Origin of the sequence: Caulobacter sp. Root655, from assembly GCF_001427665.1 — a bacterium.
GTDB lineage: Bacteria > Pseudomonadota > Alphaproteobacteria > Caulobacterales > Caulobacteraceae > Caulobacter.
Genome location: NZ_LMHC01000023.1, coordinates 506546 through 562692 on the forward strand (window position 1 = coordinate 506546; position 56147 = coordinate 562692).

A 56147-nucleotide genomic window follows, 5' to 3' on the forward strand; every position below is an offset into this window, starting at 1 on the left:
CGAGACCGGCTACACCCGGGCCGGCAACTTCTCGACCAACGACCAGGGCCAGATCGTCACCGAAGACGGCTACACCGTCCTGCCAGGGGTCACCGTCCCGCAGAACATCACCGGCCTGACGATCGGCAAGACCGGCCTGGTGCAGGTCAATGTCGAGGGCGACCCGCAACCCCAGACCATCGGTCAGATCGAACTGGCCAACTTCATGAACGAAGGCGGGCTGGAATCAGTGGGCGACAACCTGCTGATGGAGACCGCGGCCTCGGGCCCGGCCAACATCGCCGCCCCCGGCCAGCCCGGCTTCGGCACCCTGCTGCAGAACTACACCGAGGCCAGCAACGTCGACTCGGTCAGCGAGATCACCGCCCTGATCGTCGCCCAACGCGCCTACGAGATGAACTCCAAGGTCATCACCACCGCCGACCAGATGCTCCAGACCACCTCGAACCTGAGGTCCTAGGCTGATGAAAACGCTCGTCCTCTCCCTCGCCGCCCTGCTGATCGCCTCGCCGGCCCTGGCCGGCCAGGCCGTCTCGCTGCGGTCCGACACCACCGACGCCGACGGCCGGGTCACCCTGGGCGAGCTGTTCGACGGCGCGGGCGCGGCCTCCGACATGGTCATCGCCACCCGCGCGGGGCCCACCGTGGTGCTCGACGCCGCCCAGGTGCAGATCACCGCCCGCCGGGCCGGCCTGGACTGGTCCAACCCCAACGGCGTGCGCCGGATCATCGTCCGCGCCGGCTCGGGTTCGGGCGGCGACGGCGCCCTGGCCGGCGCCTCGCGCGGCAATGTGGAAGTTCTTGCCTATGCCCGCAGCATGGCGACCGGCGACATCGTCCAACCGGAAGACCTGATCTGGGTCAAGGCCGCCGCCAGCCCCTCGGACGCGCCGCGCGACGCCGACGCCCTGATCGGCATGACCGCCAAGCGCGCGCTGCGCCAGGGCTCGGCCGCCAGCCTGCGCGACGTCTCCACCCCACTGGTGATCAAGGCGGGTGATATTGTCGCGGTCACCTACGAGGACGCCGGCGTGGCGCTGACCTTGCAGGGCAAGGCCATGGCGGCCGGCGCCGTGGGCGACAGCCTGATGGTCCAGAACACCGCCAGCAAGAAGATCATCGAGACCGTGGTCACCGGCCCGGGCTCGACCGCCGTCGGTCCGCAGGCGATGCGCCTGAAGGCCTCCCGCAATTCGCTGCGCTACGCCGCTCGCTAAGAAGGTCACGTTCCATGCGCCCCGCTTTCGTCGCCCTCGCCGCCCTGACCCTGCTCCCGCTCGCCGCCTGCTCCACCGTCACCGAGGCGGTGAAGGGCCCCGAACTGGCCCCCGTCGGCTATCCCGCCCAGTTGGCGCCGATGACCCAGCAATATGTCCAGCCCCCGGTCCAGGCCGCCTCCTCCAACTCGCTGTGGCGGGTCGGGGCGCGCGCCTTCTTCAACGACCAGCGCGCCAGCAAGGTCGGCGACATCCTGACCGTCAACATCGACATCGACGATAGCGCCACGACCAAGAACCAGACCTCGTCGTCGCGCGCCTCGAACGGTTCGCTCGGCGTGCCCAACTTCCTGGGCTTGGAATCCAGCCTCGGGAAGGTCCTGCCGGGCGGCTTCGATCCGGCCAACATGGTCAGCACCAAGTCGGGCTTCTCCAACGCCGGGGCCGGCGCGATCACCCGCTCGGAAAAGATCAGCCTGACCATCGCCGCGGTGGTGTCCGGCGTGCTGCCCAACGGTAACCTGGTGATCCAGGGCACCCAGGAGGTGCGCACCAACGCCGAGCTGCGCCAGCTGACCGTGGCCGGCATCGTGCGGCCGGAAGACATCTCCTCGGCCAACACCATCAAGCACACCCAGATCGCCGAGGCCCGCATCAACTACGGCGGCCGCGGCGACCTCAGCCGCGTGCAGAAGACCCCGGCCGGCCAGTCGCTGGTCGAGAAGTTCTCGCCGTTCTGACCGCTGGCCGCCTAACGGCTTGAACGGGCGAACGCGCGGGACCAAGTTACCCGCGTCACAGCGTTCGCCCGGACTCGCCGGGCTCTGGCATTGGGAGCCCGACCTCATGAGCACCACCGCTCGCGCCCTTTCCGCCGTGGTCGGCGTCGCCCTGCTGGCCGCCCTGCCCGTCGCCGCCCAGGCCCAGGCGTTCAGCGGCTCGATGGGCGTGGCCGGACGCTGGGCGATCGACCTGCCGCGCTCGAAGTTCAACACCGCCCTGACCGGCCCCCCGCCGCTGAGCGGCGAGCTCGACATCACCGTCGACGACGGGAAAAACCTGGCCTGGACCCTGGTCGAGGAGGACGAGGCCGGCGTCGCCGCCCTGCAGTTCGCCCACGCCGTCCTCGACGGCGCGCCGACCAAGGCCGTGGTCAACCTCAACCTCGTGATGATCAGCGTCCAGCGCGTCGGCCAGAGCGCCGTGACCGTGACGACGCACGGCGACGCCGGCGTGCGCCACCAGTCGATGAAGGTGACCCGCACCGATCCTAACACCATCCTGGTCGAACAGGACATCGACGGCCAGCCAGGCCCGCCGGACCAGACTCTGATCTTGACGCGGGTGAAGTAGGCGCCGTGCGTCCTTCGAGGCTCGGCTGCGCCTCGCACCTCAGGATGAGGAAAGCAGCAAAACGCTCCTCATCCTGAGGCGCCCACGCAGTGGGCCTCGAAGGACGCACGGCTTCACCGGTAGCTCAGCGTCCAGCTCACCGTCATCGGACCCGACAATGCCCGCGCCCCGCTCGCGCATTCCGTCAGGCTGCTGAACGGCCCGGTCGGCGTCTGGTAGGCCTTCTCGTCCTTCAGCGGCCGCGACGTGCAGGTCAGCCCCGTCACCTTGAACGACCGGACATCCCCGGCCCCGAACGCCGTCGCCCCGCCCTTCGTGGCCGGCGCGCCCGAGAACGAGGCGAACGCCAGGTCCACGGCCTTGATCGCCTGCTGGCCCTTGGGCGTGAAGACGTCGGTGCGGCTGATCCTGCCGGACTCCAGGACGTAGGTGGTCTTGACGCTCAGGCGATCGTCGGCGATCGGCGCATCGGCGCCCAGGCGGTCCAGCCGCGACTGCTCGAACGTGACGATCGTGCGCGCGCCCTGCTCAGTGATCTTGACGTCGCTGGCATAGGCCAGCGGCGTCAGCTGGCCGCCGTCGGCCAGGGTGACGCGCGGCAGGAGCTGCGGGAACTCGCCGTCGGCGACGCCCGACAGCATGCCGGGCGAAAACGGGATCGGGTAATAGGGGCTGTTCTCGTGCTGGCTCTTGCCGCCGTTGATGATCGGCAGGGTCACCACGCGAGTCTCGCCCCCTTTGGCCTTGTCGCGAAGGGTGACGACCAGGCGGTCGTGCTGGCCCTTGGCGAACCAGGTCACCGAGCGCTTGGGCAGGGTGTCGAGCCAGGCCACATAGCCGGGGTCGGGCGCCTTGTCCTTGAAGCCCAGCTCGTTCCAGATGGCGCTGGTATAGATGTGTTGGCGGGCCAGGCTGAGGTTCTCGCCCAGGATCCGATGCTTGTCGCGATAGCCGTCGGTGCGCCGGCCGTGCTCCCACAGGTCCACCGAACCCATCTTGGGATCGAACCAGAAATCCATGTAGCGGGCGGTGACGCGCGAGGAGAAGGCATAGGCCATCGTCTTCTCCCGCGGGGTCAGCACGTCCAGCTTGGCCGCCGCGGTCAGCACCTCGAGGAAGGCGGTCTCGCCGTAGGTTCCGATGCTGCGGCCGTATTCGAAACCCTCACCGCGCGGGTTCAAGCGCGGCAGCATCAGGTCGACCGACTTGCGCAGCCAGCCCTTGACCTCGGGCGTCGCCGGCATGCCGGCCTCGATCAGCCGGTGGGCGATCTCGCCGATCAGCAGCACGCTGTAGCGGTCGAAGCGCCCTTCCCCGTCGGTCTCGTCGGCGAAGCCGTATTCGCCGGAATACTTGCGGTAGTGGTCGAGCACGCGCTCCAGCAGCTGTTCGCTGGCCGAGGCGTCCTCCCAGCCCAGTTGGTAGCGCAGCCGCGCCACGCTGAAGGCCACGCCGTAATAGTTGTTGGGCAGGTTGATCAGGGTCAGGTCGTCGGTGCGGACGAACCGCCGCCAGTCCAGCTTGGCCTTCAGCTTGGCCAGGGTCTCGGGCGACACGGCCTGCTCCAGCAGGCCGGCCTCCTTCAGCATGTGCAGGGCCTGGCAGTAGTAATAGATGCCCCAGGTGTTGTTGGTGTCGTCGACGGTCATGTCGGCGATCTGGCGGTAGGCGGCCAGGTAGATCTTGAACTTGGGGTCGTCGCGCGGCGTATCGACCAGCAGGTAGGCCAGGCCGATCGCCACCTTGCCGGGCAGGAACTTGTCGTCTGCGTCGAACACCCGCACGCCGTCCAGCGTCATATCCCGCTTCTCGACCATCAGCTTGTCGAGCAGCACGGCCATCTGCGGCAGTAGCCGCGTCTCGACCGTGCGGTTCATCGGCGCCACCGACGAGAGGTAGGCCTGGCCGCGCACGTCCGGTTGGGCCAGGGCCGGAGACGCGACGGCGGCCAGGATGGCCGCCGTCAGAAGGGGATTCAGAAGGGGATACAGACGCTGGGCTTTGGGCATGAGGATACTCAGTAGGAGATGGAGAACCGCGCGCCGACATAGCGCTCGCTGTCACGGGCCGGCTTCCAGTTGACCGCGTTGGTCGTCGGGTTGGTCGTCTGACTGACGTTCCACTGGGCCGAGCGTCCCTTGGTCAGGGCGTAGCTCTTGTCGAACAGGTTGTTGACGAAGGCGGTCAGCTTCCAGCGGTCGGTCTGCACGCCGCCCGACAGGTTGAAGATGCCGTAGTCATTCTGCACCGAGTCCGGATCCTGCAGCAGGTTGAAGATCACCGCCGACTGCCAGCGGAAGCCCGCATTGACGAAGCCGGTGTAGCCTTCGGCCATCTGACGCTCGTAGAGCGCGTTGATGTTGGCGTTCCATTCCGGCGCGTTGAACAGCGGCTTGCCCGACAGATCCTGCAGACCGCCGACGCAGCCTTGGGCCACCGTCTGCTGCGCGAAGCAGCTGGCGTTGGGGAAGTCGTTCATCACCGCCTTGTTGTACGACCCGCCCCCATTCACCGACAGGCCGTGGCCCAGCTTGGCCGAGAACTCGGTCTCGACGCCCTTGGACGTCACCTTGCCGATGCTGTTGAGCACGTTCTGGTTGGTGATCAGGTCGCGGCTCTGGGCCTGGAAGCCTTGGAAATTCATGTAGAACGCCGTGACGTTCCAGGTCAGGCGGCGGTCCAGCAGCGTGCTCTTGAAACCGATCTCGTAGCTGTCGACGGTCTCCGGGTCGATCGGCTGCTGCGAGGCGATGGCGTCGGCGATCGGATAGCCCTTCAGCGGCCCGGTGGTCAGCAGGGTGCGGGTGGTCAGACTGCTGGTCAGGTCGTAGGCCATGCCCTTGTAGCCACGCGAATAGGTGGCGAAGGTCATGAAGTCGGGCGAGGCCTGGAAGCGCAGGCCGACCTTGCCGGTGACGGCGGTGTCGTCGTTGCAGGTCTGGATGTTCAGGGTTGGGCTCTTGGTCGAGCAGCCCGGGTCGCCGTAGCTGATCTTGTTGCCCAGATCGAAGAACTTGTAGCTGATCTTCTCCTTGTTGACCCGCAGGCCGGCGATCAGGTCCAGCGTCTCGGTCAGGCCCAGCGTGCCCTGGCCGAACAGCGCGAAGTTCTCGGACTTGGCGTTGGCGATATAGGCCGAATAGGCCGTGCCGTTGGTGGTCGGCAGCGAGGCCAGGCCGTTATAGGTCCCCAGCTCGTTGGAGCCGCGCACGAAGTAGCGCTTGGAGCTGGTGCGGCTGTAATAGGCGCCGGCCACGTACTTCAGGCGGCCCTCGTCCGGCGAGGTCAGGCGGAATTCCTGGGTCACCGAATTGATCTTGAAATAGCCGCCGTTGCCCGAGCCGCCCTTTGGCGCGGTGGGCGCATAGACGCTGAAGTCGAAGGCCGTCCCGTCTGTGTCCTGGCGGTCGTACAGATAGTAGCGGTCGTAGGACGAGATCGAGGCCAGGGTGAAGCCGTTGAGGTTCCGCGTGACCTTCAGGCCCGAACCGTAGTCGAGCGCGTTGCCGCGAGCGTTGACGTCCTGGGCGGTCTTGCGGTTGTTCTCGCCGGGCACGATGCCCTGCAGGATCGTGGCTTGCGGGATGTTGTTCTTGCCGGCCGTGACGCCGGGGCTGAGGAAGAACTCGGCGCCCGCGCAGCACGAGGCCAGGGTGCGGGTGATGTAGGGCGACAGGGTCACCGACCAGTCGTCGGTCGGGGTCCAGACCAGCTTGGCGCGCAGGGTGGTGTCGGACTGGCCGTTCAGCCAGTCGCCGGTCGCCACGTTATGGATGTTGCCGCGATACTTGCTGTAGTTGGCCGCCACGCGGAAGGCCAGGGTGTCGCTGATCGGGCCCGAGACCGTGGCCTGGACGCGGGCCTCGTGGTCGTTGGTGGCCATGACCTCGGCCCGACCGGTGAAGGTCTTGGTCGGGGCCTGAGTGGTGATGCTGATTACACCGGCCGAGGCGGCCTTGCCGAACAGGGTGTTCTGCGGGCCGCGCAGCACTTCCACCTGGGCCACGTCGACCAGGGCCGAGAAGGCCGCGGCCTGGAAGGCCTGCGGGATGTCGTCGATCACCACCGCGACGCTCGCCTCGGTGGCGATGCTGTAGGCGTAGGTGCCGATGCCGCGGATGTTGATGCTGTTGTTGGCCGGCTGGCTGGTCTTGGTGATGGTCACCGAGGGAGCGACCTTGACGATGTCGTCGAAGTCGCGGACCCCGGCCCGTTCCAGACCGGCGGCGGTGACCACCAGGACCGACGACGGCACGTCCTGGACATTCTCGGCGCGTTTGCCCGAGGTGACGACGATCTCCTCGATCGTGTCGCCGCCCGATGCGGGCGCGGTCTGAGCGTGAGCGATTCCCGAGACGCCGCCGAGCGCGCAGACGGCGGTCGAAAGGCGCAAGAGTGACTTGAACGACATGGCATCCTCCCCTTCGCCGCCTTGTTCGGCGACGATCATTGTTATGTGGTGTGACCATTTGCTACCGGTGTCATAGAAATTGTCAAGCCAATTGTCGGCCAAGGCTGGCTCCGGTCAGACCAATTACCGGTACCATTGGCCCCCTGATGAGGATTCACAAACCACCTGGTTACCAATTGAACCTGAGGTCGATTCCGAGACGAGCCAACGGCCGGTCGAGGGCGCTTGTGGCGGCGTCTTGAGCCACGGCGGCGCGACGGATCATCCCCGAGGCGATGGGCGGGCGGTCCAGCCCGGTATTTGGTCTGACCAGGCCCCTGTCGCGACGTAACAACGCATCCGGACGAAGCCGACGACGTTTGACGTGCGAGCGGCGTGGCGTCTTCGCCGAGCTTGCTCTAACTTGGCGTTGGCCCGGCGATGCACGCTGGGCGGGAAAGTCGCATGACCACCTCGACCGCCGAAACTCGTAAGCTCTACCAGCAAGTCGCCAACGCGATCGCCGAATCGATCCGGGAAGGCGCCTTCCAGCCCGGCCACCGCCTGCCCTCCGAGCGCGACCTGGCCGAGGACTACAAGGTCAGCCGCCCCACGGTGCGTGAGGCGATGATCGCCCTGGAAATCCGCGGCCTGGTCGAGGCCCGCCACGGCTCGGGTGTCTATGTCACCGAGGCGCCCGCCCCCGAGGTCCTGGCCCCCGAGCTCGACATCGGGGCCTTCGAACTGACCGAGGCCCGCCGCCTGATCGAGGGCGAGTCCTGCGCCCTGGCCGCCACCACCATCACCGACGAGGAACTGGTCGAATTGGCCAAGATCCTCGACGACATGGTCGAGGAGAACGAACACGACGTGCGCGGCGACCTGGCCGACCGCCGGTTCCACGTCACGATCGCCCGCGCCACCCGCAACAGCGCCCTGGTCACGGTGATCGAGAACCTCTGGGACCTGCGCTACAAGTCGCCGCTGTGCCGGGCCATGCTGGAGCGAGCCCGCCAGGTCGGCGTGCGACCGCTGATCGACGACCACCAGGAAATCCTCAGCGCCCTGCAGCTCCGCGACCCCAAGGCGGCCCGCAACGCCATGCGCGAACACTTGGGCCGGGTGATCGACAACCTGCTGACCGCCACCGAGATCGACGCCTTGCAGCAGGCCCGCAGCGAGGTCGCCGCGCGTCGCAACGAGCTGGCGCGCCGCTCTCTGATCTAGCTTCATATCCGGAATGAGGGATGGGCGACTGAGGGGAAGGCCCCAGCCGCCCGTCGCCGGCCGGCCCCGGGAGGAGGTGCGATGAAGGACAAGTTCATCGCGTTGGCCGACGAGGTTCGTCGAGCGCACCATAGCTAAGTCGAAAGCCGACGCAAGATAATTGGCCTGACCATAAATCCTACAATTTCGCCATGTGGCCAGGCCGGTCCACTTTGGCGTGACGCCGCCTCTCGACTTGACCGGCGGCCAAACGTCCCTAGCACTGGCGCCCGACGCGGCCGGACAAGGTCGCGCACGAAGTTCACGCATCCTTGGGGGAAACCGACGCCATGCGCGCCAGCCTGATCATCGCCCTTTCCGCCCTGATGCTGACCCCTGCCGTGGTCCAGGCGAGGCCGGTCGCGTCGCCGGCGGCGGTCGACCAGACGACGGCGACCCAGGCCCTGACGCTGGGCCGCGAGGTCGCCGACTGGCAACTGGCCCACATGGACGGCTTCGACTACACGCATTTCCACCGCTACACCGCCGACCCGCGTGGCTGGATCCAGGGGGCGCTGTTCGTCGGGCTGGCGGCCTTCGCCCAGCGCACCGGCGATCCCCGCTACGCCCAGGCGGTGCGCGCCCATGGCCTGGCGCAGGGCTGGGGCCTGGGCCACCGCCCGCTGCACGCCGACGACCAGGTGATCGGCCAGGCCTGGCTGTGGGTCTATTCCAAGGACCGCGACCCGGCCCAGATCGCCGCCCTGCGCGCCCGCTTCGACGCGATCCTGGCCAACCCGCCGATCGCCGACCTGGCGTTTGTCGACGGGACCGAGGCGCAGCCGTGCCAGGCCCGCTGGTGCTGGAGCGACGCCCTGTTCATGGCCCCGGCCGCCTGGACGGGCCTGAGCCAGGCCACCGGCGACCCGCGCTACGCGGCCTATGCCGACAAGGAGTTCTGGGCGACCACCGACTACCTGCTCGACAAGCAGGAGCACCTCTATGTCCGCGACAGCCGCTATCTCGACCGCCGCGACGACCAGGGCCGCAAGATCTTCTGGAGCCGGGGCAACGGCTGGGCCTATGCGGGGATCGTCGACGTGCTGAAGACCCTGCCGGCCGACCACCCGTCGCGGCCGCGCTACGAGGCGCTGTTTCGCCAGATGTCGGACCGGCTGCTGACGCTGCAGAAGCCCGACGGCTGCTGGGCCCCATCCCTGCTGGCGCCGGAGCACGCCCCGCCCGAGACCAGCGGCACGGCGTTCTTCGTCTACGGCCTGGCCTATGGCGTGAACCACGGCCTGCTGAAGGGCGCGAAGTACGACGCCGCCGTCGCCAGGGGCTGGTCCGCCCTGGCCGCCGCCGTCCAGCCGGACGGCAAGCTGGGGTGGGTGCAGCAGGTCGGCTACGCGCCCGACCACGTGTCGGCCGACGACACCCAGCTCTACGGCGTGGGCGCCTTTCTTTTGGCTGCCTCGGAAGTCGGCGCGCGCTAAGGTCGAGTCGCAACCTTTGGTTTTTCGGGGGAACACCATGGCCGCGATCTTCAGCGCCGCCTGTCCGCATTGCGGCAACGCCAACAACATCTGGAACAACGCCGAGGCCCTCAAGGCCCAATGCGGACTGTGCGACAAGGACATGTTCCTGGGGCGACCGGCCGACACCGACGCCGCGCGCTTCGCCAAGCATGTCGCCGCCAACCAGATTCCGGTGCTGGCGATGTTCTGGCTGCGCGCCGCCGGGGTCGTGGGCAGCGGCCGGGACATCAACCTGCCCCTTTACGCCGCGCGCTTCGAACCTCGCGTCCGGTTCATCAACGTCAATATCGACGACAATCTGGACCTTGCCCAGGCTCACAAGGTGACCGCCGCGCCGACCCTGCTCTTCTTCAAGGGCGGGCAGGTCGTCCGGAAAGAGATCGGCAAACCTTACCGCGAGCCGCCGAAATCCGGCGCCCCGCCCCGCCCCGACCCGCTCGTCGAGTGGCTGCAGGAACTCACGGACGCCGCTTGAAGCCCGGCCCAGGCGCCCTCGAGCATTTTCGAGCGAAGTGGACACCGGTTCGCGTGAAGGAAATGCGCAAAAACAAGGAGACCTAGAGCGCCCGGCCTGATGCAATCAGGTCGGGAAACGCTCTGGGTGCATCCCAAGCCCTCCCCCGTCCGTTGTGAGGCGCGAAGGAACGTCATGGCCGAGACCGTCAACATCGTCTGCCCGCATTGCGACGCCACCAACCGCCTGCCGGCCGCGCGCGACGCCAAGGCGGCCAAGTGCGGTCGCTGCGCCAAGTCGTTGTTCGAGGGCCAGCCGGTCAGCCTGAGCTCCGCCCGCTTCCGCAAGCACCTGGCCAACAGCCAGATCCCGCTGGTCGCCGACTTCTGGGCCGCCTGGTGCGGTCCGTGCCGGGCGGTCGCCCCGGTGTTCGCCAAGGCCGCCGCCGAGCTGGAGCCTCGCGCCCGGTTCGTGAAGATCGACGTCGACGCCGAGCCGGCCCTGGCGCAAGCCTATGGCGTGCGCGGCATCCCCGCCCTGTTCCTGTTCAAGGACGGCAAGGTCGCCGCGAACCAGGCCGGCCTGCCCGACCCCGGCTTCTTCCGGCGCTGGCTGGACGAGCACGCCGACACGTCCGACTAGGGCCGCGGGACCCTGGCGCAAGCTCCCGCGTTTAGCTTGGACGTAGTTGCGTGAACGGTAGCTCCATATCGGAAGACCGCCATGCCCAAGGTCACCTGCCTCATCGTCGGATCCGCCCTGCTGCTGTCGGCCTGCGGTTCCGGCCCGGCCCTGCCCCCCGAACTGGGCTATGGCCCCACCCCCACCCTGCCCTTGCCCCAAAAGCAGTTCCTGCCGGTGATGAAGATTGCCCCGGCGGTCGGCTGGGCCGACGGCCAGACGCCCGAGGCCGCCCCCGGCTTCGTGGCCACCGCCCTGGTCCGCGACCTGGAGCATCCGCGCTGGCTCTATGTGCTGCCCAACGGCGACGTGCTGATCGCCGAGACCAACGCCCCGCCCAAGCCGGAGGACGGCAAGGGCTTCAAGGGCTGGATCAAGAAGATCGTCATGAAACGGGCCGGCGCCGCCGTGCCCTCGGCCAACCGCATCACCCTGGTGCGCGACGCCGACAACGACGGCACGCCCGAAGCGCGCACCATCTTCCTGTCGGGCCTGAACTCGCCGTTCGGCATGGCCCTGGTCGGAAACACCTTCTACGTCGCCGACAGCGACGCCCTGGTCGCCTTCCCCTACCAGCCTGGCCAGACCCGGATCACCGCCGCCCCGCGCAAGGTCGCCGACCTGCCGGCCGGGCTGATCAACCACCACTGGACCAAGAACGTCATCGCCAGCCCGGACGGGTCGAAGCTCTATGTGACCGTCGGCTCCAACAGCAATGTCGGTGAGAACGGCATGGCGGCCGAGGAGCGGCGGGCCGCGATCCTGGAGATCGACCCGGCCACCGGCGCCAGCCGTGTCTTCGCCTCGGGCCTGCGCAACCCCAACGGCATGGACTGGCAGCCGCGGAGTGGGGCGCTATGGACCAGTGTCAACGAACGCGACGAGATCGGCAACGACCTGGTCCCCGACTACATGACCTCGGTCAAGGACGGCGGCTTCTACGGCTGGCCCTACAGCTATTACGGCCAGACGGTCGACACGCGGGTCAAGCCGCAGCGGCCCGACCTGGTGGCCCGGGCGATCAAGCCCGACTACGCCCTGGGAGCCCACACCGCCTCGCTGGGACTGACCTTCTACAAGGCCGACGCCTTCCCGGCCCGCTACAGGGGCGGGGCCTTCATCGGCCAGCACGGCTCGTGGAACCGCAAGCCGGTCAACGGCTACAAGGTGGCCTTCGTGCCCTTCGCGAACGGCATGCCGTCGGGCCCGGCGGAGACCTTCCTGACCGGCTTCCTCAACGCCAAGGGCGAGGCCCTGGGCCGGCCGGTGGGCGTGGCGGTCGACAAGTCCGGCGCCCTGCTGGTCGCCGATGACGTAGGCAACGTGGTCTGGCGCGTGGTCTCGACCGCATCGCCCGCGACAAGCAGCGCCAAATAATTTTCGACTTGCCGCTGTGGGTCGGGCGATGATGCGCGTCATGCACCCTGAGAACGTCGAGAGTCTTGGCGTCGAAAACCTTTGGGCGGGATCGTGCGGCCAGCCATCGAGCCAGATCTGAACGGACTGAATCGGCGCTATCGGCCGGCGCTGATGGCGTTCTTCATGCGTCGGGCCGCCAACCACAGCGACGCCGAGGACATGACCCAGGAGCTGTTCGCCAAGCTGGCCACGGCCCAGGCCAGCGTGATGGACAACGCCGACGCCTATATCTTCCAGATGGCCGCCAACCTGCTGCGCGACCGGGGCCGGCGCGAGAAGGTGCGGGCCAACTACCGGGCCAGCGTCGACACCGGTCTGGCCGACCTGGAGCCGCTCGACCCGGCCCGGGTGCTGCTGGGCCGCGAAAGCCTGGGCGAGGTGTCCGACGCCTTGCGCGAACTGCCTGAACGCACGCGCGCCATCTTCCTTCTGTTTCGCCTGGAAGGCATGAAGCAGGCTGAGTTGGCGACCCTCTATGGCGTCTCCATCAGCGCGGTGCAGAAACACATCTTCAAGGCCATGACCCATCTGACCAAGCGCGTGAGGGCCAGCCAATGAGCGTGGTTTCGCCCGAGGACCGGCTGGACGCCGCCCGCGAGCAGGCCGCGCTGTGGTGCGTGCGCCTGGCCGACGACGATCTGTCGCGCGCCGAGCACGAAGAGCTGCAGGCCTGGTTCGACGCCGACGAGACCCATCGTGGCCTGCTGGACGACGCCGTGACGGCCTGGCGGGCGATCGAGGAACAGGCCGCCAGCCCCGGCATGATCGCCTTGCGCGGCGAGGCCCTGGAAGACCTGCGCCGGGCCCAGCGCGAACGTTGGGCCCGGCCGGCCCAGCGACCGGCCCTGTGGACCGCCCTGGCGGCCAGCCTGGTGGTGGCCGTGGCCGCCGGCGTCGCCTGGCGCGCCAGCCTGCCCGACGTCTACCGCACCACCGAGGGCGAGCGGCGGATCGTCGAGTTGGCCGACGGCTCACGCGCCTCGCTCGACAGCGCCACCGTGCTGAAGGTCAAGTACGAGAGCGGTCGCCGACGCCTGTGGCTGGACAGCGGCCGCGCCAAGTTCTCGGTGGCCAAGGATCCGCTGCGGCCGTTCTCGGTCGCGGCCGGCGACAAGCTGGTGGTCGCCACCGGCACGGTGTTCAGCGTCGAGCGCCTGACCGGCCAGATGCGCGTGGTGCTCTACGAGGGCCATGTGGCGGTGCTGGACGACAGGACCGGCCGCAGCGAAACGCCTGTCCCGATCAGGATCGGCGCCGTGCCGGCCGAGAAGCTGCTGACCCCCGACCACGAACTGGTGACCTCGACCTCGTCCGACGCCACGGTGGTCAGCCCCACCGATCCGGCGCGGGCCCGGTCGTGGGAGAATGGCCAGCTGGTGTTCCAGGACGAACCGATGGACCTGGCCGTCGAGCGGGTGAACCGATACGCCCGCGACAAGCTGAGGATCGGCGACCCCGGCGTCGGCCGGTTGCGCATCAGCGGGGTGTTCACCTCGGGCGACACCGGCGCCTTCGTCGACGGCGTCACCGCCGTCCTGCCTGTCCACGCGGTTGCGGCCAATGGCGTTACCGTGCTGAAAATCGATCGCGGACAAAAAAATTCGGCGCCGGCCGGTGTGTCTTCGACGAGTTGAGGCGTCTCACCTCCAAAGCGCCGCAATGCACGTCGGCGCGTAGGGAGGGATGACAATGCGCAGACCGTTCGACCGCCGCCTCGCCTGGGGCTCCACCACCGCCATGGCCCTGATGATGCTGGCCGCCCCCGCGGCCGTCCATGCCCAGCAGCCCCCTCAACAGACAAGGGGGGCCACCTACAGTTTCGACATTCCCGCCCAGGACCTGAGCGGCGCCTTGCGCGCCTTCGGTCAGGCCTCGGGCCAGCAGGTGGCCTTCGACGAGGCGACCGTGCGCGGCAAGCGCGCCCCCGCCTTGAGCGGCGCCTACACCGCCGACGCCGCGCTCAAGCGCCTGCTGAGCGGCGCCGGCCTGAGCGCCCAGCCCACCGCCAGCGGCGTCTACGCCATCCGCGCCAAGACCCTGCTGGTCGCCACCAGCGCCCAGAGCCAGGCCGAGCCCGCCACCGCGGTCGAGCCCGAGCCCGACACCCCCTCGCAGGTCGAGGAAGTCATCGTCGTCGGCACTCCGGGCGGCAAGGGCATCGACAAGCTGTCGGCCAGCTTCGCCGTCACCACCGTCAACGCCGACGACATCGCCAAGGCCTCGCCCAAGAGCACGGCCGAACTGCTGACCCTGGTGCCTGGCGTCTGGGTGGAAACCTCGGGCGGCGTGGCCGGCGCCAACGTCTTCGTGCGCGGTTTCCCCGCCACCGGCGACGCCGAGTTCCTGACCATCCAGCTGCAGGGCGCGCCGATCTATCCGCCCTCGACCCTGTCGTTCCTCGAGAACAGCTCGATCTTCCGGGTCGACGAGACGGTGTCGCGGATGGAAGCCCTGCGTGGCGGCCCCAACCCGATCTTCTCCAACGGCCAGCCGGGCCTGACCACCAACTTCCAGCTCAAGGACGGCGGCGAGGAGACCCACGGCCTGGTCAAGGCCTCGACCTCGGACTACGGCCTGCGCCGCATCGACGGCGTGCTGAGCGGCAAGCTGGCGGACGACCTGTTCTTCATGGTCGGCGGCTACGCCACCCGCTCGCACGGGGTGCGCGACACCCAGTTCGACAACGAGAACGGCCAGCAGTTCACCGTCAACATCACCAAGCGGATGGAGAACGGCAAGTTCAACCTCTATGGCCGCTTCACCGACGACCACGGGGCCTGGTACCTGCCGTTCGCGGTCAACGTGCCGGGCATCGACAAGGGCGAGTACACCCAACTGGGCGAGGCCAGCCGCTTCCACACCCTGCAGGTCCACGCCAACGGCGCCACGCGCAGCTTCGACCTGGCCGACGGCCGGGGCTGGAAGGGCTATGTGGTCGGCGGCAGCTTCGAGCATGACTTCGGCGACGGCTGGACCCTGCGCGACCGCTTCAGCGTCACCAAGGGCGACGCCAACACCTACGGCCTGGTGCCGGACGGCGGCGCGGTGACGGTCGGCGCGCTCAACGCCGTCGTGCCCGGCGCGATCACCACCCGCAGTGGCGCCGCCCTGGGCGCCAACGACTACGTGCAGAACTGGGGCGCCTGGATCGTCGAGAAGCAGATCGAGGCGATCACCAACGACCTCAGCGTCTCCAAGACAATCGGCGCGCACGCGCTGTCGGTCGGCTACTACGCCTCCAGCTTCTCGTCGGACGACTTCTGGACGATCGGCAACTTCCGCCCGATGCAGGTCAAGGCCAACGGCGACTACCTGGCCGCGCCGATCACCTGCGCCAACCTGGCCACGGCCGGCAGCGGCTCGGGCTGCTGGGGCTATGGCCTGACCTCGGCCGGCGACGGGCGGGTGGACGCGATCTACCTGGCCGACTCCTGGCAGGTGTTCGATCCCCTGCGCATCGACCTGGGCGTCCGTCGCGAGCGCTTCCAGACCGACTACGTGGTCGACGACGGCCCGGGCTTCCCCGACGGCCTGGCCACGCGCATCACCGACTACAGCAACAGCAAGACGTCCTACACGGTCGGCGTGAACTACGACATCAACGCCACCTCGGGCGTGTTTGGCCGCTATTCGCGCGGCTACAAGTTCCCCAGCTTCGACAACTTCCGCGAAAACCTGACCGACACCCTCAGCGTCGACCAGTACGAGCTGGGCTACAAGCTGCGCAGCGGACCGTTCGAACTGTACGCCACCGGCTTCGCCAACGAGTTCAAGGGCGCCAAGTTCGCCGACGTCGGCGGCATCCAGGAGAGCAACAGCAACAAGGCCCACGGCATCGAGCTGGACGGTCGCTGGAAGTCGGACTTCGGCCTGTCCCTGGCCCTGAACGGCACCTTCCAGAAGACCGAGATCACCAAGTCCAGCATCCCGGCCAACAAGGGCAACAGCGCCCAGCGTCAGCCCGACTGGATGATCCGCTTCACCCCCAGCTACGACGTGACCCTGGGGGCGGTGGACGCCACCTTCTACGGCACGGTCGCGGCGGTGGACGACCGCTTCGCCGACAACGCCAACACCCAGGTGCTGAAGGGCTACACCAAGATCGATCTGGGGATGATCTTCGACGTCTCGGACTTCACCGTCCAGATCGCCGCCGACAACCTCACCGACAGCCACGGCCTGACCGAGGGCGACCCGCGCTCGACCAGCGGCGCCAACGCCCGGCCGATCTTCGGCCGCTCGTTCAAGTTCAGCGTCGGCTACAACTTCTGACCGGTTCGCCGCCGATCAGTCTCCGCCGGGCCGGCCCCAATCCGGCCTGGTGGGACAGGCAGTTGCTCCCCAAGTGACTCCCTGCAACGGATCGGGTCTTCGCGGACCCGATCCGTCCTTTTATCGTTCTGCTTGTAATTCAATCGCTCATCCCGGCGAAAGCCGGGACCCAAGCCGAGCCCCACGGTTTCGCTTTGAGCCAGGAATGCCCACCCCGCTTGGGTCCCGGCTTTCGCCGGGATGAGCGGGATAATGAGGAATTGCCGTGAACCGTCGCCTCGTTCTGATCGCCTCCATCGCCTGGCTAGGCCTTGCTGCACCAACCCTGGCCCAGACCGCCGCCCCCAAGGCTAACGAGGTCCCCTCCCCGGCCGACACCTACGCCGAGCTGTTCCACCAGGTGCAGATGCGCAAGCTGTTCCCGGACGGCAAGACCTTCGTCGATGCAGCGCCCAGGCGCCCGCCGGCCCAGATCCTGGCCGCCTACCGGGCCCACGCGACCTTCACCGACGCCGAACTCAAGCGCTTCGTGCGGGCCAACTTCGATGTCCCCGAAAGCGCTCCGTTGCCGCCGCCGTCCAAGGACCGCACCACCCTCAAGGCTCACATCGCCACCCTGTGGCCCGTCCTCACCCGTCCGCCGGTGACCGCCGTCGAGGGCGGCTCGGCCCTGCCGCTGGACAAGCCGTTCGTGGTCCCTGGCGGGCGCTTCCGCGAGATGTACTACTGGGACAGCTACTTCACGATGCTGGGCCTGGTCGCCGACGGCCAGCACGCGGCGGTCGAGAACATGGTCGACGACTTCAGCGGCCTGATCGATCGCTACGGCCACATCCCCAACGGCACGCGCAGCTACTATCTGAGCCGCTCGCAGCCGCCGTTCTACTTCGCCATGGTCGGGATCGCCGACAAGACCGACAAGGCCCGGTTCAAGGCCCGCGTCGACCTGATGCGCCGCGAGCACGCCTTCTGGATGGACGGCGAGAAGGGCCTGGCGCCCGGCAAGGCCTATCGCCGCGTGGTCGCCCTGCCGGACGGCGCGATCCTCAACCGCTACGCCGACGATCGCGCGACGCCGCGCGACGAGTCCTATCGCGAGGACGTGTTGACGGCCCGCGAAGTCATGAACCGCCCCGCCGGCGAGGTGTTCCGCGACCTGCGCTCGGGCGCCGAGAGCGGCTGGGACTACAGCTCGCGCTGGATGGCCGACGGCGAGAGCCTGAAGACCATCCAGACCACCTCGATCCTGCCCGTCGACCTCAACAGCCTGCTCTACGGCCTGGAGACGGCGATCGCCGAGGGCTGCGGGGCGGTGTCCGACGCCGCCTGCGTCGATGAGTTCACCGGCCGCGCCAAGGCCCGCCGCGCGGCGATGGACGCCTATCTATGGGACGCCCCGCGCGGGCTCTATCTCGACTACCAGTGGCGCGACCGGGCCAAGCTGGACCATGTCAGCGCCGCGACGCTGTATCCGCTGTTCGTCGGCGCGGCGAGCCCGGACCAGGCCAAGGCGGTGGCGGCCCAGACCCGCGCCCTGTTGCTGGCCCCCGGCGGCCTGCGCACCACCACCGTCGCCACCGGCCAGCAGTGGGACACCCCCAACGGCTGGGCGCCCTTGCAGTGGGTGGCGGTCTCGGGCCTGCGCCGCTACGGCGAGGAGGCCCTGGCCAAGGACATCGGCGAGCGCTGGCTAAAGACCGTGGCCCGCGAATACCAGGCCAGCGGCAAGATGCTGGAGAAGTACGACATCGAGGAAGCCAAGGCCGGCGGCGGCGGGGAATATCCGCTGCAGGACGGGTTCGGTTGGACCAATGGCGTGACGCGGGTGCTGCTGGAGATGTATCCGGCGGCGGGTCAATAAGCGAGACGGCAACGCCTTGCGTCCTTCGAGGCCGCTTCGCGGCGCCTCAGGATGAGGAGCGCTTTGCCGATTTCCTCTTCCTGAGGCGTGAGGCGCAGCCGAGCCTCGAAGGACGCAGTGCCTAAGCCGCCACTACCTCGCTCTCGTCCAGCCCCACCTCGCGCGGCGGGGCGTTGTAGATCGCCTCGTCCAGGATCCCTTCGCGCTTGGCCACGATGGTCGGCACCAGGGCCTGGCCGGCGACGTTGACCGCCGTGCGGCCCATGTCGAGGATCGGGTCGATGGCCAGCAGCAGGCCGACGCCTTCCAGCGGCAGGCCCAGGGTCGACAGCGTCAGGGTCAGCATCACCACCGCCCCGGTCAGGCCGGCCGTCGCCGCCGAGCCCAGCACCGAGACGAAGACGATCAGGCCGTAGTCGGTCACGCTCAGCGGCAGGTGATAGAACTGGGCGATGAAGATCGCCGCCACGGCCGGGTAGATCGCCGCGCAGCCGTCCATCTTGGTGGTCGCGCCCAGCGGCACGGCGAAGGCGGCGTAAGCGCGCGGCACGCCCAGGCGGGTCTCGGTTACGCTCTCGGTGACCGGCAGGGTCCCGACGGAGGAACGCGACACGAAGCCCAGCTGGATGGCCGGCCAGGCGCCCTGGAAGAAGCGCAGCGGGTTCAGGCCGTTCAACGCCAGGATCGCCGGGTAGACCACCAGCAGCACCAGGGCCAGGCCGATATAGATGGCGGCGGTGAAGGCCCCCAGCTGGCTCAGGGTCGTCCAGCCGTACTGGGCCACGGCGTTGCCCAGCAGGCCGATGGTGCCGATCGGGGTCAGGCGGATCACCCACCACAGCACCTTGCGCACCACGGCCAGGGCCGAGGCGTTGAAGGCCAGGAAGCCCTCCGCGGCCGGCCCGACCTTGATGGCGGCGATCCCGGCCACCAGGGCCAGGACCAGGATCTGCAGCACGTTGAACGAGGTCGTGGTGGTGGCCGCGCCCTCGACGATCTTGGTCGAGGCTTGCAGGCCCAGGATGTTGGAGGGAACCAGGCCCGTCAGGAAGTCGAGCCACGAGCCGGTGGTGCGCGGGGCGTGGGCCGTCGCCAGGTCGACGACGGCGTGGTCGCCCGGCCGCAGGACCAGGCCCAGGGTGATGCCGATGGCCACGGCGATCAGGGCGGTGATCGCGAACCACGCCAAGGTGCGCCAGACCAGCCGCGCGGCGTTCTGCAATTCGCGCAGGTTGGCGATGCTGGCGACGATGGCGGTGAACACCAGCGGCGGCACCAGGGTGCGCAGCAGTTGCACGAAGATCGAACCGACCAGGCGCAGCGCCTCGGCCAAGCCGTGGCCCGCCTGCCCTTCCGCCGGCCCTAGCGACCGGGCCAGCAGGCCCAGTCCCAGGCCGATGACCATGGCGATCAGCACCTGGACGCCGAACCCGCCGATGAACCGGCTCTTGGCGGCTTTCGCCTGGACCTGGGCCATGTCGATCCTCTCGTGAGAGCCGGTTTCGGCTCCCTGCATGAACGCCTCAAGGCGCGCGTCGGGCAAGACCGCGCGGACCTTCTTGCCTTCGCTTCTGACGCCGCCGGGTGGAAACGCCCAATCAGAATTCATCGACGCCGCTTCAGCGCACCTGGATCGTCCGGATCGCGCAAGACGGCGCCCGGCGTCGGCGTGTCACATGGTGGCCATGGTCCGGTGGCTTTAGAAAGGGATCAGTCGCAGCCTCCATTCCCCGGGGATCTCATGAGCCTGTCCTTCCTCGTCGGCGCCATCATCGGCTCGGGCGTTTTCATCGTGCTGGGTCGCGCCCCCGCCCAGAAGCTGGTCGACGCCGTAGCGGCCCGGATCGGCAAATCGCGCTGACCTTCGCCGGAAGCATCGCGCTCGACGCCTGACAGTCTTCGCGCCGACGGACCGCCCGAACACGCAAGTGTGTCGGAACGAAGTCTATGCGCGGGCCTTTACTTTGTATCGACGCGCCGTTGGCGCGCCTCAGATGCCAAGGAGGCGTTCATGTCTATTCTTGCGTGGATCGTGCTGGGCCTCGTGGCCGGGTTCATCGCCAGCAAGCTCGTAAGCCGCAGCGGCGGCAGCCTGGTAGTGGATCTGGTGCTCGGGATCGTCGGCGCCGTGGTCGGCGGCTTCCTGTTCAATCAGTTCGGCGCCGGCGGCGTTTCAGGGCTGAACCTCTACAGCCTGCTGGTCTCGGTAATCGGCGCGGTGGTCGTTCTGGCCATCTACCACGCGTTCACCGGCCGCAAAGCTCTCTGACGCCCCGCACGACTGACAAGGAAGTGGCGCCTTCGGCTCGGCCGGAGGCGCTCTTTTCTTGGACGGACCACGAAGAAGCCCGGACGCCTAAGACGCCCGGGCTTTCCGCCGAGGAACCGGAAGAAGGTCCTAGTGGCCGCCGGCCACCGCGTCCTCCTGGATGGCGTGGATAGGCGCGCGTTTGGCGGCCATCGAGAACCACAGCACATACAGGTAACAGACCATCGGCACGACGAAGGCCAGCGAGCGCGCGCCGATCGGGAAGTGGGCCACGAACTGGTCGACCGTGAAGCCGTAGAGGATGGAGATGAACCCTCCGCCGCAGATGGCCATGCACATCAGGCCCGAGGTCGCCGAGGCCGGGGCGGACGAACGCTCCAGTGTCAGGGTGAAGATGGTCGGGAACATGATCGAGTTGAACAGGCCGATCAGGATGGCCGCGACGCCCGGGACGAAGCCCATGGTCAGCGGCGCGACGAACTGGCCCGGCAGGGTCACCGAGCCGCCGAGCGGCGTGGCCGGCATCTGGTAGGTCGCGATGACGACCCCGCACAGCGCCGCGGCGCAGGCCGCCACGATGCTCAGCATGGTCGTGGCCTTGACGTAGCGAAGCAGCACCGAACCGCCGAAGCGGCCGAACATCGCGAACAACATGAAGATCGGGCCGACGAAGCCGGCGACCTGCGACGGGACGTTGAGGATCTGCTTCTGTTCGAGGAAGAAGATCATGCCCGAGATCACGCAGACCTCGGCTCCGACATAGAGGAAGATGCCCAGCGAGCCCAGATTGGCCCATTTCGACTGCAGCGCCTTGAACGGCGATTCAGTGTGCGCGGCCATCTTCGGCGCGTGATGGGTGATGGTGTTGCGCACCAGGAACACGGCCAGGGTGAAGAGGGCCAGGATGCCGGCGATCATCAGGTAGACGTTGGTGACGAAGCCGAGGCCGGCGGTCTTCATCGTCTCGGTGATGACCACGTCCTGCTCGAACAGGGGTCCCTGCAGCAGGAACCTCGCGCCGAAGATGCCGCCCAGATAGGCGCCCATCGAGTTGAAGGCCTGCGACAGGTTGAGGCGGAAGTGCGACTCCTTGGGATCCCCCATCGAGGCGATCAGCGGATTGGCCGCGACCTGCAGCAGGGTGATGCCCGAAGCGGCGACAAACAGCCCCAGCAGCACGGTGATGAAGTTGTGCGAGAAGGTCGTCGACCAGGCGATCAGGCAGCCGACGACGATGCCGATCAGGCCAAGAATGATCGACTTGGCGTAGCCGTTCTTGGCCAGATAGGCCCCCGACGGGATCGACATGACCCCGTAGGCGATGAAGAACGCGAACTGGTTCAGCTGGGTCTCGAAGTCCGTGAGCGTGTAGACGACCTTCATGCTCTTGACGAGCGGGTCGATCAGGTTGGTCACGAACGCCCAGATGAAGAACAGGGCCGTGACATAGATGACGGCCAGGAGGACACCGCCCCCGCCTGACTTCGTCCCGGCGGCGCCGTTCACCGGCGCGCCTGCACCCATACCTGCCATGTGATTTCACTCCCCTGTCCGTCGTTGCGGGACGAGACATCCATCTCATCGGTGACAACGTTGTCAAGCGCGGAGGCCAAAAACACGTCGCCGAGGGTCCCGGAACGAAACCGGTCGCACGATTCGTCGGTTGGTTCGAAGACCGCCGCGAAGCGATCAGGTGCGCGGGCGCTAAGCGGCCTTGCGGCTGGGCGTCCGGACGACCGGCGCCGTCCAGACGTCATGCGTCGCCTCGCCGGCCAGGATGTTCTCGGCGGTCTGCAGGCCACTGAGCGTGGCGTGATCGCGTCCGCCCGCCCGGTGCAGGCCATTGCGGCCGGCCAGGTGCAGGGTCGGAAACTGTATCTTCAGGTCCAGCCGGATCATCGCCCGATGCTCGGCGCAGTCCTCGTCCTCGATCGGGATCGCCTTGCGTTGGCGCACGACGACGGCGTCCTTGACCGCGCCGCGGTCCATCAGTCCCATCGCGGCCGCCTCGCGCCTGGCCAGGGCGATCAGCTCCACGTCGCTGGCCGTCCACAGGCCGTCGCCCTCGAAGCAGAAATATTCCAGCCCGATACAGCTGAGATCTCCGGCCGAAGCCATGCCCGGCGACCAGGCGCGGAAGTTCTGCACCCGGCTGACCTTCAGGTCCGCGTCATGGACGTCGATCGCCGTCTCGCGCAGCGGTTCGCATGTGCGTCCGATCAGGGCGACGGTGATCTGGTCGCGGTACATCAGCTCGCCCGCGTGGAACAGGCTGATCGGCGTCGGAAGCAAGGCGCCGGCCAGTTCCCGCAGCGGCGCGGTGGAGATCACCTGGTCGGCGGTATAGGCCTCGCTGGCGCCGTCGACCCCGCGAGCCAGGACGGTCCACAGCTTGCCGATGGGGTCGAACCGCAATTCCTCGACGCGTCGGTCCAGGCCGATTTCGCCGCCCAGATCGACGATCCGCTCGGCGCAAGCCCGCCACACCGCGCCCGCCCCGTCACGGGGATAGCGGAAGTTGGCCGACGGCCGGGCCGCTCCAGCCCAACCGGTCGGCATCTGCTCGCTGATCAGGCCCGACACTTTCTCGGCGAAGGGCTGGAACAGCATCGAGGCCAGCCTGCCGCCGAAGCGGTTGCGGATCTCGTCGCTGAAGCTCCGGGGCGTCTTGATCGGACGGATCTTGGCCATCCCGAACGAGGCCAGGCACGCCGCGCCGCCGCGCAGACCCAGATGGGCCAGGGCTTCCAGCGTCTTCAACGGATAGGCGTAGAACTGGTCGCGGTGATAGATGCGCGTGGTGCGCGGCTGTTCGACGAAGCCGTCCGGCAGCAGTTCGGACCACAGGTCACGCACGCTGGACGACGCGGATTCGAAAGCCTCGCCGTTCAGGTCGATGCGGAAACCGTCGTGGACGATCGTACGGCCGCGGCCACCGACCTGCCCGTCCATCTCCAGCACGGTCACGTCGCGCCCGGCCTTGGCCAGAACATAGGCGGCGGTCAGGCCGGCGGGCCCGGCTCCGATCACCAAGGTTTCGACGTGTCGACCCATGACGCGATGGTCCTCGTTCAAGGCCATCATCGCCAAATTTGGTTAAGATCGCGCCCCCGACCCTGGTGAACCCGGAGGCAAAATTCGACTTGGGACGTTGTGTCGCGGCCCGCCGTTCAGGCCAGTTGGCCGGCGATCGGCAAGCTGCGGATCCGCTTGCCGGTCGCCGCGAAGATGGCGTTGACCAGGGCGGCCGGCGCGGGCGGCAGGGCCGGCTCGCCCAGGCCCGTCGGGTCGTGGTCGGTGACGCGGAAATGCACCTCGACGTCCGGCGCGTCGGCGAAGCGCAGCATCGGGAAATCGCCGAAATTGCTCTGGGTCGCCGCCCCGTTCTCGATGGTGATCTGCTGGCCCATGGCCGAGCCGATGCCGTCGAGGACCGAGCCCTGCACCTGCTGTTCGGCGCCGTTGGGGTTGACGATCTGCCGGCCGACATCCACCGCCGCCCAGGCCTTGCGCACCTCGACCTGGCCGTCGGCCACGGTGACCTCCACGACCACCGCCACATAGCCGCGATGGCTGTAGTGGCAGGCCACGCCCAGGCCGACGCCGGCGGCGGTCTTGCGGCCCCAGCCGGACTTCTCGGCGACCAGGTCGAGCACGCCGCGCATCCGGCCAGTGTCGAAACTGTCGCCCTTCCCCGGTTCGCCGATCAGCCGCGGCTCGCCCAGCAGCTTGCGGCGGAAGGCCACCGGGTCCTGGCCGGCCGCGTGGGCGACCTCGTCGGTGAAGCCCTGCAGCACGAAGCCATAGGCGTTGTTGCCTGGAGCCCGCAGCCAGCCGGTCGGCACGCCCAGCGCCATCACCGAGACGTCGAGGGCGTAGTGGGGCACGGCCCCGAACGGGAACTGGGTGGCGTTCATGCCCGCCGCCCGCACGAACTTCTCTCCTTCGCCGAAGGAGACGAAGTGGTTGCGCCAGGCGACCAGGTCGCCCTTGGCGTCCAGCCCGGCCGTCAGGCTGTGGTAGCCGGCCGGACGGTAGAAGTCGTGCTGCAGGTCGTCCTCACGGGTCCACAGCAGCTTGACCGGCGCGCCGACCACCTTGGAGATCCACGCCGCCTCGACCATGAAGTCGTTCATCAGCCGCCGGCCGAAGCCGCCGCCACTGCGGGTGAAGTGGATGGTGATGTCGTCGGGCTTGATCCCCAGGGTCTTGGCCACCAGCTCGCGACCGTCCTCGGGGTTCTGGGCCGGAGCCCAGATCTCGACCTTGCCGTCCTTGAAGCTGGCCGTGCAGTTCTGCGGCTCCAGGGTGGCGTGGGCGTTGAACGGATAGCTGTACTCGGCCTGGACGAGCTTGGCCGCGCCGGCCAGGCCGGCCTTGACGTCGCCGACCGTCCGGACGTTGCGATGCGGCGGCTGCTTGTGCAGCTCGGCCGCCTTGGCGGCGAAGCCGGCGCTGCTCTGGGCGCTGGTCGGGTGATCGGCCCAGGTGACCTCCAGCGCGTTGCGGCCCTTGCGCGCCGCCCACCAGGTGTCGCCCACCACCACCACGCCACCCAGCAGGCCTTCCAGTTCGGTTCCGCCATCGACCACGAAGGCGTGGCGCACGCCCTTGACCGCCTTGGCCGGCGCCAGGTCGACCTTGGCCACCTTGGCGGCGAACACCGGAGCCTTGAGGAAGGTGGCGTACAGCATGCCCGGCACGCGCACGTCGATGCCGTACAGCGGCTTGCCGGTGACGATGGCCGGGGTGTCCGACTGCGGCTGGGCCTTGCCGATGATGCGGTAGGTCTTGGGGTCCTTCAGCGTCAGCGTCTTGGGGTCGGGCGCGGTCAGACCGGCGGCCGCTTGGGCCAGCTCGCCGTAGGACGCCCGGCGCTTGCCGGCCGTGTCGACCACGAAGCCCGGCTCGGTGGTCAGGCCGGCGGCGGGCGTCTTCCAGCGCTGGGCGGCCGCTTGGATCAGCAAGGCGCGGCCGACCGCGCCGACCTGGCGCATCGGCGTCCAGTCGTCAGGGGTCGAGGTGCTGCCGCCGGCCGATTGCTCGCCGAACACCTTGGCGTCGATCGGCGCCTGCTCGATCCGCACCCTGGACCAGTCGGCGTCCAGTTCCTCGGCGATCAGCATCGGCGACGAGGTCTTGATCCCCTGACCGATCTCCGGACGCGTGGCGGCGATGGTCACCACCCCGTCGGGGGCGATGCGGACGAAGGCGTTGAAGGGATTGGCCGTGGCCTCGCCCTCCGCCCGGCCGGCGGCCGGCAGGTTGAACGACAACAGCAGGCCGCCGCCGGCCGCCGCGCCGGTTTTCAGGAACAGGCGGCGCGAGGGACTCTGAAGAAGGGTCGCGTCCATGGTCACGCCTCCACCTGGCCGGAGGCGACCTTGATGGCCTTGCGGATGCGGATGTAGGTGGCGCAGCGGCAGAGGTTGCCGTTCATCGCCGCATCGATCTCGTCGTCGGTCGGCTTGGGCGCGGCGGTCAGCAGGGCCGTGGCCGACATGATCTGGCCGGCCTGGCAGTAGCCACATTGCGGCACATCGATGGCCGTCCAGGCCTGCTGCACCTTGGCCCCGACCGGTCCTGCCCCGACGCCCTCGATCGTGGTCACCGCCTTGGCGCCCACCCGGGCCAGCGAGGTGACGCAGGAGCGCATCGCCACGCCGTCGATGTGCACGGTGCAGGCCCCGCACTGGGCCACGCCGCAGCCGTACTTGGTCCCGACCAGGCCCAGCACGTCGCGCAGCACCCACAGCAGCGGGGTGTCGGGCTCGGCGTCCACCGCGTGGACCTGTCCGTTCACCGTCAGCTTGGTCGCCATCGTTCACACTCCCGGATCGTCACGGCGACACACTGCCAAAGCCCGGGGGCGGCGCCCAGAGGCCACGACCGTTACAAAACCGTCATACAAGGGCTTGAACAGGGCCCACTTCCATGGTTCCGGTCCGGCCAGACATCGCGTTGTTCCGTGGTCGGAGCGCGCGTGCGATTTCCGCGCTTCGAACAAGAGGATGAAGCGACCATGTTGGGTTTGTTCCGGGCCGTGATGCCCAAGGAAGACCGCTTCTTCCACCTGTTCTCGCAACACGCCGCGACCCTGGTGCTGGGCGCCCAGGCGCTGCGCGACCTTATGGAAGGCGGCGACGGCATCGAGGCCGCCAGCGGCCGCGTCTACCAGCACGAGGAAGAGGCCGACGAGATCACCCGCCAGGTGATGGGCGCCATCCGCCGCAGCTTCATCACGCCGTTCGATCGCAGCGACATCCAGGACCTGACCACCTCGCTGGACGACGCCATCGACCAGATGCGCAAGACCGCCAAGGTGGTCAGCCTGTTCGAGGTCAAGACTTTCGAGCCGCAGATGCGCGAGATGGCGCGGATCATCGTCGAGGCCGCCGAACTGACCGTCCAGGCCGTGGCCCTGCTGCCCAAGATGCGCCAGAACGCCCACCGGCTGACCGAACTAGCCGTGCGGGTCACCCAGATCGAGGAACAGGCCGACCTGATGTACGACCAAGGCCGCAAGGCGCTGTTCCTGGCCCACCGCACGGGTGATCCGATGGCCTTCATCGTCGGCGTCGACATCTACAGCCACCTGGAAAAGGTGGTCGACCGCTTCGAGGACGTCGCCAACCGCATCAGCGGTATCGTGATCGAGCAGGTCTAGTGGACCCCACCTTCATTATCCTGGTCTTCCTGGTGATCGTCGCCCTGGGCTTCGACTTCCTCAACGGCCTGCACGACGCCGCCAACTCGATCGCCACCATCGTCTCGACGCGGGTTCTGTCGGCCAAGTGGGCCGTGCTGTGGGCGGCGTTCTTCAACTTCATCGCCTTCCTGTTCTTCGGCCTGCACGTGGCCAAGATGGTCGGCTCGGGGATCATCGACCCGCACATCATCAGCGACCGGCTGATCTTCGCGGCCCTGATGGGGGCGATCAGCTGGAACCTGATCACCTGGTGGGCCGGCATCCCCTCCTCCAGCTCTCACGCCCTGATCGGCGGCCTGGTCGGCGCCTCGGTGGCTGCGGTCGGCGGCTTCGGCGCGGTGCAATGGGCGGGACTGGGCAAGACCGCGGCCGGGATCGTCGTCTCGCCGCTGATGGGCTTCCTGCTGGCGCTGGTGTTGGTGCTGGTCGTCTCGTGGACGTTCCTGAAGTCGTCGCCGTTCTTCGCCGACAAGGTGTTCCGCAAGCTGCAGTTCGTCTCGGCGGCCATGTACTCGCTGGGCCACGGCGGCAACGACGCCCAGAAGACCATGGGCATCATCGCCGCCCTGCTCTACGCCCACGGCGCGACGAACGCGCCGGGGACGATCCCGCTGTGGGTGGTGCTGTCGTGCCAGGCGGCCATGGCGTTGGGCACGCTGTTCGGCGGCTGGCGCATCGTCCACACCATGGGCAGCAAGATCACCCGCCTGACTCCGATGCAGGGCTTCTGCGCCGAGACCGGCGGGGCGATTACTTTGTTCCTGGCGACCCATATCGGCGTTCCGGTCTCGACGACTCACACGATCACGGGCGCTATTGTCGGCGTCGGCGCCTCGCGCCGGGTTTCGGCCGTCCGCTGGGGCGTGGCCAAGAGCATCGTCACCGCCTGGGTGGTGACCCTGCCCGCGGCAGGCCTGGTGGCCGCGACCTTCTATTACCTAGGGTTCTGGATGAAGTGAGCGATCTGGCGGGCGGCAAGCAAGGGGGAAGCAAGACCGGACAGCGGCGCCGCCAGGTGGCCGCCCTGCCCTGGCGCGCCGCCTCCGGCGCGGATGGCGCCGCGCCGCCCGGCCTGGAGATCCTGCTGGTCTCGTCCCGCGAGACCCGTCGCTGGGTGATCCCCAAGGGCTGGCCGATGAAGGGCAAGGCCGACCACCTGGCCGCCGCCCAGGAAGCCTATGAGGAGGCCGGCCTCGACGGCCGCATCGTCGAGCGGCCGATCGGCGACTATCCCTATCTGAAGCGCCTGAAGAGCGGCGTCGGGCGTCCCGTCACGGTCGATGTCTTCCCGCTGGAAGTCACCGGCGAGCACGCCACCTGGCCGGAGAAGGGCCAGCGCGTCCTGCAATGGATGAGCCCGGTCGAGGCCGCCCTGGCGGTGCAGGAACCCGAGCTGCGCGACCTGATCGCCCGGTTCGCCGGCGTCGAGCTTCCGACCGAGGAACGCCCCGATCCGGTCCCGGCTCCCACGCCGGTGAAAGTGGCTTTGCAGCGTCTGCGGCGACGGATCACGGCGCTGCTGAACCACCCTAGACGCTGATCTTCCGGGCGGAAGCTGGGGATAACTCGACAAACGCCTTCGCGTTATCTATGTTCTCGTTACGTTCCGGAACGAGAATCGCCATGCAGCTTTCCCTCGACCTCTCGACCTCCCCGCTCGAAGCGATGCGCGACGCGTTGCTGAAGACGTTCGGGCCGCAGCGGCCGACCAGGCGGCTCGACCCGGTGTCGCAGCTGGTCAAGTCGGCGATCAGCGGCCGGACCAAGGACGCGGTGTCCTGGGCGGCCTATCACCGGCTCAAGGACCGCTTCGCGACCTGGGAAGAGCTGGCCGAGGCGCCGGACGCCGTGGTGCTGGAGCTCATCAAGGAGGTGAGTTATCCCGAGGACAAGGCCCGCCACTTGCCGCACGCCCTGCGCCTGATCCAGGTGCGCAGCGGCTGGAAACTGTCGCTCGACCATCTGAGCGAGCTGGAGCTGGATTCCGCCCGCTGGTGGCTGCAGGGCCTGCCCGGCGTCGGCGTCAAGGTCGCCGCCTCGGTGCTCAACTTCAGCCCGCTGAACATGCGGGCCCTGGTGGTCGACACCCACGTCCACCGTGTCGCCGGCCGGCTGGGCCTGATCCCGGCCAGCTACGACACCGCCCACGCCTATCGGGCGCTGATGGACCTGGTTCCCGACAGCTGGACGGCCGAGGACCTGTACGAGCTGCACTGGCTGATGAAGGGCCTGGGGCAACTGCTGTGCGGCCATCACGCGCCCCGCTGCGGGGCGTGTTCGCTGAAGGCCACCTGTTCGCGGGTGGGGGTGGAGCGCAGCGCCGACATCCTGGCCTGGCGGCCGCGCTCCTAGAACCCTCTCCCGCTGGGAGAGGGCGACCGCGCTAGCCTCCCGCACCGGCCAGCTCATCGAACGTCTTCGTCCCGATGCCGTAGCTTCGCCAGTCCTTGTAGTCGAAGTGCCACCACTCCTCGGGATAGACCTCGAACCCTTCGGCCATCAGCGCCTCGCGTAGCAGGACCCGTAGCGCCCGTTGGCGCGTCGTGCCGCCGATGAAGTCGGCGTAGGAACGGCCCGACATCTCGTCGTAGCGGCTGGGCATCTCGACCGGCTTGCCGGTTTTCAGGTCGTACAGCGTCAGGTCCACCGCGCAGCCCCGGTTGTGACGCGACCCCTGGGCGGGGTCGGCGACGAACATGTGGTCCCGCGGCGGAGTCGCCTCCCAGAACATCCAGGTGACGAACCAGGGACGGTAGGCGTCGTGGATCAGCAGGCCGTAGCCCTTGGCCTCCAGGGCCTTGGCCGCCCGCGCCAGTGCCTCGGCGGCCGGACGCTGCATGTAGGCGGCGGCGCGCTCGTAGAGCGGCAGGCCCATGAAGTTGTCGGGGCCGGCGTAGCGGATGTCGAAGCGGATCGCGGGGTCGACGGTCGCCAGGTCGACGAGGTCGGCGGGCCGATGGTCGGCCGTCTCGACCGGCGGCGTGGCGGCCAGGGCCTTGGCCCGCAGGGCGTCCGGGTCGGCGCGCACCGCCGCCCGGATTCCGGCCTCGACCTCGGCCCCGAAATCGTGGCGGGCCAGGCGCGTTCCGTCCAGGCGCACGGCGACCGGTTCCAGCGCCAGCTCGCCGCCACCGTCGATGCGATAGCGGCCGCGCCCCAGCGGCGTCAGTCCGGCGTCGGCATGGCCTTGGCCATCGACACGCAAGGTCCCGTCCCGCTCGAACACCGTCAGCGGCGCGGCGCGCTCGCCGTACTGGCCGACCGCCGCCATTTCGGCGGCGTCCAGGGACTGGGCGAAGGCGCCCGTGGTCGAGCCCATGGTCGAGATCGTGGTCAGGATCAGCCCCATCAGGCAGGCGGCGATGACGTTGAAGGTTCGGTCCAGTCTTCGCATCGCCCCCCGCCCTCGTCCTATTTCATCGTCGGGATGACGAAGGCGTCGCCTTCGTGGTCGCCCTCCGGCCACCGCGCGGTGATGGTCTTGACCTTGGTATAGAACTTCACGCCCTCGACGCCGTGCTGGTTGGTGTCGCCGAACGCGCTGCGCTTCCAGCCGCCGAAGGTGTGGTAGGCCACCGGCACCGGGATCGGCACGTTGATGCCGACCATGCCGACATTGACCCGCGAGGCGAACTCGCGCGCCGCCTTGCCGTTGCGGGTGAAGATCGCCACGCCGTTGCCGTACTGGTGCTCGGACGGCAGGGCCAGCGCTTCCTCGAAGGTCTCTGCACGGACGATCTGCAGCACCGGGCCGAAGATTTCTTCCTGATAGGTCTTCATGCCTTTCTTGACGCCGTCGAACAGCGAGGGGCCGATGAAGAAGCCCTTCTCGAAGCCCTGCAGGGCGAAGTCGCGGCCGTCGACCACCAATTCCGCACCCTCTTCCACACCAATCCGGATGTAATCCGAGATCTTGGCGCGGTGCTGGGCGCTGACCACCGGGCCGTAGTGGGCGTCGAGGTCGGTGGAGATCCCGACCTTCAGGGTCTGCATCTCGGCGACCATCCGCTCGCGCAGCTCGTCACCGGTCTTCTTGCCGACCGGCACGACGACGGGCAGCGCCATGCAGCGCTCGCCGGCCGAGCCGAAGGCCGCGCCCGACAGGTCCTTGACCACCTGGTCGAGGTCGGCGTCGGGCAGGACGATCCCGTGGTTCTTGGCCCCGCCCATGGCCTGGACGCGTTTCCCGTGCGCCGTGCCGGTCTGGTAGACATAGTGGGCGATGTCCGACGAGCCAACGAAGCTGACGGCGCGGATCAGCGGGTGGGTCAGGATGGCGTCGACGGCGGTCTTGTCGCCGTGCACGACGTTGAGCACCCCGGCGGGCGCGCCGGCCTCCATCATCAGCTCGGCCAGCCTAACCGGCACGGTCGGGTCCTTTTCCGACGGCTTGAGGATGAAGCTGTTGCCCACGGCGATCGAGATGCCGAACATCCACATCGGGATCATGGCCGGGAAGTTGAACGGGGTGATGCCGGCGCAGACGCCCAACGGCTGGCGCATCGAATAGACGTCGATGCCGGGCCCCGCGCCCTCGGTATATTCGCCCTTGAGGATGTGGGGGATGCCGCAGGCGAACTCGATCACCTCCAGGCCGCGCTGGATGTCGCCCTTGCTGTCGGCGACGACCTTGCCGTGCTCGGACGACAGCATTTCGGCCAGGGCGTTCATGTCGCGCTCGATCAGGCGCTTGAACTCGAACATCACCCGGGCCCGGCGCTGCGGATTTGTCGCGGCCCAGCCGATCTGCGCCGCGGCGGCGGCCTGGACGGCGGCGTCCAGCTCGGCGTCGCTCGCCAGCTGCACGCGGGCCTGGACCTCGCCGGTGTTGGGGTTGAACACGTCACCGAAGCGGCCGGACGTCCCTTCGAGGGTCTGTCCGTTCACGAAATGGCTGATCGTCCGCATGATACGCTCCCTAGACCTTGTTTTGCGCGTCAATAGCACCCGACTACACGCGCGTATCCCGCAAATTTCTTCCGCCCTGCGTCCTTCGAGGCTCGCCTGCGGCTCGCACCTCAGGATGAGGACCGTGGGTTGGCTTTGAATTCCTCATCCTGAGGTGCGTAGCGTAGCGAAGCCTCGAAGGACGCACCAAGCCTACTCCTCCACATGCACCCGGCGGAACCGGCCCTGCAGATAGACCAACGGCTCGTGGCCGGGATCGTAGCGAAGCTTGACCACCCGCCCGACATAGACCCGGTGGTCGCCGGCGTCGAAGACCTGGTGGGTGACGCATTCGAAATTGGCCATGCAGCCGGGCAGGATCGGGGCGCCGGTGCTCCAGGCCTCGGTCTCGACCCCGGCGAAGCGGTCGCCCTCCTTGAGGGTGAACTGGCGGGCCATGAGCTGCTGGTCGGCGTGCAGCACGTTGACGGTGAACCGGCCGGCCGCGTCCAGGGCTGGCAGGCTCTTGGATTTCAGGTCGACGCAGACCAGGGCCAGCGGCGGGTCCAGCGACACCGAGGTGAAGCTGTTGGCGGTCAACCCGACCCGGCGGCCGTCCTCACCCGTGGTGGTGACGACCGTCACCCCGGTGGTGAAGCACCCGAAGGCGCTCCGCAAAGCCCGGGCGTCGTGCGCGCCGCCCTCGCCCAGTTCAATCGTGACCGCCTGACTCATTCGCTCACAAGTGGGGCAAAGCGGCGCGTCCGGCAAGGCTTCAGGCCGCGCTCGCCGCGCGGCGCAGCGCCAGGGCCTGGCGCACGCCTCGGATGTCGCAACGCCAATCCGGCAGGATCAGCATGATGGCCAGAGCTTCCAGTTGCGAGGCCACGCCCATCGCGAAGGCGACCGCCAGCACCAAGCCGCCGGTCCCGGTGATCAGCAACTGGGTCAGCAGCGCCCACAGCGCCAGTCCGAACAGCTTCGACAGCAGATGGTGCGGCGACGCCTCCCTGCGGAAGCGGGCGAAGCTGACGGCGTGGGCCGTCAGTTCCATCACGCCCAGCACCAGGACCGCCGGCCAGAGCGTGGCGACCAGACGCGGATGCAGGATCAGGACGGCGGCGGTCGCACACAGCCAGAAGACCACGTCGGCCCGGCTGTCGAAGATGCGCAGGCGATCGGTGACGCTGCCCAGGCGCCGAGCGATCACCCCGTCGAAGATGTCGGACAGCACCCCGACCGCGAGCAGGGCCGCGCAGCTCCAGCGGGCCGGCGAGCCGACCAGCAGCGCCAGGGCGAGGATCAGCAGCCCGGCGGCGACGCGCAGCGCGATGAGGAGATAGGGGATGGCGCGCGGGGTCATGCGCGGACGGTAGTGGGAATGGCCAGAACCACAAGCTGACGCCTCAACGCCTGTCCCTCCCCCTCGTGGGGAGGGCGGCGGCGAAGCCGACGGGTGGGGGCCGGTGCAGGACGTCCATTCCCCGCGCTCAATGCGGCGGCTCCCCCACCCGACCCCTTCGGGGCCACCCTCCCCGCAAGGGGGAGGGACGGGGCGTTTTGCTAGCCGCATTGCGTTTGCATCCGCCCGGCACGGCCGCATCCGGGGCGGATGTGGGCTTCCAACAGGCAGACGTTGGAAATGTCCGAGATGGGTGGTGAAGCTTGGAAAAACTCAATGGATTTGAGGGATGACCGCGGCGCGAGAGCGGTGAACCGGAAAAGCGTTCTTGAGCGAGTCTCTGACCCTTCGGACGTCAAGATCTTCGTAGTCCACGGAGACATTGATAGTCTTTGGCGCGCCTAGCCGACGGGTTGCCTCCTCGAAGACAAGCCGGCCCGCGTATTGCAAATAGGCACGCTCCGCCGGGTTGGCGGAGACTCGCAATGAACCGATGCTGCTCACGGCGGTTGGTGCAAGGTCGGCGGCAACCTGAAAATTTCCGAGCCGAAGCGACACCACGGCCATCAGGAGGTTCGTCGTCGTAGACTCCACCGTACCAGGAGGCGCTAAGCCATATATGCGCACGAGCCTACGCTCAGCGGAAAGATAGTCCTGCCGAGCTACATCCTTTTGCGCACGGACCAACTCGACCGCCATGCGCACGACCGCAGGCAAGTGCTTCAGGTTCCGAAGCGCGACCATGAGGCGGCTAAACCCACGCTGCGGCATATCCTAACGGCCTCTCCACAGTTGCCGGCTTCAACATAGATGCTCGCGCAGACGAAAGTCCGAAACGGGTCGAATCTCGCGGTGCGCGCCCCTACCCCTCGATCACGTGCGGCACGAACCGCGCCAGGTTCTTGGTCACCACGCTGTCGTCCTCGCGGATGCCGATGCCGACCGGTTCGGCCCCGACGATCCAGGCGCCGACCACCGGGCGCTTGCCGTCGAATTCCGGCGGCGGGTGGTAGGCCTGGAGGATCGCGCCCTCCTGGCCATAGCCCTGGTCGAGCACGGGTTCGTCGCCGCCGACGATCTCGACATTGGCCCCTTCGCGCGAGAACAGCGGCTTGCGCACGTACCGCCCGCCGAGGTTCGAGGCGGCGGGGTCGCCCTCGAAATAGGCCTCCAGCAGGTTGGGGTGGCCGGGGTGGCGCTCCCACAGCAGCGGCAGGGCGCCCTTGTTGGACAGGATCGACTTCCACGCGGGTTCCAGCCAGCGCACCTGGGCGGTCTTCAGGTGGGCGGCATAGGGCTCGCGCAGCATGTGCTCCCACGGATAGAGCTTGAAGGCCGCCTGCAACACGAAGCCTTCCAGGTCGACGAACTGGCCCTCGGCGTTGACGCCGATGGCGTCCATGGCCACGAACTTCGGCTCGATGCCGGCCTGGATCGCCAGGTCCTCCAGGAAGCGCACGGTCTGGCGGTCCTCGACAGCCTCGGCGTCGCTGGCGAAGTGGACGAAGCCGCCGGTCGGGAACAGGGTCTTGAACCGGTCGCGCAGCGCCTCGAACAGGCTATTGAACTGGTCGGCGTTGGCCGGCAGCGTCCCGTTGGCGATCAGTTCTTCCAGCCACAGCCACTGGAAGGTGGCGGCCTCGAAGACGCTGGTCGGGGTGTCGGCGTTGTATTCGTAGAGCTTGGGCTTGCTGACGCCGTCATAGCCGAAGTCGAAGCGGCCATAGAGCGACGGCGACTTGGCGCGCCAGGAGGCGGCCACGAAGTCGCGGTGCTCGGCCGGGATCGCCAGCCGGGTCATCAGTTCCTCGCTGGCGACCACCTCGTCGACCAGGTCCAGGCACAGGTCATGGAGCTCGGCGGCGGCCGGCTCCAGGTCGTCCTCCACCTGCTTGAGGGTGAAGGCGTAGGCCACGCTCTCGTCCCAATAGGCCTGGCCCTCGGTGTGGTGGTAGACGAAGCCGACGGCCTCGGCCTTGGCCTTCCAGTCGGGACGGGGCGTCAGCTTGAGGCGGCGCATTGTGGTCATCCTCTGAGTCCATCCGGCCCCTCGGGTCGCGCGAAGTGCGCGCCCAAGCGCCGAGGCAATGGACAGGGAGCAAAGATAGGGTGAGCCTTTGACCTTCGGGCCGAAATCCTCGTCCTTCGACAAGCTCAGGATGAGGATTTCTACTGAACCGCCGCGAAACTAGCCCTCATCCTGAGCTTGTCGAAGGACGAGGGCTAGTTTCGCGGCCTCGACCGTCAAAGGCTCAGGACGTCCTAAGCCTCGTCAGGCTTCTGCTCGATCTGCAGGGTCGGCTTGGCCGGGGCCAGGCGCGCCAGGACGTCGTCGGCCGAGGACTGGCCGGGCAGGATGCCGGCCAGGCGCAGCTTCTCGTCCAGGTCGGCGCCGGTGCGGCGGTCTTCCAGTTCACCGGCCGCCTTGATGCGCTCGCCGCGGATCGCCTGCTTTTCCTTGATGCGAGCCAGGCTGTCGGCGGCCGAGCCCAGCGACGAGCCCGCGCCGGCGCCGCGCGCGGCGACCGAGGCCTGAGCCTTCTGGACGGACTCGTTGACCTTCACGACGTCGACCTCGCGACGCAGGGTCTCGATGCGGCGGTCGGTGGCGCTGATGGCGGTGTGCAGCTGGTCTTCGGCGACCCGCATGTCGGCGACCTGCGGCTCCTTCAGGGCGATGTCCGACTCCAGGTCGGCGATGCGCTGGGCCACCTGGCGGGCCAGGTCCATGTCGCCCTTGGTGACGGCGGCGCGGGCCGAGCCCTCGTACTTGACGACCTGGTCGCGGAAGCTGGCGACTTCCTTTTCCAGGATGCGTCGGCGGGCCACCAGGCTGGCCATGTCGTCGCGGGCCTTGCCCTGGGCGGTGTCGGCGTCGCGGATTTCCTGGTCGAGGATGCGCAGGGCGTTGGCGTCGACGACGGCCGAGGTGGCGTCATGCGCGCCCGCGCGACCCAGGGTGAACAGCTTTTGCCAGATGGACATTGGAAGGCTCCGAAGGGTCGTGGAATCAGGCGGCGGGGGTGAAGGACGAGCGCAGGTCCGAGGCGGCCTCGATGGCGTTCTCGGCCAGGGCCCGCAGCTCGATCAGAATGTCGTCCAGCGACGAGGTCGTCGCCAGCTCGCCGAACAGCTCGTAATAGTCGCGGTCGCCGACCGCGCTGATGCCGAAGTTCGACAGCGGCACCAGCTTCTGGGCCTTGAGCAGGAATTCGTTGAAGGCGTGGCGGTCCTTCTGTTCGTCGACCGGCCACAGCAGCGTCGAGGCGGCGATCTGCTGGTCGCTGACGCTGACATAGATCTCCAGGTCGCCGTGATCGTGCATGGTGACCAGCAGGATCGGATCGGCGCCCTCGACGACGCGGGCCGTCATGGCGTCGCTGAATCCGTCGCCAAGGGCGGTCTTCAGCGAGCGAACAGTCCAGGCGGGGGTCGTCATCGGGCGGTGTCTCCAATCGGCGATGAGTGTTTCATACTAGATGGGCGGACGAACGCCAGTCGTCGAGAGCGCAACCTTGCGTGCTCGCATGACAAGTTGGTAATGGCGCGGCCCCTTTTGCGAAGGCGGCGCGCGTCGTACATGTGGACGAGTTTCGCATTCGGATCGCTTCATGTTCAGCAAGCTCTTCGGCCGCAAGGACAGCGCGCCCGCCTCGGCCCTGCCGGCGATCCGCAACGTCACCCTGGGCCGCACGGTCTGGCTCGACACGCTGGCCTGGCGGCGGCTGGGCGACGACCTGAAGTTCGTGCTCGACACCGACACCCTGGAAATCACCGCCCAGGGCTTGGTCGAGCTGCGCGAGGGCGGCTTCGTCCACCGGTTCTACACCGACGACAACGTGATGTTCCAGGCGGTCTCCGACGACCGCGAGGGCCAGCGGGTCACCGACATCACCGTCTTCATCCCCTGGGACAGCGCCTATCCGGGCGGCCGGGCCGACGAGGAGGCCTGGGCCAAGCGCCTGCGGGCCCGCACCTTCACCGGTCCCGGCCTGCCGGAATACCGGCGCGACTGGTTCGGCGACGAGGCCGACAGCCAGGAACCGGTGAGCTTCTGGGAAGACGTCCACGACGACCGCGACGGCATCCCGGATCGGCGGATCTTCCAGACCTGCATGCTGTTCTCCCGCGATTTGCCGGGCGACGGCCGCGAGCTTCTGCTAGCCATTCAGCAGGAAAACGAGAACGAGGACACGCGCCAGCGCGAGGTCTCGTTCGAGATCATGGTCGGCGTGGCGTTGAACGTCGGCGAATTCCGGGCCTAGCGCCCAAGAGCGTGGCAGCCGAAAGTGTGAGCGGTTTTGGCGCCCGCCACGCTCTTAATGTTTAGTTTGGAGCCTCCGGCTCCAAGGGGGAATGAGAATGAGCGACCTGCACGGATTTGGCGGCAACGCCCTGGCGTTCCTGGTGGCCTTCGTCGCCGCCGGCCTGTTCACCGTGGCCTTCAAGGTCATCTACCAGTGGGTGACGCCCTATAACGAGGCCAAGCTGATCCGCGAGGGCAATGTCGCCGCGGCCCTGGCCCTGGGCGGCGCCCTGGTGGGCTACGTGCTGCCCCTGGCCTCGGCCCTGAGCAACACCGTCAGCCTGATCGAGTTCTGCGCCTGGGCCGCTCTGGCCGGCGTGATCCAGATCGCCGCCTTCACCCTGGTGCGCATCGTGGCGATGAAGGACCTGACCAGCCGGATCGAGAAGGGCGAGATCGCCGCCGGCGTCTATCTGATGAGCATCTCCCTGGCGGTCGGCCTGCTCAACGCCGCCTGCATGACGGCCTGAGGAGAGCGACCATGTCGGACCAACCCTCTCCCCCGCGTCGCCGCCTGCGCTCCAGCGGCCTGGCCCTGACCAGCCTGATGGCCGGCACGGCGATGTCGATCAGCGCTTGCGACGGCTCGCCCGGCGCCACCCAGTGGGGCGACCCGCCGGCCGCCGTCTCGAGCGTCGACGCCAAGACCTTCGCCAGCCTGGACGAGTGCAAGAGCTCCGGCGACATGACCGCCGAGCAGTGCGACACCGCCTACGCCCAGGCCCAGAAGGACAGCGCCGCCAACGCGCCCAAGTTCGGCGACCAGCAGAGCTGCGAGGAGCGCTACGGCGTCGACCAGTGCGTGCCGCGCAGCAGCCAGGGCGGCGGCAGCTTCTTCACCCCGCTGCTGACCGGCTTCATCGTCGGCCAGGCGCTCAGCAACATGGGCGGCGGCTATCGCGGCGCGCCGATGTACCGCGACCGCGACGGCGGCTACGTCAACGGCTCGGGCTATCCGGTGTCGCGCGACTACGTCACCGGCCGCACGCGGGTGCGCTCCGACAGCTTCGACGCGCCCGAGGCCCGCGCCCCGGCCCGGGTCCAGAGCCGCAGTTCGGTGATCTCGCGCGGCGGCTTCGGCGGCGGCGGACGGTCGTACGGGGGGTAGGCGCCCGCTACCAACATGATCCGGGATGAGCGGAACCGTGGGGCCTCGAACTGGACTGTAAACCATTGTAAAATTGCCGGGACAACCGGAGCGGTTGGGATTTCGGCGGGCTAGTCTGCCAGCGCGGACGGCCGCCTTGGTCCATGCCCCCCACGGATTTGGCGTCGCCCCGCCGCGCGTCCCATGCTTCGACTCCATGCGAAGCGCGGGACGCGCGAGTTCTTCTGGTTTGCAAGTGAGCCCATGAAAGTCGCCCTGCTCGACGACGACGACAGCCACAACGCGCTGGTCGCCGCCCTTCTCGGGCCGGCGGGTTATGACTGCACCAGTTTCACCCACCCCGAACGCCTGCTGGCCGAGCTGCGCCGCCAGACCTTCGACCTGATCATCCTCGACTGGAACATGCCCGACCTCAGCGGCATCGAGACCCTGCGCCGGATCGGCGAGGTGCTGACCCCCGCGCCGCCGGTGTTGCTGCTGACCAGCCGCTCGATCGAGGCCGACCTGGTCGAGGGCCTCAACGCCGGGGCCGACGACTACATCGTCAAGCCGCTGCAGCCCCCGGTGCTGCTGGCCCGGGTCAACGCCCTGGCCCGCCGCGCCTATCGCCCGGCCGCCATCCCGCAGGTCGAACAGCACGGGCCCTACCGCCTGGACCCCGGCGCCCAGACGGCCGGCTGGGGCGACCGGGTCGAGGCCCTGACGCCCAAGGAGTTCCAGCTGGCCTCGCTGCTGTTCAACAACCTGGCCCGGCCGCTGTCGCGCGAGTACCTGCTGCGCCGGGTCTGGGGCCAGCGGCCGGACCTGGAGACCCGCACCCTGGACGCCCACATCTCGCGCCTGCGATCAAAGCTTCACCTTCGGCCCGCGAACGGCTTTAGACTGACCACGGTCTACGGGTTCGGCTACCGACTGGAAGCCTGCGAACCCGAAGCCGACACCGCGACCGGAGCCGTTCCCTCATGAAGCTTGCCCCTGTGCGGGACCTCGCCGCCGCCGCGGCGTTGAGCCTCGTTCCTGGCATGGCCCTGGCCGGTCCGCCGACCGCTCCGCCTCCCCCCTCGCCCATCGACGCGCCGATCACCTACGTGGTCCAGCGGGGCGACACCCTCTACGACCTGGCCAAGGCCTATCTGCGCAGCGTCAACGACTACCGCCACGTGCAGCGCGTCAACCGGATCAGCCAGCCCCGCGCGCTGCCGATCGGCGCGCGCCTGCGCATCGACCCGGCCCTGCTCCGCACCGACCCGCTCGACGCCCGGCTCAGCGCCTTCAGCGGCCGGGTCCAGGTCGAGACCGGCGGCCGCCTCGCGCCGGCTCGGGTCGGCATGGCGATCCTCGAAGGCCAGCGGCTGATCACCGGCCCCAACGCCTTCGCCACCATCGACATCGCCGACGCCTCGCGGGTCACCCTGCCCTCCAACACCAGCCTGCGCGTCGTGCGCCTGCGCCAGGTGGTGCTGACCAGCGCCCCGCAGCGGATCTTCCAGCTGGACGAGGGCCGCGGGACGGTGTCGGCCACCCCGACCACCAACCCCAACGCCCGCTTCGAGGTCCGCACGCCGGTCTCGATCTCGGCCGTGCGCGGCACCGAGTTCCGGGTGCGCTACGCCCCGGCCCAGCCGGGCCTGCTGGCCCGCGCCCAGACCGAGGTGCTGAAGGGCGCCGTGGCGGTCTATGCGCCCGACGCCAGTTCCGTGGTCCTGAACACGGCGACGGCCACCCCGGCCGGCTTCGGCGTCACCGCCACCGCCGACGCTGTCAGCGGGCCGACCGCCTTGCTGCCACCGCCCCGCCTGGCGGCGGGCGACGACCGGCAAAGCGAGCGGATAGTCCGCTTCGCCGCCGAGCCCGTGGCCGGGGCCGCCGCCTACCGGATGCAGCTGTCGCGCGACGCCGGCTTCGTCGACCTGTTCGCCGAGGCCACGGCGCCCGAGCCGGTCGCGGTGTTCGACGACATGCCGGGCGGCACCTATTTCATCCGCCTGACCGCGCTGGACGGCGGCGGACTGGAAGGCCTGGGGGCCGACTACAGCTTCGACCGCGACCTGGACACCCTGGAGCCGGGCCCCTCGCCCACGCCCAGCGTCGAAGGCAAGCACCGCTACTTCCTGTTCCGCTGGAACGCCGCCGGCGACGGTGTGCGCAGCTTCCGCTTCCAGCTGTTTTCCGGAACCGAGCCGGTCTCGCCGATCGTCGACCAGCCCGGCCTGACAGACCCACAGCTGACCCTCACCGACCTGCCGCCCGGCGCCTATAGCTGGCGCGTCAGCGCGGTGCGGTTCAAGAAGGGGACCTACACCGAACGACTCGGCCCATTGCAGCCATTGCAGATCGGTCGCTAGAACCTTGTTCAGCGCTTTTTCCTCAAGCGAACCGACACCCGCTTCACTCGAAAACGCTTCGGGCCTGGATCTTCCCTTGCGATTGTTCCGACGCCACCCGCCCCGGTCCACCAAGCGTCGGCTGCTCAGCTGGCTGGTCGTCGCCGCCCTGACCAGCCTGGCCCTGGCCGCCCTGACGGCCAGCCCGCTGACCACGCGGCTGGACAACATCCTCTATGACCGCCTGCAGCGGGCCTCGGCCCGGCCGGTCGACCCGTCGATCCTGATTGTCGGCGTCGACGAGCGCAGCCTGCGCGAACTGGGCGCCTGGCCCTGGTCGCGGGCCAGGCACGCGGCGATGATCGACCGACTGACCCAGGCCGGCGCCAAGGCCATCGTCTACGACGTGCTGTTCAGCCAACCAGCCCCCGACCCGACCGACGACGCGGCCCTGGCCTCGGCCATCGCCCGCTCGGGCAAGGTCTACCTGCCACAGTTCCTGGAGTCCGACGGCCAGGACGGCGCCCCACCGACCCTGGTCGGGCCGCTGCCCGAATTGGCCCAGGGCGCGGCCGGCCTTGGCCTGGCCCACGTGCGGTTCGACGCCGACGGCGTGGTCCGGCGCATGGCCCCGTTCGAGGCGGGTGGCCCGGACCTGGCGCCCGACCTGATGACCGTGGTCCATCGCGCCACCAAGGCGTTCGGCGCGCCCGACGCAACGCGCGGCTCGGCCCAGACCCTGCTGATCCCCTTCGCCGGACCGCCCGACCGCTATCGCCAGATCGCCTTTTCCAGCGTGCTGGCCGGAGAGATCCCGCCCGAGCTGATCGCCGGCCGCACGGTGTTCGTCGGCCTGACCGCGCCGGGCCTGGGTCCCGCCTTCCCGACCCCGGTCACCCCCGACGCGGCCAGCATGACCGGCGTGCAGCTGCAGGCCAGCGTGCTGGACGGCCTGCGCGGCGGCAAGATGGTCAAGCCAGCCGGCCTGGTCAGCCGCCTGACCTTCGCGCTCAGCCTGCTGTGGCTGCTGCTGGCCGGCCTGCTGGTGCTGCCGCCGCGCGCCGCCCTGCTGCTGCTGGCCAGCCTGCTGGCGGTCGCCCTGGGCGTCAGCGCCGCCCTGTTCGGCGTCGCCCACCTGTGGCTGTCGCCGGTGGCGGCGATCCTTGGCCTGGCGGTGGTCTCGCTGGTTTGGGGCTGGGGCCAGCTGGGCCGGGTCAACGACCTGCTGGGCCATCAGCTGGATCGCCTGCGGTCGGCTGGGCCGGCTTCCTCCGCCCGCGACGAAGCCGGCTTCGAGAGCGACGTCGTCGCCCGCCAGGCCTTCAGCCTGGGCGCGGCCATTACCCGGATCGACGACCTGCGGCGGTTCTCGGCCGACGCCCTGTTTAGCCTGCCCGACGCCACCCTGGTGGCCGACGCCGAGCGCCGGGTGATCGCCGCCAACGCCGCCGCCCGGACCTTGCTGGGCCGCGCGCCCCAGGCGACGGCCGGCGGGACCCTGGCCTGCGCCCTCAACGCCCTGGAGCCGCTGGGCCGCACCTTCCCGCCGACCTGGCCAACCGAGGCCGACAGCGGCCGGGCCATCGACCTGCACCTGGCCGACGGCCGCGCCTACCAGTTGCAGACGGTGTTCCGTCGCGACGAGGCGGGTGGCGACGCCGGCTGGATCCTGCGCCTGGCCGACATCACGCCCCTGACCGCCGCCATGCGCCAGCGCGAGCAGGCCCTGCAACTGCTGACCCACGACATGCGCTCGCCGCAGACCTCGATCCTGGCCCTGCTGGCCACCACGCCGGACCTGCCGGCCGACGTCTCCGAGCGCCTGGCCGCCTGCGCCCGCCGCACCCTGGCCCTGGCCGACGGCTTCGTGCAGCTGGCCCGGGCCGAGGTCACCCAGACGATCATGGAGCCGCTCGACGTCTGCGACGTGGCCGTCGAGGCGGTGGACGAGTTGTGGCCGCAATGCCGCCAGCGCCGGATCGAGATCCGCCAGGAGGGCGGTGACGCGCCGATGATGGTGCTGGGCGACCGCGGCGTGCTGGCCCGGGCCCTGGTCAACCTGATCGGCAACGCGGTGAAGTACAGCCCCGACGGGGCCGGCATCACCGTGCGCGCCGCCGCGGTGCTGGACGACGGCCGCACCTTCATCGACCTCGCCGTCGTCGACCAGGGCCCGGGCCTGACGCCCGAGGAGGCCGCCCTGGCCTTCCGTCCGTTCCAGCGCTTCGACCGGCCGGGCGCCAGCGCCATCGACGGCGCCGGCCTGGGCCTGGCCTTCGTCCAGGCCGCCGCCGCGCGCCACGGCGGCGCGGTGACCTGCACCAGCACGCCGGGACAAGGGGCGACGTTCACGCTGAGACTGCCGGAGGTGGCGGCGGGATAGGCGCCGTGCGTCCTTCGAGGCCCTCCGTTGGAGGGCGCCTCAGGAAGAGGAATTCTGTGCTGCCTTCCTCATCCTGAGGTGCGTAGCGTAGCGAAGCCTCGAAGGACGCACGGTCCCTGGCTCCGCCCCGCCCCCCTACGGCTTGACGAACTTCAGGATGAACTGGTCCGTCTTGCCCCGGATGGCGGGGTCGAAGACGATCAGGGTGCGCGGGTCGGCGGGGTTGCGCAGCAGCGGGCTCTCGGCCGCCAGCTTGAAGCCCGCGCCTTCGACCTCCTTCTTGACCGCCGCGATGTCGATGCGGTGCAGGCTGTCGGACGCCGTGGTCCCCGAGCCGTCGGCGGCGGCATGGTCGACGATCAGGAACACGCCGCCGGGCTTCAGCGCCTTGAAGATCGCGGCGTCGATCGCGGCGGCGGCGCCGGCCGGCGACGATTTCAGGTGCAGGTCGTGATAGTTCTGGACGGTGATCACCAGGTCCAGGTCGCCGGGCAGGTCCAGCGCGCCGAGACTGCCGTTCAGCGGCGTGACGTTCTTGTAGGCCCCGGCCACGGCCTTCAGGTCTTCGCCGTAGCTGGCCTTGTAGGCGATGAATTCGGCGGGCTGGTAGGCGTAGACCTTGCCCGTCGGGCCGACGGCCGGTGACAGGATGCGGGTGAAATAACCGCCGCCGATGATGAAATCCAGCGCCTTGGCGCCCGGCTTGACCCCGGCCAGGGCCAGGATCTCGCCCGGATGCCGGGCGGCGTCGCGGGCGGTGTCGGCCGCCGGACGGGCCGGGTCGGCCAGGGCGGCGGTGATGTTGGCCGGAATCTGGGCGTAGACCGGAAGGGCGAACGCGCCGACGGCGAACGCCGCCAGGATGGAAAGCATGGGTCGCGACGTCATGGGGGTTTCCTCACCTTTGGCTTTGGACTTCGATAGCGTGTCCAGAGCATCGGGTGAACGACGTTCTGCGAGATGACGGATTGTTAATCCTGGCCCTTGCCGGGCGGCGAGCTCAGGGCCGCCAGCAGTCGGTCGGCCAGGTCCGTCGCATCCGTGCCGGACGAACGCACCGTGGCCCACCCTGTCGGCTTGCCGGTGGCGACGTCGAGGACCACGAGGGTGGCGACGCGGACGGGGCCGCGACGCGACCACAGGCGAAGCCGGGTGGGGGCGCTGCGCCACGGGGCCTGGGCGGCCAGGGGGCCGGCGGCGGCGGAAACCCCGACGGCGGGCGGCGAGGTCCCGACCGCCACCTGCACCAGATAGGCCGGGGCCCGCGCGCCGGAGGCGTCGGCCCCACCGGCGACCAGGCGGCTCAGCACCTGGGCTTCGATCGCCTTGGCTAGGGCCGCGTCGGCCTCGGTCGGCGCCGCCGGGCTGGTCGGGGCGGCCAGGGCCTGGCCGGCCAGGGCTGGAAGGGCGCCATCATGCGCCAGGCGCGGCGGGGTGGCGCAGCCGGCCAGCACCAGGGTCGAGAACGCGACCGAGGCCGTCACTACAATACGCACGTGTGTCTGCTCCCCGACCGAAGGCTCGGTCCTCAAACTCTAGCTTCCGGACGCGGCCGGGTCATCCGTTTCGAAGGACCTAGGTCTGGCCCAGCCAGACGATCAGCCGCCACAGGCCCCAGCCGATGACCGCCCACAGCGCCAGGCTGACCAGGCCGGCGACGGCCAGGAACACCAGCCGGGGACGGCCGTCAGCCTTCCGGTGCGGGGCCGGGTGCAGACCCAGGCGGTCGGCCAGGTCCTGCAAGGCCGTCATCACGTTCATCGCGCCCCGACGCCAACGCCCCGACGGGCGTTGGCGGGCGTTTCGCCGCGCAACAGGCCATAGGCCTGGTCGGTCAGCGCCCAGCGATGGCTGTAGGGCCCGTAGGGCAGGTGCAGCAGGCCCGATGCGCGCGGATCGCTGGCCTGACCGCAATAGGCGGCGAAGGCGGCGTCCAGCTCGCGCCGCAGGCTCTCCGGCGGGCGATAGACGCCGCGCTGCTTGGCGATATAGGCCACCACCAGGTCGCGATGCGCCGCACCGCCCAGGTCCAGCAGGGCCTGGGTGATCTCGGCGACCAGCGGATTGAGGAACGCGACCCCGACGCTCGTCGCGCCAAGGCCGCGTGTCGCGACCGCCCGGTTCATGGTCCATCCCCTAAAACGCTGTTCGGCGGATGTTAAAGGGCATGAACCCCAGCGCCACCAGAGGTGGTGGCCTCGTTTTTACAAAGCGTTACATTGACCTGGCGTCCCAAACCCGCCGTCGATCGGGTCAATGCGTCTCATAGGCCGCCTTGCCGCCGTTGAGGGCGAAGGCTTCTTCCGGCGACAGCACCAGCTTCTTGCGGCCGAAGGCGGCGAAGTAGGCGATGCCGACCGCGAACCAGACGGCCACGCCGATCACCCCGCTGCGATAGATCGGGTCTTTCAGTTGGTAGAAGATGGTGACCAGCGAGATCACCACCGTCAGGACCGCGCCGGTGACCCCGAACCGGCTCTTGTAGGGCCGTTCCATCAGCGGGAACTTGCGGCGTAGCAGGATGAACGACACGCCCTGGGCCACATAGGACAGCATGGCCCCAAACACCGCCATGTTCAGCAGCGTGCCGCCGATCGCCGCCGCGCCCTTCTCGGCCCCCAGGATGAACCAGACCGCCAGCATCACCAGCAGGCCGGCGGCCGAGCCGGTCAGCAGGGCGACGTCCGGGGTCTTGCGCACCCCGTGGGTCACCGACAGGGCGCGCGGGAAGTAGCCGGCCCGCGACAGCGAATAGATCTGCCGGCCATAGGCGAAGATGATGGCGTGGAAGCTGGCGACCAGGCCGGCCACCGCGATCGCCGCCAGGACCTTGGCCAGGCCGCCGCCGTAGATCGTTCGGAAGCCCTCCAGGATCGGCTCGCCCGACTTCGACAGCGCGAAGGCCCCCGGCGCGATGGCGCTGTTGAGCCACAGCACCAGCAGGGCCGAGACGATCAGGGTCGAGATGCCCAGGATGATGCCCTTGGGCAGGTCGCGGGCCGGAGTGTGCGACTCCTCGGCCGCCAGGGGCAGTTGCTCGATGGCCAGGAACAGCCAGACCGCGAACGGCAGCTGGGCCAGGGCCCCGCCGACCCCGGCCGGCAGGAACGGTCCATGACCGTCCTTCAGCTCGGTCCCGCCGGGGCCAACGTTCATGGCGTACTTGAAGAAGTCGGCGTGCGGCAGGGCGCTGACCCAGAACACCACCAGACAGGCCAGGGCCAGCAGGGTGATGAACACCGTGAACTTGAACGACATCGCCACCCCGCCGGCGTTCAGCCCGACGAAAATGACATAGGCCCCGATCCAGTAGAGCGGTTGCACCCAGGCCGGCGTCTCGAAGATGCCGCCCAGATAGCTGCCGATGAAGAAGCAGACGACGGCGGCGGTCAGCACGTATTCGACGTTCTCGCACAGGCCGGTGACGAAGCCGCCCCATGGCCCCATGGCGGCGCGGGCGAAGCTGTAGGCTCCGCCGGTGTGCGGCTGGGCCGCCGCCATCTCGGCGATCGAGAAGGTCAGGCCCAGATACATGACAGTGATGATCAGGGTGGCCACCAGCATGCCGCCCCAGCCGCCGACGCCCATCCCCAGGTTCCAGCCCGAGAACTGGCCGGAGATCACCGCTCCGACCCCCAGGGCCCACAGCGAGAACACGCCCGCATAGCGTTTCAGTCCGCGCTTGTCGAAATACGCGGCGTCGACCTTTTCGTAGCTGACGCCGCCGCCGGCGGTTTCTTCGCTCATGACCCGTCCCCTGATTGCGAGCTCCCGGGGGGAGATTGCACGCGCAAAGCGAGGACGGCGACTCCGCGTTCTGGTGGGCCGGTGTTTGGACGACCGGCGTTCACTATTTCGGCGCCGCGCCGCGGGTCTGCTATGAAGGCGGCATGATCACCATCGACTATCTCGACCACCTGGTGCTGACCGTGGCCAGCCTGGAGGCGACCACCGCCTGGTACCGCGACGTGCTGGGCATGCGGGTGGAGACCTTCGGCGAGGGCCGCACGGCCCTGGTGTTCGGTGGCGAGAAGATCAACCTGCACGAGGCTGGCCAGGAGTTCGAGCCCAAGGCGCTGAGACCGACGCCGGGCTCGGCCGACCTGTGCTTCGTGTCCTCGACGCCGATCGAGGCGGTGATCGAACATCTCGGCGCGCTGGGGGTGGCGGTCGAGGAAGGGCCGGTGAAGCGGACGGGCGCGTCGGGGCCGATCCTGTCGGTCTATGTGCGGGACCCGGATGAGAACTTGATCGAGATCTCGAACCTGGTGTGAGGCGGTAAACGCGAACCCTCTCCCATGGGGAGAGGGAGGGGCCCATGCGAAGCATGGGAGGGTGAGGGGGTAAGACGTCGGACGGCGTGCCGGCAGGGCGCCCGTGAGAAAACGGTGAGGGCGTAACCCCTCACCCTCCCACGCCTTCGGCGCGGGCCCCTCCCTCTCCCTCTGGGAGAGGGTTCAGGGTGGCGTTCCCCAGCAACGCCGTGTCGCTCTCGTCCTTCAGCCCTACCCCCGTCAGCTCCAACCGCAGCGCCTCGCGTGCGTGCCAGGCCAGCTTGAACGCCGCCGCCGCGTAGCTCAGCCCCTCGGCCCGGATGTTGGAGACGCAGTTGCGCATCGCGTCGGTGCGGCCGACCCGAGGATCGAAGGTGATGTAGGCGCCCAGGCTGTCGGGCGACGACAGGCCGGGCCGCTCGCCGACCAGCAGGATCACCAGCCGCGCGCCCAGAAGTTCGCCAACCGCGTCGCCCAGCGCCACCCGCGCCTGGCGGGCGACCACCACCGGCCCCAGGCGCCAGCCGGCCTCCCGCACGGCGGGCAACAGGGCCTCGACCAGCGGCGCGGCGTGGGCGTGGACGGCGGTGCTGGACAGGCCATCGGCGATGACGATGGCCAGGTCGCAGGACCCCCGCGCCAGGGCGGCGCCTCCCGCCGCCGACAGCGTCCGCCCCAGGTCGGGCCGGCGCAGATAGGACGCCCGGTCCGGGGCGGCGCTGTCGACGATCGTCGTCGCCAGGCCCAGGGCCTCGATCGCCGCCGCCACGCTTTCGGCGTCGAACGCCGTATGCACCGCGTCGCGGGCCTGGGCGTGGGCCAGGGCGAGGGCCAGCACCTCGGCGGTCGGCAGGCTGGACCCCGAGCGGCCCAGGGCGATGCGGGCCGGGGTGTGGCGGCGCAGGGCCGTCCAGGGATCGGGCGTGACCGGCGCGTTCAAGTTCTGGCCCCCGCCCCCGCCGTCAGCAGCGGGTGGCCGGCGGCGCGCGGGGCCAGGCGGCCGTCGGCCCCGACGATCCGCGCGCGCTCCAGCCAGGCCTCGAACTCCGGCGCCCGTTTCAGGCCCAGCAGCTCGCGGACATAGAGGGCGTCGTGGAATGAGGTCGACTGGTAGTTCAGCATCACGTCGTCGGCCCCCGGCACGCCCATGATGAAGGTGACGCCCGCCGTGGCCAGCAGGGTCAGCAGGCTGTCCATGTCGTCCTGGTCGGCCTCGGCGTGGTTGGTGTAGCAGACGTCCACCCCTAGCGGCGCGCCCAGCAGCTTGCCGCAGAAGTGGTCCTCCAGGCCCGCCCGGATGATCTGCTTGCCGTCATAGAGGTATTCCGGCCCGATGAAGCCGACCACGCTGTTGACCAGCAGCGGCTCGAAGGCCCGGGCCACCCCGTAGGCGCGGGCCTCCAGGGTCTGCTGGTCGATCCCATGATGCGCGCCGGCCGACAGGGCCGAGCCCTGGCCGGTCTCGAAATACATGACGTTGTCGCCGACCGTGCCCCGGTTCAGCGACCGGCCGGCGTCGAGACCCTCCCGCAGCAGCGCCAGGGTAACCCCGAAGCTGGCGTTGGCCGCCTGCGTGCCGGCGATCGACTGGAATACCAGGTCGACCGGCGCGCCGCGCTCGATCAGCTGGATCGCCGTGGTGACGTGGGTCAGCACGCAGGACTGGGTGGGGATTTCGAAGCGCTGGATCAGGTCGTCCATCAGCCGGGTCAGGTCGGCCAGCACCGACAGGCTGTCGCTGGCCGGATTGATGCCGATCACCGCGTCGCCGCAGCCGTAGAGCAGGCCGTCCAGGATCGAGGCGGTGATCCCGGCCGGGTCGTCGGTCGGGTGGTTGGGCTGCAAGCGCACGGCCATGGTCCCGGGAAGGCCGATGGTGTCACGAAACTTCGTCGTCACCCGGCATTTGGAGGCGGCCAGGATCAGGTCCTGGTTACGCATCAGCTTGCTGACCGCCGCCACCATCTCCGGCGTCAGGCCCGGGGCCAGGCGGGCCAGGGCGGCGGGCGTGGCGATCTCCGACAGCAGCCAGTCGCGAAACTCGCCGACCGTCAGCGACGCTACCGGCGCGAAGGCCTGGGCGTCGTGGCCGTCGAGGATCAGCCGAGTGACCTCGTCGGTCTCGTAGGGGACCAGGGCCTGGCCCAGGAAGGCCCTCAGCGGCGTGTCGGCCAGGGCCATCTTGGCGGCGACATTGTGCTGGGCGCTGGTGGCGGCGATCCCGGCCAACACGTCGCCCGAACGCAACGGCGAGGCCTTGGCCATCAGGTCGGCCAGACCCTCGAAGGTCCAGGTCGTGGCTCCCAGCGTCGCGCGATAGGTCATGGCGGTGAAGGTGGCGCCGATGGGCGCGGCTGGGAAGCCGGCGGCGTGGTGACGGGATATTCAAGGCGATCCTGCGCCATCGTTGATCGCGGACCTGCCGTTTCGCCTACGCGACGCGCGCTTCCTCCTCAACGTCCGTCATCCCGGGTTGTGCCCACGGTTCAGCCGACGGTGAAGCGCTTTGGCGCTCTGGCGCGCCACACCTCCGCACCCTGGGGCGGACAGATGGGCCGGACAGCCTCTGCGAGGCTTCCGGGATGACAACCCATTTGGAGCTTCGGTGTCTCCAGGGGACTCCCTAAGCCGCCGCCATCTGCTGCTTGACCCGCTCGGCCAGGGTCTTGATGTCGATCGGCTTGGGCAGGAAGGTGACCCCCGTCTCGCCTTCCAGCAGGTCGCTGAACTCGGCCTCGGCATAGCCGCTGATGAACATCACCGGGGCGTTGCCCAGATAGGGGCGGGCCTTCTTGAGCAGGGTCGGGCCGTCGATGCCGGGCATGATCACGTCGCTGATCAGCAGGTCGATGGTCCCGGCGTGCGCCTCGGCGATCAGCAGGGCCTCCTCGCCGTCGCAGGCCTCCAGGACCTCGTAGCCCCGGGCCCGCAGCAGGCGGGCGGCGACGCCGCGCACGGCGTCCTCGTCCTCGACGAACAGGATGCGGCCGGCGCCCGACAAGTCGCGGGGCGGACGCGGCCTGGCCGGTTCGGCGACCGCCAGGGCCGCCGCGGCGGCCGCCTGCTGGGCGGGGGTGGCCTCATAGACCGGCAGGAAGATGCGGAAAGCCGCGCCCTCGTTCGGGCGGCTGTGGACGTGGATCCAGCCGTCGCTCTGCTTGACGATGCCGTAGACCGTGGCCAGGCCCAGGCCGGTGCCCTCGCCCACCGGCTTGGTGGTGAAGAACGGGTCGAAGATCTTGCCCATCACCTCGGGCGGGATGCCGGGGCCGTCGTCGCTGACCTCGATGAACGCCTGGTCGCCCAAGGCGCCGGGGAAGCCCAGGCCCTGGGCCTCTTCCTGGGTCAGGCGGGCGACGCGGATGCGCACCACGCCGCCGCCCTTGGCCGCCCGCACCGCGTCGCGGGCGTTGACGGCCAGGTTCATGACGGCGGTCTCCAGCTGGCTCTTGTCGGCCCGCACCTGCGGCAGGTCGCGGCCGTAGTCGGTGACCAGCTTGACGTCCTCGCGCAGCAGGCGGCGCAGCAGGACCTCGAACTCGCTGATCAGTTCGCCCAGCTCCAGCACCTCGCGCTGCACGGTCTGCTTGCGGCTGAAGGCCAGCAGCTTGCGCACCAGGTCGGCGGCGCGGACGCCGGTCTGGCGGATCTCGTTGAGGCCTTCGTAGGACGGATCGCCGACCGGATGGCGGTGCAGCAGCTCGTCCAGGCGCAGCTGGATGGCGGTCAGCAGGTTGTTGAAGTCGTGGGCCACGCCGCCGGCCAACTGGCCGATGGCCTGCATCTTCTGGGCCTGGGCGAGCTGCAGCTCCATCTGCTTCTGCTCGGAGACGTCGATCAGATAGGCCACCAGCCGCCCGTCGACGCGGTACAGATAGAGGTGGGCGATGCGGGTCGGGTCACGGGCCAAGCGCACCTCGAACGGCCCCGCCTTGCCCTCGGCCAGGCGGGCGTCGGCGTCGGCCCGCGACGGCGGATCGATCAGGGCGCCGAACAGCGTGCCGGTCGGCACCGGGCCAGCCATGGCGTTCAGGGCCGGATTGGCTTCCAGAATGCGGGCGTTGAAGGGGTCCAGGCCTTCCAGCAAGGCCGCGCCGAACGGCGAGGCGCCGGAGAAGGCGTCCAGGGTGCGGGGAGCCGGGGCGGCCTCCGCCACGGTCGGGGCCGGGGCGACCGCCAGCGGCAGGGCCGGCGCCTCGATCACCACGGGCAGGCGCACCAGCAGTCGGCCGCCGCGCAGGCGGGAGGCCTCGGCGCGGTGCTCCCGGCCGGCGAGGATCAGCACCCCGTCGGCGCGCTCGCCGCCGCGGGCCTTGACCAGGGCGGCGAACAGGCCGGCCCCCGCCGCGCCCTTGGGCAGGCGGCGGGCGTCGCCCACGGTCAGGGCCCAGGCGTCGTTGGCGGCCAGCACGCGGCCGTCGGCGGCGGTCAGGGCGGCGGGTTCGGACAGGGCGTCGATGAAGGTCTCGGCGCCGTCCAGGTCCTGGTCCTGGCTCGAGGTCGAGGCGCGGATGGCCACCAGGCCCAGGATCGCCACGCCGGCGACGCCGCCCAGCAACAACAGGCCCGCCAGGGTGGTCGGTCCGGCACGCAGGGCGGGCGCGGCGGCGAACACCGCGGCCAGCACCAGGAACACCGCCGCACCCCAGATCAGGAGGTCGGGGCGACGCTTGGCGCCGGGGATGTCCTTTACGTCGATGTCTTTCAGGGACGTCTCGGTCATGGGGGACCGATATCCTTCTTCAGCCTTTACGGGACCTTGTCCCTTCGATTCGCGGCACAGGATACTCTTAACGCGTCGTCTGAGCGCGATCCCTGATCGATTGTCGATTCCGTGACGGAATGGAGGAGGCTCCGCCCTAGGGTTTTCCGCCGCCGACATTGACGCGTAGCCGGCCCAGCAGGTCGCGCAGTTGGTCCACCATCGCGTCATCGAGGTCGCCGCGCAGGCGGACGTCGAAGCGCTCGGCCGTCTGGCGCAGGTGGAGAAATCGGGCCCGTCCCTCGGGGGTCAGGCTGACCTGGTGCGAGCGGCGGTCGCCCGGGTCGCGCGCCCGGACGATCAGCCCGTCGGCCTCCAGGCCGTTGAGGTGGTGGGTCAGGGTGGGGCCCTGGACCCCGACCGCCTGGGCCAGCTCGGACTGGCTTCGCTCGCCGCCGGGCGCCAGCGACAGCAGCACCAGCCAGACCGGCAGCGACCCGCCGGCTTCGACCATGGCGTCGTCGAACGCACGGGCCACGGCCTTGGAGGCCTGGGAGAGCACGAAGCCGATCGGCGGTTTGGTGGGTTTCATGACTCAATATATAGACATCGAATGATTCGACGTCTATATATTTCGCGCCAGACTGCCCTCCGCGAAAGGACCCCGCCATGACCATCGGATTGATCCTGCTGCTGTCGTTCCACGTGCTGGCCGCCATCTTCTGGGCGGGCACGACCTTCGTGCTGGCCCGGACGGGCGGAGCCGGGATCGAGGCCTTGCGCCGCCCGCAGACCGGGGCCGCGGTCGTCGCCGTGCTGACCGGCGCGGGCCTGGGCGCCTGGGTGCATGGCGGCGCCTTCGGCCGCACCGAACAGGTGCTGATGATCGCGGTCGTCGCCTCCCTGGCCGCCTTGACCGTCCAACTGCTGGACCGCGCCCATCCCGCCCGCAGCCAGCGCATCGCCGCCGGCCTGCTGATGATCGCCGTCGTCGGGATGGTGGCGGCGCGCTACGTGGCGTGACCGACCTCAGCCGCCTCAGCCCCGCGCCTTGGCCTTCTTGTTGTTCATCACGAAGCCGATGACCTTGGCCACCGCCTCGAAATGGTCGGCCGGGATCTGCTCGTCCACCTCGACCGAGGCGTAGAGGGCGCGGGCCAGGGGCGGGTCTTCCAGCACATAGACCCCAGCCTCCTCGGCCACGGCGCGGATCCGCAGGGCCAGGGCGTCGACGCCCTTGGCCACGCAGACCGGCGCGGCGTTCTCGCCCTGCTCGTATTTCAGCGCCACGGCGTAGTGGGTGGGGTTCATGACCACCACGGTCGCCTTGGGCACGGCCTGCATCATCCGCTGGCGCGAGCGCTGCATGCGCAACTGCTTCTGCTTGCCCTTGACGTGAGGGTCGCCCTCGGACTGCTTCATCTCGTCCTTGACGTCCTGCAGGCTCATCCGCATGCGCTTGTTGAAGCGCATGCGCTGCCAGAACCAGTCGAAGCCGGCCGTGCAGATCAGGAAGATCAGCACCGCCCAGAACAGCTTGACGCACAGCTTCATCGCCAGCGGCGTCATCGCCCCCACGTCCATGCCCACCAGATTGACGAACTCGAAGGCGTGCGGCTTGACCACGAACCAGGCGATGACGCCGGTGACGATGAACTTCAGGGCCGACTTGGCGAACTGCACGAAGCCGTCGGGGCCGAAGATCCGGCCCAGGCCCTTGATGATGTCCAGCTTCTTGAGGTCCGGCTTGATCTTGTCGGCCGACAGGATGAAGCCGGACTGGCTGACATTGGCCGCCGCGCCCAGCAGGCCCGACACGACCATGACCAGGACCACGGCCGGCAAGGCGGCGAGGATGGCGGTCTTGGCGATCGCCCGGATGCCGCCCTCGACGTCCATGGTGCCGGCGTGGGCCAGGAACGGGGTCAGGGCCCCGACCAGGTCGCGGGCCAGCCAGCCGCCGGCGATCACCACCACCCCAAAGGCGCCCGACAGCGAGGCCAACTGCGAGATGTCGGCGGACTTGGGGACGTCGCCCTTGGCGCGGGCGTCCGACAGCTTCTTGGCTGTTGGTTCTTCTGTTTTCGAGGCGTCGTCAGTCTCTTCGGCCATGCCGACGCTCCCCTAGTTGAACACCGCCAGGAGGTCGCGATAGCGATCGCTCCAGACCATGGCGATGCCGCCGAGCGAGAGGCCCAGCAGGGAGAGGCCCAGGATGACGCTGAGCGGCGAGGTGACGAAGAAGATCTGGAACGACGGCATCACCCGGCCGACCAGGCCGGTGGCCAGGTTGAAGACGATCGAAAACACCAGCACCGGCGCGGCCAGCTGGACGCCCAGCTTGAAGCTGTCGGCCACTGTACGCACCGCCAGAGCGGCGGCGTCGTTGACCGGCACGACGCGGGTGAACGGAAAGATGTCGTAGGACTTGACGATCGCCCCGATGAACAGGTGATGCAGGTCGGTGACCATGACCAGGGTCAGGCCCAGCATCGACAGGAAGGTGGCCACCGCCGTGCTGCTGGGCGCGCCGGCCGGGTTGGCGGTCTGGGCGAAGGACAGGGTGGTCTGGATCGAGATGATTTCGCCGGCCGTGGTCAGCGAGCTCATGAACATCTTCAGCACCGCGCCGATCATCAGGCCGATCAACACCTCGTGCAGCACCGCGCCGGCCAGGGCGCCGACGCCGACGGGCACGGTGATGATGCTCTTGGAGACCAGCGGGGCCAGCAGCATGGCCATCAGCACGGCGAAGGACAGGCGGATGCGCGGCGGCACGACAGTCTCGCCGATGCCGGGAATCAGCATGACCATCGCCCCGACCCGGGCGAAGACCAGGCCGCCGACATAGACCTGAAGAACCGTGGCGTAGCTGTCCAAGTCCCCTGCCCCTACATCCCGGCGATCTTGGCGGCGATCTCGCGCATGAAGCCCGACATCAGCGCGCCCATCAGCGGCAGGAACAGCAGCAGCGAGATGAAGATCGCCACGATCTTGGGGGCGTAGACCAGGGTGGCTTCCTGGATCTGGGTCAGGGCCTGGAACAGGCCGATGGCCACACCGACCACCAGGCCGACGATCAGGATCGGCGCGCAGAGCTGCAGGGTGAGCCAGATCGCGTCGCGTCCGACATCCAGGACTTCGGCTCCGGTCATCGGAGAGCCTCTCATGACGCGCGCACGCGGGGTGGGAACTGATGTCCGCACCATCGCCCGTCATGGTTAACAGCGGGTTAGGGAGGGTTAATGGAAGCTGTGGAGAACCGTGGCGAATGGTCGCCGGGGCGGTCGCTCTTCCCCCTATGGGGGAGGAGCGCCGAAGGCGCGGAGGGGGCAAGTGCGCCAGTGATGCGTCACACTTGCCCCCACCTGGCGACTGCGTCGCCTGTCCGC

52 protein-coding genes and 1 pseudogene (1 of these 53 cut by a window edge) are annotated in these 56147 nt (G+C 68.9%); 26 read left to right on the forward strand and 27 right to left on the reverse strand.

The genetic code is table 11. The annotated features are described in order from the left end of the window. The 4 genes from flgG to ASD79_RS17345 form a co-directional block, all read left to right on the forward strand. Nucleotides 1-460, forward strand: partial view of a flagellar basal-body rod protein FlgG gene (flgG, locus tag ASD79_RS17330; RefSeq protein WP_056723822.1) — the 3' portion only. Its footprint begins 329 nt before the window's first position; only the last 460 of its 789 coding nucleotides appear in the window; its start codon lies beyond the left edge, outside the window; the stop codon is at nucleotides 458-460. Nucleotides 461-464: 4 nt separating this feature from the next. Continuing rightward, entirely contained in the window at nucleotides 465-1217 is a 753-nt protein-coding gene (gene flgA, locus ASD79_RS17335) for a flagellar basal body P-ring formation chaperone FlgA (RefSeq protein ID WP_056723824.1), read from the forward strand. A 14-nt stretch (nucleotides 1218-1231) separates the two neighbouring features. Beyond that, nucleotides 1232-1957, forward strand: a complete 726-nt coding sequence (gene flgH / locus ASD79_RS17340) for a flagellar basal body L-ring protein FlgH (RefSeq protein WP_056723826.1) — start codon at nucleotides 1232-1234, stop codon at nucleotides 1955-1957. Between the two features lie 106 nt (nucleotides 1958-2063). Beyond that, a complete protein-coding gene (locus tag ASD79_RS17345; RefSeq protein ID WP_056723829.1) occupies nucleotides 2064-2570 on the forward strand; it encodes a hypothetical protein in 507 nt (168 codons plus the stop codon). A gap of 113 nt (nucleotides 2571-2683) precedes the next feature. On the opposite strand, the gene ASD79_RS17350 is transcribed toward ASD79_RS17345, so the two are convergent. Both ASD79_RS17350 and ASD79_RS17355 read right to left on the reverse strand, forming a co-directional pair. Next, entirely contained in the window at nucleotides 2684-4579 is a 1896-nt protein-coding gene (locus tag ASD79_RS17350) for a hypothetical protein (RefSeq protein WP_056723831.1), read from the reverse strand. Between the two features lie 8 nt (nucleotides 4580-4587). Then, a complete protein-coding gene (locus ASD79_RS17355) occupies nucleotides 4588-6981 on the reverse strand; it encodes a TonB-dependent receptor (protein WP_162252377.1) in 2394 nt (797 codons plus the stop codon). 444 nt (nucleotides 6982-7425) lie between these two features. Between ASD79_RS17355 and ASD79_RS17360 the strand changes: the two genes are divergently transcribed. From ASD79_RS17360 to treF, 9 genes are all read left to right on the forward strand, one after another. Continuing rightward, nucleotides 7426-8187, forward strand: a complete 762-nt coding sequence (locus ASD79_RS17360) for a FadR/GntR family transcriptional regulator (protein WP_056723836.1) — start codon at nucleotides 7426-7428, stop codon at nucleotides 8185-8187. 329 nt (nucleotides 8188-8516) lie between these two features. Next, the gene (locus ASD79_RS17365; protein ID WP_056723838.1) at nucleotides 8517-9662 is read left to right on the forward strand and encodes a glycoside hydrolase family 105 protein; all 1146 of its coding nucleotides are present in this window, start codon (nucleotides 8517-8519) and stop codon (nucleotides 9660-9662) included. A 37-nt stretch (nucleotides 9663-9699) separates the two neighbouring features. Further along, the gene (locus ASD79_RS17370) at nucleotides 9700-10179 is read left to right on the forward strand and encodes a co-chaperone YbbN (RefSeq protein WP_056723840.1); all 480 of its coding nucleotides are present in this window, start codon (nucleotides 9700-9702) and stop codon (nucleotides 10177-10179) included. Nucleotides 10180-10353: 174 nt separating this feature from the next. Then, a complete protein-coding gene (trxC, locus tag ASD79_RS17375; RefSeq protein ID WP_056723841.1) occupies nucleotides 10354-10800 on the forward strand; it encodes a thioredoxin TrxC in 447 nt (148 codons plus the stop codon). A gap of 81 nt (nucleotides 10801-10881) precedes the next feature. Then, entirely contained in the window at nucleotides 10882-12216 is a 1335-nt protein-coding gene (locus ASD79_RS17380; protein WP_056723842.1) for a sorbosone dehydrogenase family protein, read from the forward strand. Nucleotides 12217-12309: 93 nt separating this feature from the next. Continuing rightward, a complete protein-coding gene (locus ASD79_RS17385; RefSeq protein ID WP_056724121.1) occupies nucleotides 12310-12816 on the forward strand; it encodes an RNA polymerase sigma factor in 507 nt (168 codons plus the stop codon). Continuing rightward, nucleotides 12813-13892 (forward strand): FecR domain-containing protein, encoded by a 1080-nt coding sequence (locus tag ASD79_RS17390; protein ID WP_056723845.1) that lies wholly within the window; start codon nucleotides 12813-12815, stop codon nucleotides 13890-13892. The genes ASD79_RS17385 and ASD79_RS17390 overlap by 4 nt, the downstream gene beginning before the upstream one ends. A gap of 55 nt (nucleotides 13893-13947) precedes the next feature. After that, nucleotides 13948-16530, forward strand: coding sequence for a TonB-dependent receptor (locus ASD79_RS17395; protein ID WP_082584997.1), 2583 nt, complete (start codon nucleotides 13948-13950; stop codon nucleotides 16528-16530). Nucleotides 16531-16795: 265 nt separating this feature from the next. Beyond that, a complete protein-coding gene (gene treF / locus ASD79_RS17400; RefSeq protein ID WP_056723847.1) occupies nucleotides 16796-18391 on the forward strand; it encodes an alpha,alpha-trehalase TreF in 1596 nt (531 codons plus the stop codon). A gap of 121 nt (nucleotides 18392-18512) precedes the next feature. On the opposite strand, the gene ASD79_RS17405 is transcribed toward treF, so the two are convergent. Beyond that, nucleotides 18513-19868: a dicarboxylate/amino acid:cation symporter gene (locus ASD79_RS17405; protein WP_056724125.1), complete on the reverse strand. Its 1356-nt coding sequence runs from the start codon at nucleotides 19866-19868 to the stop codon at nucleotides 18513-18515. 534 nt (nucleotides 19869-20402) lie between these two features. On the opposite strand from ASD79_RS17405, the gene ASD79_RS17410 reads away from it, so the two are divergent. Continuing rightward, nucleotides 20403-20660 (forward strand): GlsB/YeaQ/YmgE family stress response membrane protein, encoded by a 258-nt coding sequence (locus ASD79_RS17410; RefSeq protein WP_056723849.1) that lies wholly within the window; start codon nucleotides 20403-20405, stop codon nucleotides 20658-20660. 129 nt (nucleotides 20661-20789) lie between these two features. On the opposite strand, the gene ASD79_RS17415 is transcribed toward ASD79_RS17410, so the two are convergent. The 4 genes from ASD79_RS17415 to ASD79_RS17430 form a co-directional block, all read right to left on the reverse strand. Then, the gene (locus tag ASD79_RS17415) at nucleotides 20790-22193 is read right to left on the reverse strand and encodes an MFS transporter (protein ID WP_082584998.1); all 1404 of its coding nucleotides are present in this window, start codon (nucleotides 22191-22193) and stop codon (nucleotides 20790-20792) included. A 171-nt stretch (nucleotides 22194-22364) separates the two neighbouring features. Next, nucleotides 22365-23714: an FAD-dependent oxidoreductase gene (locus ASD79_RS17420; RefSeq protein ID WP_056724127.1), complete on the reverse strand. Its 1350-nt coding sequence runs from the start codon at nucleotides 23712-23714 to the stop codon at nucleotides 22365-22367. A gap of 116 nt (nucleotides 23715-23830) precedes the next feature. Next, a complete protein-coding gene (locus ASD79_RS17425; protein ID WP_056723853.1) occupies nucleotides 23831-26014 on the reverse strand; it encodes a xanthine dehydrogenase family protein molybdopterin-binding subunit in 2184 nt (727 codons plus the stop codon). A gap of 2 nt (nucleotides 26015-26016) precedes the next feature. Beyond that, nucleotides 26017-26481 (reverse strand): (2Fe-2S)-binding protein, encoded by a 465-nt coding sequence (locus ASD79_RS17430; RefSeq protein WP_056723855.1) that lies wholly within the window; start codon nucleotides 26479-26481, stop codon nucleotides 26017-26019. A 201-nt stretch (nucleotides 26482-26682) separates the two neighbouring features. Here ASD79_RS17430 and ASD79_RS17435 point away from each other — a divergent pair, with 201 nt between their 5' ends. From ASD79_RS17435 to nth, 4 genes are all read left to right on the forward strand, one after another. Continuing rightward, nucleotides 26683-27327 (forward strand): DUF47 domain-containing protein, encoded by a 645-nt coding sequence (locus ASD79_RS17435; protein WP_056723857.1) that lies wholly within the window; start codon nucleotides 26683-26685, stop codon nucleotides 27325-27327. Then, nucleotides 27327-28328: an inorganic phosphate transporter gene (locus ASD79_RS17440; protein ID WP_056723859.1), complete on the forward strand. Its 1002-nt coding sequence runs from the start codon at nucleotides 27327-27329 to the stop codon at nucleotides 28326-28328. Before ASD79_RS17435 ends, ASD79_RS17440 begins: the two co-directional genes overlap by 1 nt. Further along, entirely contained in the window at nucleotides 28325-28909 is a 585-nt protein-coding gene (locus ASD79_RS17445) for an NUDIX hydrolase (protein WP_056723861.1), read from the forward strand. Before ASD79_RS17440 ends, ASD79_RS17445 begins: the two co-directional genes overlap by 4 nt. An 83-nt stretch (nucleotides 28910-28992) precedes the next feature. Further along, a complete protein-coding gene (gene nth / locus ASD79_RS17450) occupies nucleotides 28993-29721 on the forward strand; it encodes an endonuclease III (protein WP_056723863.1) in 729 nt (242 codons plus the stop codon). 31 nt (nucleotides 29722-29752) lie between these two features. On the opposite strand, the gene ASD79_RS23495 is transcribed toward nth, so the two are convergent. The 8 genes from ASD79_RS23495 to ASD79_RS17490 all read right to left on the reverse strand — a co-directional run bounded on the left by ASD79_RS23495 (nucleotide 29753) and on the right by ASD79_RS17490 (nucleotide 37097). Then, nucleotides 29753-30763, reverse strand: coding sequence for a M15 family metallopeptidase (locus ASD79_RS23495; RefSeq protein WP_082584999.1), 1011 nt, complete (start codon nucleotides 30761-30763; stop codon nucleotides 29753-29755). Nucleotides 30764-30780: 17 nt separating this feature from the next. Continuing rightward, a complete protein-coding gene (locus tag ASD79_RS17460; protein ID WP_056723865.1) occupies nucleotides 30781-32277 on the reverse strand; it encodes a CoA-acylating methylmalonate-semialdehyde dehydrogenase in 1497 nt (498 codons plus the stop codon). A gap of 192 nt (nucleotides 32278-32469) precedes the next feature. After that, nucleotides 32470-32991: a flavin reductase family protein gene (locus ASD79_RS17465; protein ID WP_056723867.1), complete on the reverse strand. Its 522-nt coding sequence runs from the start codon at nucleotides 32989-32991 to the stop codon at nucleotides 32470-32472. Nucleotides 32992-33031: 40 nt separating this feature from the next. After that, nucleotides 33032-33619 (reverse strand): CDP-alcohol phosphatidyltransferase family protein, encoded by a 588-nt coding sequence (locus ASD79_RS17470; protein WP_056723868.1) that lies wholly within the window; start codon nucleotides 33617-33619, stop codon nucleotides 33032-33034. Between the two features lie 312 nt (nucleotides 33620-33931). Further along, on the reverse strand, nucleotides 33932-34225 hold the full coding sequence (locus tag ASD79_RS24030) for a hypothetical protein (RefSeq protein ID WP_156400554.1): 294 nt from the start codon (nucleotides 34223-34225) through the stop codon (nucleotides 33932-33934). A gap of 295 nt (nucleotides 34226-34520) precedes the next feature. After that, complete coding sequence (locus ASD79_RS17480) at nucleotides 34521-35678, reverse strand: glutathionylspermidine synthase family protein (protein WP_056723872.1); 1158 nt, start codon at nucleotides 35676-35678, stop codon at nucleotides 34521-34523. Nucleotides 35679-35920: 242 nt separating this feature from the next. Next, nucleotides 35921-36643: a PspA/IM30 family protein gene (locus ASD79_RS17485; protein ID WP_056723875.1), complete on the reverse strand. Its 723-nt coding sequence runs from the start codon at nucleotides 36641-36643 to the stop codon at nucleotides 35921-35923. A 25-nt stretch (nucleotides 36644-36668) separates the two neighbouring features. Then, nucleotides 36669-37097, reverse strand: coding sequence for a YjfI family protein (locus ASD79_RS17490; protein ID WP_056723877.1), 429 nt, complete (start codon nucleotides 37095-37097; stop codon nucleotides 36669-36671). A gap of 172 nt (nucleotides 37098-37269) precedes the next feature. On the opposite strand from ASD79_RS17490, the gene ASD79_RS17495 reads away from it, so the two are divergent. The 6 genes and pseudogenes from ASD79_RS17495 to ASD79_RS17520 all read left to right on the forward strand — a co-directional run bounded on the left by ASD79_RS17495 (nucleotide 37270) and on the right by ASD79_RS17520 (nucleotide 43779). Beyond that, nucleotides 37270-37923: a DUF2491 family protein gene (locus ASD79_RS17495; RefSeq protein WP_056723879.1), complete on the forward strand. Its 654-nt coding sequence runs from the start codon at nucleotides 37270-37272 to the stop codon at nucleotides 37921-37923. Nucleotides 37924-38020: 97 nt separating this feature from the next. Continuing rightward, nucleotides 38021-38434, forward strand: coding sequence for a DUF350 domain-containing protein (locus ASD79_RS17500; protein WP_056723881.1), 414 nt, complete (start codon nucleotides 38021-38023; stop codon nucleotides 38432-38434). An 11-nt stretch (nucleotides 38435-38445) separates the two neighbouring features. After that, nucleotides 38446-39072 (forward strand): DUF1190 domain-containing protein, encoded by a 627-nt coding sequence (locus ASD79_RS17505; RefSeq protein ID WP_056723883.1) that lies wholly within the window; start codon nucleotides 38446-38448, stop codon nucleotides 39070-39072. A gap of 234 nt (nucleotides 39073-39306) precedes the next feature. Further along, a pseudogene (locus ASD79_RS17510) lies at nucleotides 39307-40038 on the forward strand (response regulator transcription factor); the annotation flags it as partial. Further along, a complete protein-coding gene (locus ASD79_RS17515) occupies nucleotides 40035-41417 on the forward strand; it encodes a FecR domain-containing protein (RefSeq protein ID WP_056723889.1) in 1383 nt (460 codons plus the stop codon). The pseudogene ASD79_RS17510 and the gene ASD79_RS17515, both read left to right, overlap by 4 nt. 76 nt (nucleotides 41418-41493) lie before the next feature. After that, nucleotides 41494-43779 (forward strand): CHASE2 domain-containing protein, encoded by a 2286-nt coding sequence (locus ASD79_RS17520; RefSeq protein WP_056723891.1) that lies wholly within the window; start codon nucleotides 41494-41496, stop codon nucleotides 43777-43779. A gap of 135 nt (nucleotides 43780-43914) precedes the next feature. On the opposite strand, the gene ASD79_RS17525 is transcribed toward ASD79_RS17520, so the two are convergent. The 5 genes from ASD79_RS17525 to ASD79_RS17545 all read right to left on the reverse strand — a co-directional run bounded on the left by ASD79_RS17525 (nucleotide 43915) and on the right by ASD79_RS17545 (nucleotide 47526). Next, on the reverse strand, nucleotides 43915-44667 hold the full coding sequence (locus ASD79_RS17525; RefSeq protein WP_056723893.1) for a class I SAM-dependent methyltransferase: 753 nt from the start codon (nucleotides 44665-44667) through the stop codon (nucleotides 43915-43917). Between the two features lie 83 nt (nucleotides 44668-44750). Further along, nucleotides 44751-45275, reverse strand: coding sequence for a hypothetical protein (locus ASD79_RS17530; protein WP_156400555.1), 525 nt, complete (start codon nucleotides 45273-45275; stop codon nucleotides 44751-44753). Between the two features lie 79 nt (nucleotides 45276-45354). Then, nucleotides 45355-45540, reverse strand: coding sequence for a hypothetical protein (locus ASD79_RS17535; protein ID WP_056723898.1), 186 nt, complete (start codon nucleotides 45538-45540; stop codon nucleotides 45355-45357). Beyond that, nucleotides 45537-45905 (reverse strand): hypothetical protein, encoded by a 369-nt coding sequence (locus ASD79_RS17540; RefSeq protein WP_056723900.1) that lies wholly within the window; start codon nucleotides 45903-45905, stop codon nucleotides 45537-45539. The genes ASD79_RS17535 and ASD79_RS17540 overlap by 4 nt, the downstream gene beginning before the upstream one ends. A 127-nt stretch (nucleotides 45906-46032) precedes the next feature. After that, a complete protein-coding gene (locus tag ASD79_RS17545; RefSeq protein ID WP_056723902.1) occupies nucleotides 46033-47526 on the reverse strand; it encodes an amino acid permease in 1494 nt (497 codons plus the stop codon). Nucleotides 47527-47561: 35 nt separating this feature from the next. Between ASD79_RS17545 and ASD79_RS17550 the strand changes: the two genes are divergently transcribed. Continuing rightward, the gene (locus ASD79_RS17550; RefSeq protein WP_235524496.1) at nucleotides 47562-48053 is read left to right on the forward strand and encodes a VOC family protein; all 492 of its coding nucleotides are present in this window, start codon (nucleotides 47562-47564) and stop codon (nucleotides 48051-48053) included. A 130-nt stretch (nucleotides 48054-48183) separates the two neighbouring features. Here ASD79_RS17550 and eutC read toward each other — a convergent pair whose 3' ends face one another. From eutC to ASD79_RS17570, 4 genes are all read right to left on the reverse strand, one after another. Beyond that, the gene (gene eutC / locus ASD79_RS17555; RefSeq protein ID WP_056723904.1) at nucleotides 48184-48993 is read right to left on the reverse strand and encodes an ethanolamine ammonia-lyase subunit EutC; all 810 of its coding nucleotides are present in this window, start codon (nucleotides 48991-48993) and stop codon (nucleotides 48184-48186) included. Then, nucleotides 48990-50378: an ethanolamine ammonia-lyase subunit EutB gene (locus ASD79_RS17560; RefSeq protein WP_056723905.1), complete on the reverse strand. Its 1389-nt coding sequence runs from the start codon at nucleotides 50376-50378 to the stop codon at nucleotides 48990-48992. Before ASD79_RS17560 ends, eutC begins: the two co-directional genes overlap by 4 nt. Nucleotides 50379-50676: 298 nt before the next feature. Continuing rightward, on the reverse strand, nucleotides 50677-52776 hold the full coding sequence (gene cckA / locus ASD79_RS17565) for a cell cycle histidine kinase CckA (RefSeq protein WP_056723907.1): 2100 nt from the start codon (nucleotides 52774-52776) through the stop codon (nucleotides 50677-50679). A gap of 136 nt (nucleotides 52777-52912) precedes the next feature. Beyond that, on the reverse strand, nucleotides 52913-53347 hold the full coding sequence (locus ASD79_RS17570) for a MarR family winged helix-turn-helix transcriptional regulator (protein ID WP_056723909.1): 435 nt from the start codon (nucleotides 53345-53347) through the stop codon (nucleotides 52913-52915). Between the two features lie 77 nt (nucleotides 53348-53424). Between ASD79_RS17570 and ASD79_RS17575 the strand changes: the two genes are divergently transcribed. Continuing rightward, nucleotides 53425-53778, forward strand: a complete 354-nt coding sequence (locus ASD79_RS17575) for a hypothetical protein (protein WP_056723911.1) — start codon at nucleotides 53425-53427, stop codon at nucleotides 53776-53778. A gap of 15 nt (nucleotides 53779-53793) precedes the next feature. Here ASD79_RS17575 and flhB read toward each other — a convergent pair whose 3' ends face one another. Genes flhB through fliQ form a run of 3 tightly spaced genes read right to left on the reverse strand, consistent with a single transcriptional unit; the run spans nucleotide 53794 to nucleotide 55910 of the window. Then, on the reverse strand, nucleotides 53794-54867 hold the full coding sequence (gene flhB / locus ASD79_RS17580; RefSeq protein WP_056723912.1) for a flagellar biosynthesis protein FlhB: 1074 nt from the start codon (nucleotides 54865-54867) through the stop codon (nucleotides 53794-53796). Between the two features lie 12 nt (nucleotides 54868-54879). Further along, nucleotides 54880-55635, reverse strand: a complete 756-nt coding sequence (gene fliR / locus ASD79_RS17585; RefSeq protein ID WP_056723914.1) for a flagellar biosynthetic protein FliR — start codon at nucleotides 55633-55635, stop codon at nucleotides 54880-54882. A gap of 11 nt (nucleotides 55636-55646) precedes the next feature. Then, nucleotides 55647-55910 (reverse strand): flagellar biosynthesis protein FliQ, encoded by a 264-nt coding sequence (fliQ, locus tag ASD79_RS17590; RefSeq protein WP_007669621.1) that lies wholly within the window; start codon nucleotides 55908-55910, stop codon nucleotides 55647-55649. Nucleotides 55911-56147: the final 237 nt, after the last annotated feature.

Bases quoted from the DNA above. Each gene is read 5' to 3' on its own strand.
- ASD79_RS17350 (WP_056723831.1), bottom strand. From the start codon at position 4,579: ATGCCCAAAGCCCAGCGTCTGTATCCCCTTCTGAATCCCCTTCTGACG.
- ASD79_RS17430 (WP_056723855.1), bottom strand. From the start codon at position 26,481: ATGGCGACCAAGCTGACGGTGAACGGACAGGTCCACGCGGTGGACGCC.
- ASD79_RS17575 (WP_056723911.1), top strand. From the start codon at position 53,425: ATGACCATCGGATTGATCCTGCTGCTGTCGTTCCACGTGCTGGCCGCC.
- ASD79_RS17395 (WP_082584997.1), top strand. From the start codon at position 13,948: ATGCGCAGACCGTTCGACCGCCGCCTCGCCTGGGGCTCCACCACCGCC.
- ASD79_RS17570 (WP_056723909.1), bottom strand. From the start codon at position 53,347: ATGAAACCCACCAAACCGCCGATCGGCTTCGTGCTCTCCCAGGCCTCC.
- ASD79_RS17480 (WP_056723872.1), bottom strand. From the start codon at position 35,678: ATGCGCCGCCTCAAGCTGACGCCCCGTCCCGACTGGAAGGCCAAGGCC.
- nth (WP_056723863.1), top strand. From the start codon at position 28,993: ATGCAGCTTTCCCTCGACCTCTCGACCTCCCCGCTCGAAGCGATGCGC.
- ASD79_RS17425 (WP_056723853.1), bottom strand. From the start codon at position 26,014: ATGGACGCGACCCTTCTTCAGAGTCCCTCGCGCCGCCTGTTCCTGAAA.
- ASD79_RS17410 (WP_056723849.1), top strand. From the start codon at position 20,403: ATGTCTATTCTTGCGTGGATCGTGCTGGGCCTCGTGGCCGGGTTCATC.
- flhB (WP_056723912.1), bottom strand. From the start codon at position 54,867: ATGGCCGAAGAGACTGACGACGCCTCGAAAACAGAAGAACCAACAGCC.
- ASD79_RS23495 (WP_082584999.1), bottom strand. From the start codon at position 30,763: ATGCGAAGACTGGACCGAACCTTCAACGTCATCGCCGCCTGCCTGATG.
- ASD79_RS17370 (WP_056723840.1), top strand. From the start codon at position 9,700: ATGGCCGCGATCTTCAGCGCCGCCTGTCCGCATTGCGGCAACGCCAAC.
- ASD79_RS17460 (WP_056723865.1), bottom strand. From the start codon at position 32,277: ATGCGGACGATCAGCCATTTCGTGAACGGACAGACCCTCGAAGGGACG.
- ASD79_RS17485 (WP_056723875.1), bottom strand. From the start codon at position 36,643: ATGTCCATCTGGCAAAAGCTGTTCACCCTGGGTCGCGCGGGCGCGCAT.
- ASD79_RS17560 (WP_056723905.1), bottom strand. From the start codon at position 50,378: ATGACCTATCGCGCGACGCTGGGAGCCACGACCTGGACCTTCGAGGGT.
- ASD79_RS17365 (WP_056723838.1), top strand. From the start codon at position 8,517: ATGCGCGCCAGCCTGATCATCGCCCTTTCCGCCCTGATGCTGACCCCT.
- ASD79_RS17535 (WP_056723898.1), bottom strand. From the start codon at position 45,540: ATGAACGTGATGACGGCCTTGCAGGACCTGGCCGACCGCCTGGGTCTG.
- flgH (WP_056723826.1), top strand. From the start codon at position 1,232: ATGCGCCCCGCTTTCGTCGCCCTCGCCGCCCTGACCCTGCTCCCGCTC.
- ASD79_RS17390 (WP_056723845.1), top strand. From the start codon at position 12,813: ATGAGCGTGGTTTCGCCCGAGGACCGGCTGGACGCCGCCCGCGAGCAG.
- ASD79_RS17470 (WP_056723868.1), bottom strand. From the start codon at position 33,619: ATGACCCCGCGCGCCATCCCCTATCTCCTCATCGCGCTGCGCGTCGCC.
- ASD79_RS17415 (WP_082584998.1), bottom strand. From the start codon at position 22,193: ATGGCAGGTATGGGTGCAGGCGCGCCGGTGAACGGCGCCGCCGGGACG.
- cckA (WP_056723907.1), bottom strand. From the start codon at position 52,776: ATGACCGAGACGTCCCTGAAAGACATCGACGTAAAGGACATCCCCGGC.
- ASD79_RS17495 (WP_056723879.1), top strand. From the start codon at position 37,270: ATGTTCAGCAAGCTCTTCGGCCGCAAGGACAGCGCGCCCGCCTCGGCC.
- ASD79_RS24030 (WP_156400554.1), bottom strand. From the start codon at position 34,225: ATGGCCGTGGTGTCGCTTCGGCTCGGAAATTTTCAGGTTGCCGCCGAC.
- ASD79_RS17515 (WP_056723889.1), top strand. From the start codon at position 40,035: ATGAAGCTTGCCCCTGTGCGGGACCTCGCCGCCGCCGCGGCGTTGAGC.
- ASD79_RS17435 (WP_056723857.1), top strand. From the start codon at position 26,683: ATGTTGGGTTTGTTCCGGGCCGTGATGCCCAAGGAAGACCGCTTCTTC.
- ASD79_RS17360 (WP_056723836.1), top strand. From the start codon at position 7,426: ATGACCACCTCGACCGCCGAAACTCGTAAGCTCTACCAGCAAGTCGCC.
- ASD79_RS17345 (WP_056723829.1), top strand. From the start codon at position 2,064: ATGAGCACCACCGCTCGCGCCCTTTCCGCCGTGGTCGGCGTCGCCCTG.
- fliQ (WP_007669621.1), bottom strand. From the start codon at position 55,910: ATGACCGGAGCCGAAGTCCTGGATGTCGGACGCGACGCGATCTGGCTC.
- ASD79_RS17505 (WP_056723883.1), top strand. From the start codon at position 38,446: ATGTCGGACCAACCCTCTCCCCCGCGTCGCCGCCTGCGCTCCAGCGGC.
- ASD79_RS17380 (WP_056723842.1), top strand. From the start codon at position 10,882: ATGCCCAAGGTCACCTGCCTCATCGTCGGATCCGCCCTGCTGCTGTCG.
- ASD79_RS17490 (WP_056723877.1), bottom strand. From the start codon at position 37,097: ATGACGACCCCCGCCTGGACTGTTCGCTCGCTGAAGACCGCCCTTGGC.
- trxC (WP_056723841.1), top strand. From the start codon at position 10,354: ATGGCCGAGACCGTCAACATCGTCTGCCCGCATTGCGACGCCACCAAC.
- ASD79_RS17525 (WP_056723893.1), bottom strand. From the start codon at position 44,667: ATGACGTCGCGACCCATGCTTTCCATCCTGGCGGCGTTCGCCGTCGGC.
- ASD79_RS17545 (WP_056723902.1), bottom strand. From the start codon at position 47,526: ATGAGCGAAGAAACCGCCGGCGGCGGCGTCAGCTACGAAAAGGTCGAC.
- ASD79_RS17420 (WP_056724127.1), bottom strand. From the start codon at position 23,714: ATGGGTCGACACGTCGAAACCTTGGTGATCGGAGCCGGGCCCGCCGGC.
- ASD79_RS17500 (WP_056723881.1), top strand. From the start codon at position 38,021: ATGAGCGACCTGCACGGATTTGGCGGCAACGCCCTGGCGTTCCTGGTG.
- ASD79_RS17465 (WP_056723867.1), bottom strand. From the start codon at position 32,991: ATGAGTCAGGCGGTCACGATTGAACTGGGCGAGGGCGGCGCGCACGAC.
- flgA (WP_056723824.1), top strand. From the start codon at position 465: ATGAAAACGCTCGTCCTCTCCCTCGCCGCCCTGCTGATCGCCTCGCCG.
- ASD79_RS17355 (WP_162252377.1), bottom strand. From the start codon at position 6,981: ATGTCGTTCAAGTCACTCTTGCGCCTTTCGACCGCCGTCTGCGCGCTC.
- ASD79_RS17540 (WP_056723900.1), bottom strand. From the start codon at position 45,905: ATGAACCGGGCGGTCGCGACACGCGGCCTTGGCGCGACGAGCGTCGGG.
- ASD79_RS17405 (WP_056724125.1), bottom strand. From the start codon at position 19,868: ATGGCCCAGGTCCAGGCGAAAGCCGCCAAGAGCCGGTTCATCGGCGGG.